Source organism: Desulfothermus sp., assembly GCF_053993635.1.
In genome coordinates this window covers 1-56,800 of record NZ_JBMYBT010000027.1, presented here as the reverse complement: position 1 = coordinate 56,800, position 56,800 = coordinate 1, and the positions used below count along the sequence as shown (strand labels likewise).

At 32.5% G+C, this 56,800-nt stretch carries 64 protein-coding genes (1 of these 64 cut by a window edge); 51 read left to right on the top strand and 13 right to left on the bottom strand.

Annotated features, from left to right (window positions below; all coding sequences use genetic code 11):
* Positions 1-731, bottom strand: partial view of a bifunctional methylenetetrahydrofolate dehydrogenase/methenyltetrahydrofolate cyclohydrolase FolD gene (gene folD, locus ACY2V1_RS02055; protein WP_461833133.1) — the 5' portion only. It extends 181 nt beyond the left edge of the window; 731 of the gene's 912 nt are visible here — the first part of the coding sequence; the start codon lies at positions 729-731; its stop codon lies off the left edge, out of view.
* A 363-nt stretch (positions 732-1,094) separates the two neighbouring features.
* On the opposite strand from folD, the gene ACY2V1_RS02050 reads away from it, so the two are divergent.
* From ACY2V1_RS02050 to infA, 7 genes are read left to right on the top strand one after another with little or no spacing between them, the layout of a single operon-like run.
* Positions 1,095-2,222, top strand: coding sequence for a (Fe-S)-binding protein (locus ACY2V1_RS02050; protein WP_461833132.1), 1,128 nt, complete (start codon positions 1,095-1,097; stop codon positions 2,220-2,222).
* Between the two features lie 44 nt (positions 2,223-2,266).
* Positions 2,267-4,783: a preprotein translocase subunit SecA gene (gene secA / locus ACY2V1_RS02045; protein WP_461833131.1), complete on the top strand. Its 2,517-nt coding sequence runs from the start codon at positions 2,267-2,269 to the stop codon at positions 4,781-4,783.
* Positions 4,784-4,803: 20 nt separating this feature from the next.
* Positions 4,804-5,412 (top strand): HD domain-containing protein, encoded by a 609-nt coding sequence (locus ACY2V1_RS02040; RefSeq protein WP_461833130.1) that lies wholly within the window; start codon positions 4,804-4,806, stop codon positions 5,410-5,412.
* Complete coding sequence (locus ACY2V1_RS02035; RefSeq protein WP_461833129.1) at positions 5,385-5,717, top strand: hypothetical protein; 333 nt, start codon at positions 5,385-5,387, stop codon at positions 5,715-5,717. Before ACY2V1_RS02040 ends, ACY2V1_RS02035 begins: the two co-directional genes overlap by 28 nt.
* Positions 5,696-5,938: an energy transducer TonB gene (locus ACY2V1_RS02030; RefSeq protein ID WP_461833128.1), complete on the top strand. Its 243-nt coding sequence runs from the start codon at positions 5,696-5,698 to the stop codon at positions 5,936-5,938. Before ACY2V1_RS02035 ends, ACY2V1_RS02030 begins: the two co-directional genes overlap by 22 nt.
* A gap of 23 nt (positions 5,939-5,961) precedes the next feature.
* A complete protein-coding gene (locus ACY2V1_RS02025; protein WP_461833127.1) occupies positions 5,962-6,453 on the top strand; it encodes a metallophosphoesterase family protein in 492 nt (163 codons plus the stop codon).
* 15 nt (positions 6,454-6,468) lie between these two features.
* The gene (gene infA / locus ACY2V1_RS02020; RefSeq protein ID WP_459877438.1) at positions 6,469-6,687 is read left to right on the top strand and encodes a translation initiation factor IF-1; all 219 of its coding nucleotides are present in this window, start codon (positions 6,469-6,471) and stop codon (positions 6,685-6,687) included.
* A 3-nt stretch (positions 6,688-6,690) separates the two neighbouring features.
* Here the strand turns inward: infA and ACY2V1_RS02015 are convergent, their stop codons facing one another.
* Genes ACY2V1_RS02015 through ACY2V1_RS01990 form a run of 6 tightly spaced genes read right to left on the bottom strand, consistent with a single transcriptional unit; the run spans position 6,691 to position 11,404 of the window.
* Positions 6,691-7,161, bottom strand: coding sequence for a hypothetical protein (locus ACY2V1_RS02015; protein ID WP_461833126.1), 471 nt, complete (start codon positions 7,159-7,161; stop codon positions 6,691-6,693).
* Positions 7,158-7,775: a hypothetical protein gene (locus tag ACY2V1_RS02010; RefSeq protein ID WP_461833125.1), complete on the bottom strand. Its 618-nt coding sequence runs from the start codon at positions 7,773-7,775 to the stop codon at positions 7,158-7,160. Before ACY2V1_RS02010 ends, ACY2V1_RS02015 begins: the two co-directional genes overlap by 4 nt.
* Positions 7,750-8,274: a homoserine kinase gene (thrB, locus tag ACY2V1_RS02005; protein ID WP_461833124.1), complete on the bottom strand. Its 525-nt coding sequence runs from the start codon at positions 8,272-8,274 to the stop codon at positions 7,750-7,752. The genes ACY2V1_RS02010 and thrB overlap by 26 nt, the downstream gene beginning before the upstream one ends.
* 2 nt (positions 8,275-8,276) lie before the next feature.
* Positions 8,277-9,392: a radical SAM family heme chaperone HemW gene (gene hemW / locus ACY2V1_RS02000; RefSeq protein ID WP_461833123.1), complete on the bottom strand. Its 1,116-nt coding sequence runs from the start codon at positions 9,390-9,392 to the stop codon at positions 8,277-8,279.
* Between the two features lie 5 nt (positions 9,393-9,397).
* Positions 9,398-9,949 (bottom strand): epoxyqueuosine reductase QueH, encoded by a 552-nt coding sequence (locus tag ACY2V1_RS01995; RefSeq protein WP_461833122.1) that lies wholly within the window; start codon positions 9,947-9,949, stop codon positions 9,398-9,400.
* 3 nt (positions 9,950-9,952) lie between these two features.
* Positions 9,953-11,404, bottom strand: a complete 1,452-nt coding sequence (locus ACY2V1_RS01990) for an Rne/Rng family ribonuclease (RefSeq protein WP_461833121.1) — start codon at positions 11,402-11,404, stop codon at positions 9,953-9,955.
* A gap of 140 nt (positions 11,405-11,544) precedes the next feature.
* Between ACY2V1_RS01990 and ACY2V1_RS01985 the strand changes: the two genes are divergently transcribed.
* Genes ACY2V1_RS01985 through hemA form a run of 7 tightly spaced genes read left to right on the top strand, consistent with a single transcriptional unit; the run spans position 11,545 to position 17,558 of the window.
* Positions 11,545-12,309 (top strand): tRNA (adenine-N1)-methyltransferase, encoded by a 765-nt coding sequence (locus ACY2V1_RS01985; RefSeq protein WP_461833120.1) that lies wholly within the window; start codon positions 11,545-11,547, stop codon positions 12,307-12,309.
* A 12-nt stretch (positions 12,310-12,321) separates the two neighbouring features.
* Positions 12,322-13,386, top strand: a complete 1,065-nt coding sequence (locus ACY2V1_RS01980; protein ID WP_461833119.1) for a M24 family metallopeptidase — start codon at positions 12,322-12,324, stop codon at positions 13,384-13,386.
* Entirely contained in the window at positions 13,383-13,598 is a 216-nt protein-coding gene (locus ACY2V1_RS01975; protein WP_461833118.1) for a DUF4911 domain-containing protein, read from the top strand. Before ACY2V1_RS01980 ends, ACY2V1_RS01975 begins: the two co-directional genes overlap by 4 nt.
* A 5-nt stretch (positions 13,599-13,603) precedes the next feature.
* On the top strand, positions 13,604-14,797 hold the full coding sequence (locus ACY2V1_RS01970; RefSeq protein ID WP_461833117.1) for a class I SAM-dependent rRNA methyltransferase: 1,194 nt from the start codon (positions 13,604-13,606) through the stop codon (positions 14,795-14,797).
* Positions 14,797-15,468 carry a precorrin-2 dehydrogenase/sirohydrochlorin ferrochelatase family protein gene (locus ACY2V1_RS01965; protein WP_461833116.1) on the top strand — a complete coding sequence of 224 codons (672 nt, stop codon included), beginning with the start codon at positions 14,797-14,799 and terminating at the stop codon, positions 15,466-15,468. Before ACY2V1_RS01970 ends, ACY2V1_RS01965 begins: the two co-directional genes overlap by 1 nt.
* Complete coding sequence (gene ccsA, locus ACY2V1_RS01960; protein WP_461833115.1) at positions 15,455-16,264, top strand: cytochrome c biogenesis protein CcsA; 810 nt, start codon at positions 15,455-15,457, stop codon at positions 16,262-16,264. The genes ACY2V1_RS01965 and ccsA overlap by 14 nt, the downstream gene beginning before the upstream one ends.
* A gap of 13 nt (positions 16,265-16,277) precedes the next feature.
* Entirely contained in the window at positions 16,278-17,558 is a 1,281-nt protein-coding gene (gene hemA, locus ACY2V1_RS01955; RefSeq protein WP_461833114.1) for a glutamyl-tRNA reductase, read from the top strand.
* 82 nt (positions 17,559-17,640) lie between these two features.
* Here the strand turns inward: hemA and ACY2V1_RS01950 are convergent, their stop codons facing one another.
* A complete protein-coding gene (locus ACY2V1_RS01950) occupies positions 17,641-19,596 on the bottom strand; it encodes a SpoIIE family protein phosphatase (protein WP_498040218.1) in 1,956 nt (651 codons plus the stop codon).
* A 1-nt stretch (position 19,597) separates the two neighbouring features.
* Positions 19,598-20,530, bottom strand: a complete 933-nt coding sequence (locus ACY2V1_RS01945; RefSeq protein WP_461833112.1) for an ABC transporter substrate-binding protein — start codon at positions 20,528-20,530, stop codon at positions 19,598-19,600.
* 377 nt (positions 20,531-20,907) lie between these two features.
* On the opposite strand from ACY2V1_RS01945, the gene sctW reads away from it, so the two are divergent.
* The 37 genes from sctW (at position 20,908) to ACY2V1_RS01760 (ending at position 53,314) form a co-directional block, all read left to right on the top strand.
* Positions 20,908-22,017: a type III secretion system gatekeeper subunit SctW gene (sctW, locus tag ACY2V1_RS01940; protein WP_461833111.1), complete on the top strand. Its 1,110-nt coding sequence runs from the start codon at positions 20,908-20,910 to the stop codon at positions 22,015-22,017.
* A 5-nt stretch (positions 22,018-22,022) separates the two neighbouring features.
* The gene (locus ACY2V1_RS01935; protein WP_461833110.1) at positions 22,023-22,394 is read left to right on the top strand and encodes a type III secretion system chaperone family protein; all 372 of its coding nucleotides are present in this window, start codon (positions 22,023-22,025) and stop codon (positions 22,392-22,394) included.
* Between the two features lie 22 nt (positions 22,395-22,416).
* Positions 22,417-22,803 (top strand): type III secretion apparatus assembly protein SctX, encoded by a 387-nt coding sequence (gene sctX / locus ACY2V1_RS01930; RefSeq protein WP_461833109.1) that lies wholly within the window; start codon positions 22,417-22,419, stop codon positions 22,801-22,803.
* A 13-nt stretch (positions 22,804-22,816) separates the two neighbouring features.
* Positions 22,817-23,137 (top strand): type III secretion apparatus assembly chaperone SctY, encoded by a 321-nt coding sequence (gene sctY, locus ACY2V1_RS01925; RefSeq protein ID WP_461833108.1) that lies wholly within the window; start codon positions 22,817-22,819, stop codon positions 23,135-23,137.
* Positions 23,134-25,221, top strand: a complete 2,088-nt coding sequence (gene sctV / locus ACY2V1_RS01920; RefSeq protein ID WP_461833107.1) for a type III secretion system export apparatus subunit SctV — start codon at positions 23,134-23,136, stop codon at positions 25,219-25,221. Before sctY ends, sctV begins: the two co-directional genes overlap by 4 nt.
* Before the next feature lie 21 nt (positions 25,222-25,242).
* Positions 25,243-25,677 carry a CesT family type III secretion system chaperone gene (locus ACY2V1_RS01915; RefSeq protein ID WP_461833106.1) on the top strand — a complete coding sequence of 145 codons (435 nt, stop codon included), beginning with the start codon at positions 25,243-25,245 and terminating at the stop codon, positions 25,675-25,677.
* 41 nt (positions 25,678-25,718) lie between these two features.
* Positions 25,719-26,984: a sigma-54 interaction domain-containing protein gene (locus tag ACY2V1_RS01910; RefSeq protein WP_461833105.1), complete on the top strand. Its 1,266-nt coding sequence runs from the start codon at positions 25,719-25,721 to the stop codon at positions 26,982-26,984.
* A gap of 93 nt (positions 26,985-27,077) precedes the next feature.
* Entirely contained in the window at positions 27,078-29,678 is a 2,601-nt protein-coding gene (locus ACY2V1_RS01905; protein WP_461833104.1) for a hypothetical protein, read from the top strand.
* Between the two features lie 67 nt (positions 29,679-29,745).
* Positions 29,746-30,201, top strand: a complete 456-nt coding sequence (locus tag ACY2V1_RS01900; RefSeq protein ID WP_461833103.1) for a type III secretion system chaperone — start codon at positions 29,746-29,748, stop codon at positions 30,199-30,201.
* Between the two features lie 14 nt (positions 30,202-30,215).
* Positions 30,216-30,764, top strand: coding sequence for a hypothetical protein (locus tag ACY2V1_RS01895; RefSeq protein WP_461833102.1), 549 nt, complete (start codon positions 30,216-30,218; stop codon positions 30,762-30,764).
* Positions 30,761-31,069, top strand: a complete 309-nt coding sequence (locus ACY2V1_RS01890) for a hypothetical protein (protein ID WP_461833101.1) — start codon at positions 30,761-30,763, stop codon at positions 31,067-31,069. The genes ACY2V1_RS01895 and ACY2V1_RS01890 overlap by 4 nt, the downstream gene beginning before the upstream one ends.
* Positions 31,070-31,104: 35 nt before the next feature.
* Entirely contained in the window at positions 31,105-31,626 is a 522-nt protein-coding gene (locus tag ACY2V1_RS01885) for a hypothetical protein (protein WP_461833100.1), read from the top strand.
* A gap of 25 nt (positions 31,627-31,651) precedes the next feature.
* Positions 31,652-32,194, top strand: a complete 543-nt coding sequence (locus tag ACY2V1_RS01880) for a hypothetical protein (protein ID WP_461833099.1) — start codon at positions 31,652-31,654, stop codon at positions 32,192-32,194.
* Positions 32,195-32,220: 26 nt separating this feature from the next.
* A complete protein-coding gene (locus tag ACY2V1_RS01875; RefSeq protein ID WP_461833098.1) occupies positions 32,221-32,724 on the top strand; it encodes a SycD/LcrH family type III secretion system chaperone in 504 nt (167 codons plus the stop codon).
* Positions 32,717-33,826 (top strand): type III secretion system translocon subunit SseC family protein, encoded by a 1,110-nt coding sequence (sctE, locus tag ACY2V1_RS01870; protein WP_461833097.1) that lies wholly within the window; start codon positions 32,717-32,719, stop codon positions 33,824-33,826. Before ACY2V1_RS01875 ends, sctE begins: the two co-directional genes overlap by 8 nt.
* Positions 33,827-33,843: 17 nt before the next feature.
* Positions 33,844-35,322 (top strand): CT398-like coiled coil hairpin domain-containing protein, encoded by a 1,479-nt coding sequence (locus ACY2V1_RS01865; RefSeq protein ID WP_461833096.1) that lies wholly within the window; start codon positions 33,844-33,846, stop codon positions 35,320-35,322.
* A gap of 3 nt (positions 35,323-35,325) precedes the next feature.
* A complete protein-coding gene (locus ACY2V1_RS01860; protein ID WP_461833095.1) occupies positions 35,326-35,784 on the top strand; it encodes a CesT family type III secretion system chaperone in 459 nt (152 codons plus the stop codon).
* A gap of 41 nt (positions 35,785-35,825) precedes the next feature.
* Entirely contained in the window at positions 35,826-39,590 is a 3,765-nt protein-coding gene (locus tag ACY2V1_RS01855; protein WP_461833094.1) for a hypothetical protein, read from the top strand.
* A 6-nt stretch (positions 39,591-39,596) separates the two neighbouring features.
* A complete protein-coding gene (gene sctC, locus ACY2V1_RS01850; protein WP_461833093.1) occupies positions 39,597-41,333 on the top strand; it encodes a type III secretion system outer membrane ring subunit SctC in 1,737 nt (578 codons plus the stop codon).
* A complete protein-coding gene (locus ACY2V1_RS01845; protein ID WP_461833092.1) occupies positions 41,308-42,675 on the top strand; it encodes an FHA domain-containing protein in 1,368 nt (455 codons plus the stop codon). Before sctC ends, ACY2V1_RS01845 begins: the two co-directional genes overlap by 26 nt.
* Positions 42,676-42,894, top strand: a complete 219-nt coding sequence (locus ACY2V1_RS01840) for an EscE/YscE/SsaE family type III secretion system needle protein co-chaperone (RefSeq protein WP_461833091.1) — start codon at positions 42,676-42,678, stop codon at positions 42,892-42,894.
* A 22-nt stretch (positions 42,895-42,916) separates the two neighbouring features.
* Positions 42,917-43,141, top strand: coding sequence for an EscF/YscF/HrpA family type III secretion system needle major subunit (locus tag ACY2V1_RS01835; RefSeq protein WP_461833090.1), 225 nt, complete (start codon positions 42,917-42,919; stop codon positions 43,139-43,141).
* Positions 43,142-43,200: 59 nt separating this feature from the next.
* Positions 43,201-43,575 carry a tetratricopeptide repeat protein gene (locus ACY2V1_RS01830; RefSeq protein ID WP_461833089.1) on the top strand — a complete coding sequence of 125 codons (375 nt, stop codon included), beginning with the start codon at positions 43,201-43,203 and terminating at the stop codon, positions 43,573-43,575.
* A gap of 14 nt (positions 43,576-43,589) precedes the next feature.
* The gene (locus ACY2V1_RS01825) at positions 43,590-44,024 is read left to right on the top strand and encodes an EscF/YscF/HrpA family type III secretion system needle major subunit (protein ID WP_461833088.1); all 435 of its coding nucleotides are present in this window, start codon (positions 43,590-43,592) and stop codon (positions 44,022-44,024) included.
* 11 nt (positions 44,025-44,035) lie between these two features.
* Entirely contained in the window at positions 44,036-44,812 is a 777-nt protein-coding gene (sctJ, locus tag ACY2V1_RS01820; protein WP_461833087.1) for a type III secretion system inner membrane ring lipoprotein SctJ, read from the top strand.
* Positions 44,781-45,449, top strand: a complete 669-nt coding sequence (locus tag ACY2V1_RS01815; RefSeq protein WP_461833086.1) for a SctK family type III secretion system sorting platform protein — start codon at positions 44,781-44,783, stop codon at positions 45,447-45,449. Before sctJ ends, ACY2V1_RS01815 begins: the two co-directional genes overlap by 32 nt.
* Positions 45,428-46,033 (top strand): HrpE/YscL family type III secretion apparatus protein, encoded by a 606-nt coding sequence (locus ACY2V1_RS01810; protein WP_461833085.1) that lies wholly within the window; start codon positions 45,428-45,430, stop codon positions 46,031-46,033. The genes ACY2V1_RS01815 and ACY2V1_RS01810 overlap by 22 nt, the downstream gene beginning before the upstream one ends.
* Before the next feature lie 20 nt (positions 46,034-46,053).
* Positions 46,054-47,385 (top strand): type III secretion system ATPase SctN, encoded by a 1,332-nt coding sequence (gene sctN, locus ACY2V1_RS01805; RefSeq protein ID WP_461833084.1) that lies wholly within the window; start codon positions 46,054-46,056, stop codon positions 47,383-47,385.
* Positions 47,382-47,873 carry a type III secretion system stalk subunit SctO gene (gene sctO / locus ACY2V1_RS01800; RefSeq protein ID WP_461833083.1) on the top strand — a complete coding sequence of 164 codons (492 nt, stop codon included), beginning with the start codon at positions 47,382-47,384 and terminating at the stop codon, positions 47,871-47,873. The genes sctN and sctO overlap by 4 nt, the downstream gene beginning before the upstream one ends.
* Positions 47,863-48,639, top strand: a complete 777-nt coding sequence (locus tag ACY2V1_RS01795; RefSeq protein WP_461833082.1) for a type III secretion HpaP family protein — start codon at positions 47,863-47,865, stop codon at positions 48,637-48,639. Before sctO ends, ACY2V1_RS01795 begins: the two co-directional genes overlap by 11 nt.
* Entirely contained in the window at positions 48,636-49,658 is a 1,023-nt protein-coding gene (locus ACY2V1_RS01790) for a FliM/FliN family flagellar motor switch protein (protein ID WP_461833081.1), read from the top strand. Before ACY2V1_RS01795 ends, ACY2V1_RS01790 begins: the two co-directional genes overlap by 4 nt.
* Positions 49,659-49,670: 12 nt before the next feature.
* Entirely contained in the window at positions 49,671-50,327 is a 657-nt protein-coding gene (gene sctR / locus ACY2V1_RS01785; protein WP_461833080.1) for a type III secretion system export apparatus subunit SctR, read from the top strand.
* A gap of 45 nt (positions 50,328-50,372) precedes the next feature.
* On the top strand, positions 50,373-50,642 hold the full coding sequence (sctS, locus tag ACY2V1_RS01780; protein ID WP_461833079.1) for a type III secretion system export apparatus subunit SctS: 270 nt from the start codon (positions 50,373-50,375) through the stop codon (positions 50,640-50,642).
* 9 nt (positions 50,643-50,651) lie between these two features.
* Positions 50,652-51,449, top strand: coding sequence for a type III secretion system export apparatus subunit SctT (sctT, locus tag ACY2V1_RS01775; RefSeq protein WP_461833078.1), 798 nt, complete (start codon positions 50,652-50,654; stop codon positions 51,447-51,449).
* Positions 51,442-52,485, top strand: coding sequence for a type III secretion system export apparatus subunit SctU (gene sctU / locus ACY2V1_RS01770; protein ID WP_461833077.1), 1,044 nt, complete (start codon positions 51,442-51,444; stop codon positions 52,483-52,485). The genes sctT and sctU overlap by 8 nt, the downstream gene beginning before the upstream one ends.
* Positions 52,486-52,522: 37 nt before the next feature.
* A complete protein-coding gene (locus ACY2V1_RS01765; RefSeq protein WP_461833076.1) occupies positions 52,523-52,861 on the top strand; it encodes an STAS domain-containing protein in 339 nt (112 codons plus the stop codon).
* A gap of 27 nt (positions 52,862-52,888) precedes the next feature.
* Positions 52,889-53,314: an ATP-binding protein gene (locus tag ACY2V1_RS01760; RefSeq protein WP_461833075.1), complete on the top strand. Its 426-nt coding sequence runs from the start codon at positions 52,889-52,891 to the stop codon at positions 53,312-53,314.
* Between the two features lie 68 nt (positions 53,315-53,382).
* On the opposite strand, the gene ACY2V1_RS01755 is transcribed toward ACY2V1_RS01760, so the two are convergent.
* The 4 genes from ACY2V1_RS01755 to ACY2V1_RS01740 form a co-directional block, all read right to left on the bottom strand.
* Complete coding sequence (locus tag ACY2V1_RS01755) at positions 53,383-54,963, bottom strand: regulator of G-protein signaling domain-containing protein (RefSeq protein ID WP_461833074.1); 1,581 nt, start codon at positions 54,961-54,963, stop codon at positions 53,383-53,385.
* A 34-nt stretch (positions 54,964-54,997) separates the two neighbouring features.
* Positions 54,998-55,456: a type III secretion system chaperone gene (locus tag ACY2V1_RS01750; RefSeq protein ID WP_461833073.1), complete on the bottom strand. Its 459-nt coding sequence runs from the start codon at positions 55,454-55,456 to the stop codon at positions 54,998-55,000.
* Between the two features lie 349 nt (positions 55,457-55,805).
* Positions 55,806-55,982: a hypothetical protein gene (locus ACY2V1_RS01745; RefSeq protein WP_461833072.1), complete on the bottom strand. Its 177-nt coding sequence runs from the start codon at positions 55,980-55,982 to the stop codon at positions 55,806-55,808.
* Between the two features lie 464 nt (positions 55,983-56,446).
* Positions 56,447-56,800, bottom strand: a 354-nt coding sequence (locus tag ACY2V1_RS01740; RefSeq protein ID WP_461833071.1) for a PD-(D/E)XK nuclease domain-containing protein, incomplete at its 5' end; no start/stop codon positions are given.

Genomic DNA, 56,800 nt, shown 5'->3' with positions numbered 1-56,800 from the left:
TTTTCTCCAACCCTGTTGACTCCAACGTCTATTACGCATGCACCTGGTTTGATCCATTCAGGTTTAACAAGGCCAGGAACACCTGCGGCAACGATCAAGATATCTGCCCTTTTACAATGGGAAGCCAAATCCTTTGTTGCTGTATGAACCACAGTAACAGTTGCATTTGCGCCTCTACCTTTTTGCATCATCATAACTGCAATTGGTTTTCCAACAATATTGGACCTACCAACAACCACCACTTCTGCACCTTTTGTCTCAACTCCAGAGCGAACAATGAGTTCCTGAATACCAGCTGGTGTGCATGGTGGAAATTTGACTTCATCGCCTCCAATCATTAGCCTTCCAACGTTTACAGGATGGAAACCGTCAACGTCCTTGTCTGGGTCAATGGCATTTAATACCTTTTTTTCATTAATGTGTTTTGGAAGAGGAAGTTGTACTAATATTCCGTGGATACTGTCGTCTTTGTTGTATTTATCAATTAAATCAAGTAGTTCTTTTTCTGAGATGTCTGCTGGTCTTGTATCTTGAACTTCATGAAATCCAAGGCGTTTTGCAGTTTTGATTTTAAGGGTTACATAAGAGACTGATGCTGGGTTGTCTCCAACCAAGATAGTTACAAGTCCAGGTACTACTCCATGTTTTTCTTTGATTTCTTTTACCTCTTGTTCAATTTCTGCAAGGATCTCTTCTCTAATTTCTGTTCCTTTAATTAATTTGGCTGTCATAAAAATACTCCTTTTTATGTTTGTTAATATCAAATTTTTATAGCAACCCAAAACTCCGTTTTTCACTTCCTGTTAAACCTTAAAATTTTTTCTTGTCAAGGAGTAAACTGGATTTAATTTTATATAGATAAAATTTGGGCTTTTTAGATGGGAAATTTAGAGTCCAAGGTATCCATGCTTGATTGTATGGTCTTTATGCTATATCATCCAAAAACTTCTTTGAATTGGTGCTTGTAAATCGTGATTCGTGAATCGTGAATCGTGATTTGTAATTGGTGATTGGTAAATTGTGAATCGTGAATCGTGATTGGTGATTGGTGAGTGGTGATTTGTGAATCGTGATTATTGATTTGAGAAAGAAATATGGAAAAGTTTTATCAAGATTATTGTCTTCTTTGTGGAAAGTGTCTTGAAGTTTGTCCTGTCTTTAATGTAACTCAATTTGAGGAATATTCTCCCAGGGCAAAGGCATTTGTCTATTCTCAGATACAAAAAAAGGGTCTTGATATAAAAAATGTTGATAGAATTTTAGGAAATTGTGTTGGCTGTTTAAAATGTTATGATGTTTGTACACAGGGGATCGATATCCCAAATAAGGTCGCTAATATAAGGTCTTTATCGCCTAATTTTAGAAGATGGCTGTATTTGAAAATAGTAAAACATTTACCTGAGTTATCTCCATTGATCAAAAATGGATTCAAAATAAAAGATATAATTCCCCATTTAAAAAAAATAAAACAGCTTGGGAATTTTTTTGAAAATAGAGATAAGAAAAGAGATAAGAAAGGTCTTTTTAAAATAAAGGTCTTTAAAAATAAAAAACAAAAACAACGGGCGGTTATTTTTGGAGGTTGTGTAGGAACTTACTTAAAAAAGAATTGGCTTGAGGCTGCATCTAATATCGCAGGATTATTTTATAATGTAGAAGATATACTTAAATGGGAGTGTTGTGGATATCCCATGTTTTTTGCTGGTGATATAAAAGGTGCTAGAGAAGTTTTTAATTCTAATGTAAAACTCTGGCAACAACTTGGAAATCCCAAAATACTCGTGTTTTGTGCTACATGCTGGTCATATTTAAGAAAAAATGCATCACTTATTGAAGATGAAATTCTAAGAGATAATTGGCTAAGCTCTCTTACATATATGACAGAACTTATTGCAAATATTGAAAGTATAGAGATTACTGAAAATTCGCATAAATTTCTTTTTCATAAGCCATGTCATTTAGACGATAAAATATACAAGAGTTTCTTGGAATTTTTGGATAATTTTAAAATTAAATACAGATCACTTAGTGATTGTTGTGGTTTTGGGGGGTGTACGAGATTGGAAAATCCCAGATTGTGTGATATATTGGGTGAAAGATTTTGGGAAAATGTAGCAAAGGACGAAATAATTGTATCTGGGTGTTCTGGATGTATTATGCAATTTTGTCTAACTGGCGATTTTAAGCGAGTGTATCATTGGTTAGAATTATTTGAATTTTAGTCTCAAGTCATTATGTGTAAATAAATTTTTTTGAGGAGACAGGTATGTTTTTTTTAGATTTTTTGGCTAGAAAGATTTTTGGAACAAAGAATGAGAGATATTTAAAATCTATTCGTCCTCTTGTGGACAGGGTAAATAGCTTTGAACAGGAGATGGTCAAATTAAAGGATCATGAATTTCCTGGAAAAATAAATAAATACAGAGAAGAAGTTGAAAAAGGAAGGAGTCTAGATGACCTTTTGCCTGAAGTTTATGCCCTTGTTAGGGAGGCGGCAAAAAGGACACTGGGCATGAGACATTTTGATGTGCAGGTAATGGGGGCAATTGCCCTTCATCAGGGAAAGATTGCAGAAATGAAGACTGGTGAGGGAAAGACATTAGTTGCCACTATGCCCCTTGTTTTAAATAGCCTTGAAGGCAAGGGCTGCCACCTGGTTACTGTAAATGATTACCTGGCAAAAAGAGATGCTGAATGGATGGGGGAGATATATAAATTTTTAGGACTCACTGTTGGGGTTATTTTATCTAATATGGAAGATGAAGAGAGAAAAGAGGCATATAATTGTGATATTACATATGGTACAAACAATGAATTTGGTTTTGATTATTTAAGGGATCACATGAAATTTTATCCAGAACAGCTTGTTCAAAGGGACCTTCACTATGCCATTGTTGACGAGGTAGATTCAGTTTTAATTGACGAAGCCAGGACTCCGCTGATCATTTCAGGTCCTGCTGAGGAATCCACTTCACTTTATAAAAAGATCAATGCAATTATTCCAAAACTAAAAAAAGATAGGGATTTTACAGTAGATGAAAAGTACAAGACTGTTTTGTTGACAGAAGAAGGTGTGATGAGATGTGAGGAGATATTGGGTCTTGATAATTTATTTGATCCAAAGAACATAACCTATCAGCACCATATTTTGCAGGCATTAAAGGCCCATTATTTGTTTCAAAGGGATGTGGATTATATTGTAAGAGATGGAGAAGTCTTAATTGTTGATGAGTTTACAGGCAGGGTCTTGCCTGGCAGAAGATATAGTGATGGCCTTCACCAGGCCTTAGAGGCAAAGGAACGGGTCAAAATTCAGCAAGAAAATCAGACCTTGGCCACCATCACCTTTCAGAATTTTTTTAGGATGTATAACAAATTAGCTGGTATGACTGGTACTGCTGATACAGAGGCAGTGGAATTTAAAGAGATTTATAACCTGGATGTTGTTGTTATCCCAACTAACAAGCCAATGATAAGGATTGATTATCCAGATGTTATATATAAGACCCAGAAGGAGAAATTTAATGCCATTGTAAAGGAGATAGTTGACCTGCATAAGCAGGGCAGGCCAGTTTTGGTGGGAACAACTTCAATAGAAAAGTCTGAACTTATTTCAAAGAGGCTAAAAAAACTAAAGATTCCCCATGAAGTGTTAAATGCAAAACACCACGAGAGGGAAGCAGAGATTGTGGCCAAGGCAGGTGAAAAAGGAAGGGTCACAATTGCCACAAATATGGCAGGTAGAGGAACTGATATAAAACTGGGTGAAGGGGTAAGAGAGCTAGGTGGCCTCCATATTTTGGGAACAGAGAGGCACGAATCCAGGAGAATAGATAATCAGTTAAGGGGAAGGGCAGGAAGACAGGGAGATCCTGGTAGCTCAAGGTTTTATCTGTCTTTGGAAGACGACCTTTTGAGGCTCTTTGGATCAGATAAAATCTCTTCATTTATGGATAAACTTGGGGTTGATGAAGGACAGCCTATTGAAAATAAATTAATTTCAAAGGCAATAGAAAATGCCCAGAGGAGGGTGGAAGAGCAAAATTTTGACATAAGAAAACAACTCTTAGAATATGACGATGTGTTAAATCAGCAAAGGCTGGTGATATACAGAAAGAGAAAAGAATGGATGGTAGCTGAGGACTTAGAACCAACTGTTTTTGAATTTATAGATGACCTTATAGATGATATCTATTTTGACATAGAGCAAAAAAAGAATAAGGCAAAGGAAGAAGATATTGAGTTTATAAATAAAAAGCTCATAGAAGTCTTTGGATTAGATAGATACATTGAACTTAAGAAAGATTCTTTTCCATCTAAAGAAGAAGTAAAAAAACAGGTGGAAAAGATCATTGAAGAACTAAAAATAAAGGCAGGGGAACATTATCAAGATATACTCAGGTTCTTTTTGCTTGAAAATTTAGACAGGTTCTGGAAAGAACATCTTCTAAATATGGATTATCTGCGGGAAGGAATAGGCCTTAGGGGTTATGGTCAAAAGGATCCAAAACAAGAATACAAAAAAGAAGGATTTGAGCTATTTCAAGAGATGTTATATCTTTTAAAGGAAAATACAATTAAGGCCCTAACCCATATTAAGTTTCAGGAAGTATCAGAAGAAGACCTAAAACATGAGGACCAGACAAAGGATCTAAGGTATTCTGATAATACAGAAGAGGAGCCAAAAAGAACACCTTATAGGAGAAAGGGAAAAAAGATTGGAAGAAATGATCCCTGCCCTTGTGGCAGTGGTTTAAAATATAAAAAGTGTTGTGGAAGATAATGAAATATGGAGTAGTAGCTATGCAAAAAGGAGTGGAAAAAGACTTTCTTTTAAAAAGAATTGCAGATTTTTTATTTGAAGTGGGTATGTTAAAAAAGACCCCAAGGACTGGATATCAGTTTTTGGGATCTGGTTCAGAAAATGTTGCAGAACATTCCTATAGGACCGCAATTATAGGTCTTATTCTTGGTATAAAGGAGAATTTAGACTGGAAAAAAATAGTGCTTATGTGTCTGTTTCATGATTTACATGAGGCAAGGACTGGTGATTTTAATTATGTGTATAGGAGATATAACAGGGCAAAAGAAAACAAGGCAATATCTGATGCCCTAAAAAATACCCCTTTGGAAGATTTGGTACTACCTTTGCTTACAGAACTTGAAGAGGTGGAATCAAAGGAAGCTGAAATTGCACAAGATGCAGATCAATTAGATCTTATATTGAATTTAAAAGAACAGATGGACCTTGGAAATCCCTATGCTGAGACATGGATAAAATATGCACTTGAAAGGCTCAGGACTGATGCAGGACGCGAGTTAGCTGAAAAAATACTGGAAACTGACCACACAGATTGGTGGTTTCAAGGAGTAGATAAAGATTGGTGGGCAACAAAAAACGGCAAAAAATAAAATGGCTATGTAGTGCATTTTTGTTGTCCCTGTTACTCCACCTAAGTTTTTTTGTGATAAGTTCTATTAAATTATCAAAAGAAGATTTAATATTGACTTTATACAATGTATCCAAAAAAAATAACAGTGCAAATAGGGCAAATATAAAGAAAAATAGAGTTAAAAAATTTTCAATTTCAACCTATCCATATGAACAGAGAAGTATTAAAGGCAGACTTTTAAAAAGTCCAGTAAAGGATGAGAATCTGGCTCTTGCATTAGAGAATTTAAAAAAAAAATTGATTTGCTTTGGAAAAATAGTGTAATTGACACCACTGGTTCAGTCTTGGTCACTGTTAAAATCAATCCAGATGGTAGGGTGCAGGATATTGTTTTAAACTCTATTTTGGGAGATGGAAAATTGTCAAATAAGGTTATTTCATTGATAAAACAGGGGGAACCATATGTAGATGTAATGAGATCCTTTAACTTACCCTTAAAATTTCAGCTATATTTTGAGGTAGCTGAGTCTGATGAGCGTGAATAAAATTTTTGTTGATTGGAGGAAAAATGAAAATTGCAGTAATTTCAGATACCCATATGTCAGTGCCAAATAACATCCTTATTAAAGAATTTGAATCCACATTATATGATATGGATGCCATATTTCATCTTGGTGATTATACCAATGAAGATGTGTATTTGTATTTAAATTCTCATCCCAAATTTTTTGGGGTGTGCGGCAATATGGACTTTGGAGCATGGACCCAAAATATACCTTCACAGCAAGAAATAAAATTAAATAATATAAAATTTGGTTTTTTGCATGGATATGATCTTGACTTTTCCAACATTGAAAGAGATATTACAAAGCGGTTCTCTGATGATGTAAATTTTTTGTTCTTTGGACATACACACATGCGTTTTTTTAAGGAGGTTTCAAAGACAAAGTATATTTTAAATCCAGGTAGTTTTACATATGCTAAAGGGAATCCAAAAGGGTATGCAATTCTGGAATTTAATGATGTTGAACATATAAAACTTAGCTGGAAAAACTTATAAAAAGGAGGACAGATTATGGCAAAAGAAGAAAGCATTGAAGTAACTGGAATTGTAAAAGAGGCCTTACCCAATGCAATGTTTAAGGTGGAGTTAGAAAATGGCCACGAAGTATTAGGTCATATTTCTGGCAAGATGAGAAAATATTATATTAGAATCTTGCCAGGTGATAAGGTGAAGGTAGAACTCTCACCTTATGATTTAACAAGGGGAAGGATTGTATATAGGTATAAGTAAGATTTATTCAATGGCCTTTTCAATGGCAAAAAATACCTTGGGCTGATTTTTTAAGCTTCCAATTATTTTTAGACGATATCCAAAGGTAATGTATAAAGGACCAGGTGCCCCAAAATTTTTGGGCTCTAGTTTAAATTCAAAGAAAAGTCCTTTATTGTTTATTTTTTGAGGTGAATACACGTTTATGTCCTGGGCCAATACCTTTCCATACTTATCACAGAGGTATATCCCCAACCACAATTCATCTAGGGTGTCTCCCCAAGGGGGCAATTTTTCTCTCCTTGGATATGCAAATCCTTTTACATAAAAATTACTTCCCTTTTGATAGCATGTGTAGTGAAATTCAATGTATTTCATGGTTAAAATTTGGGATTGATTTGTGAGTAACCTATTCTTTTTTAGATGTAATACCATTGGCGTTGAACATGAATTAAGTATGATAATTAAAAATAAGATTAATTTATTTTTTTTCATCTTGGTTCTCCTAATACAATCATCTCTGCAAGGGTATGATCTACTTTTTTTAGGGGTTTTTCTAAAAGTCTTTTAAACTTTCTTTCTAATTCTGCTAACTTAATGTAAAATGGAGTCCTATCCATTATAGGGAAATATGGCTTGTCTTTAGTTATTTGTACACATCTGTAGCATCCAGAAAATTTTTTCATAACACCATTTGGCATTTTCACAACATTTGGAATGCCATGCAATCTGCATATCATGAGCCTGTATTTGTAGAGAATACATTTTCCCTTTTCATTTAAAGGGCACATTATTTTGATTGGTTCATTTTGTAATAATTTTTTTTCTGCTAGTTTAACATAATCTTTTGCTCTCATAAAGATTTCTTCTTGTTTAGTATCTGATAAAGATTTTAACCCCTTGTATAAATATGCCCATTCAATGTGTGTATGGTGCTGGAAATAGCTTGTACAACAGTTATTTTCACAGCTATCACACGTAAGTCCAATCTTATTTGCAATATCATTATAGGTAGATTCCATGTGATTATACAACTCTTCTAATTGAAGAAATAGGTTTTGCTTTTGTTTTGAAATGAGAGTTTTATTTTTTATCTTGTTTTTTTTCATGTTGTATCCAGTTTACAATTTTTTCAATGCATTGATTTACACTTAATTTGTCAGTATCTACTACAAAATCGCAATAACTTTGGTATAAGGGTGTCCTTTCTCTGTATAAGTCCGATAAATCCTGACCTTTTTCTATTACAAGTCCACGTTCTGGATTTTTTGATACACGGTGTTTAATTTCCTCTAAGCTGCATCTTAAATAAATTACTGGTCCTAACCTTTTTAAGTATTTCATAGCATGTTTACTATAAACAACGCTTCCACCTGTTGCAATTACGCACTTGTTGACATATAAATTTAAAACAATAAATTCTTCGGCTTTTAAAAAATTTTTATTTCCCAGCCTATCTCTTATCTCCTGTAGAGATGTGCCAAACCAGGATTCAATTAATAAGTCAGTGTCGATCCAGGTAAAGTTCAGTGCCCTGGCAAGTTTTTTGACAATTGTTGACTTCCCAGAACCAGGCATGCCTATTAGAGAGATATTTGAAACACTCATGTTTAAATAAAAAAATTTCCAATTATAGAATTACTCACTAAAAAACCATTTTTAGTTAGACTTAAATATCCCTTTCTTATTTTTACCAGATTGTTTCTATGAAGTAAATTGATCATTTTATGGTGTTTTTTCCAGAAATTTTCGCCAGTTTTTTTGGCATATTCTTTAAGATTTAGTCCTCGTGTTGTCCTTAGGCTAAGCATTATAAATTCATTTATATGGTCTTTTTTATCTAATTTTATTTCTTTGCGCCTGCAAGGGTTTTGAGAATATTCCACAATATTTTTAGAATTTTCCCATCTTTTGTTCCCTATGGTTGAGACCGCTGATGGACCAAGTCCAAGATAGTCCATTTGTTCCCAATAGCCCATATTGTGCATACAGACATACCCCAGTTTAGAAAAATTAGATATTTCATATTGAATAAATCCTCTAGATTCTAAAAAATCAGCACCACCTATGTATAATGAAGCAAGTCTATTTTCATTAGGTAATTTCACCATGTTTTTCTTCACCATGGTGTGCAATTTTGTGTCTTTTTCAACTGTTAGACCATAGCAGGATATGTGCTGGATATCTAATTTGCATATTTGTCTTAAGTCGTGCAACCATGAGGCCACTGTTTGCTCTGGAAGACCCCATATGAGATCTATGTTAATATTCTCAAATTTTGCCAGATTGCAAAGTTTCACTGAAAATATTCCGTCCTTTGCACTATGTGTCCTTCCAAGGAACTTGAGATAATTATCTCTTATACTTTGAATGCCAATACTAATTCTATTGACACCAAAACCTTTTAATTCCTTTAGATAAACTAAATCTTTAAGGGAATCTGGATTGCCTTCAAAGCTAAACTCTATGTAGTTTTCAAATTTAAAATTCTTAAATAATGCATTAATTATCTGGTCTAAATATTCTAATTTCAAGATACTGGGCGTACCACCACCAATGTATATTGACTTAAATTTAACATCAGGTAATTTGTCTTTCCAATATTTAATTTCCTCAAACAATCCATTTAAATATAACTTTACTAATTCATCATTGATTTTTACAGAATAAAAACTACAATAAATACACTTGGACTTGCAAAAGGGAAAGTGTATATATAACAACATAATTTTTATGTTTTTAATTCATTTTTGTATCTTTCAAATTCACTAAAGATACAACCACAATATTGTTGCCTATATATACCTAAATTTTTGCTTTCTTCGATTCCAATTTTCCATCCTTCTCTAAAGTCGTGATAATAAAATTTTACACCCTTATTTTTTGATAGGTCTTTACATAAAGTGCTTATGGTATCGTGCTTTTGAAATTTACTATATAAAAGTGTAGTTGTAAAATAGTCGAATTTTCCCCTTCTGGCTATAGATATAGTCTTTTCAATTCTCATGTGATAACAATAAAAACATCTATTGTTTTCTCTATAAATAACTTCTCTAAAATAATTAATGGGATTATATTCATCGTCTTTATAAATTACTTTTATGTTGTATTCTTTTGAAACAGTTTGAAGCGCTTGTTTTCTTTTTAAATACTCTTTTAATGGGTGGATGTTTGGATTATAGTAAAGACCTAAAATTTCAAATCCTTCTTGTTTTAATATTTGTATAGGGTAAATTGCACATGGCCCACAACATATGTGGAGTAAAATTCTCTTTTTTTTCATGGCTTATATCTCTTCTATTAAAATTTTTTTATGGTATTTTTTTTCCATATCAATTAAGGTTTGTTTTTTGTTGTTCAAAAGATAAAGACACAGTTCCTTTTCAAGGATATATTCTAAGGGATTAGGTGAATCTTGTTTTGAAATCTGTTTGTGGATGTTTTTTAGTACCTGGGCAGCTCTCCACTCTATACTCACCACATGTCCCATTCCCTTACATTTTGGACACTCTTTATATATACTGGAGATTGCTGATGAGCCCATTTTTTGCCTTACAATTTCCAAAAGCCCAAATTTAGATATTTTGCCCACAGAGGTTCTGGCCTTGTCATTTTTAAGGTATGTTTTAAGTTGTTTTTCAACCTCCCTGGCATATTTTTTATCTTTCATCTCTATAAAATCTATTACAATTTGTCCACCTATGTCCCGCAATCTCAGTTGATTGGCGATCTCTTTTGTGGCCTCTAAGTTTGTCTTGTATGCCATGTCCTTAAAAGAAGATTCACCAGAAACCTTTGCTGAATTTATATCAATAGCAGTTAGGGCCTCTGTTTGGTCTATTACTATTTCTCCTCCTGAAGGTAATTTTACCCGTCTATCAAAGATTTTTTTTATTTGATCTTTTATATGGAATTTGTCAAATAGGTCAATCTCATCACATAGATAACACTTCACCATGTTTTTTCGTCTTGGAAATACAAGATTCACATATTCTTCTAATTTGCGCGCTACATCTTTATTGTCCACCCATATATGTTTGACATCAGAGGTTAGATAATCTCTAATTGCCCTAAATGCCAGATCCTTTTCTTCATAAATAAGGCAAGGGGCAGATTCTTCCATGGCCTTTTTTTTGATGTCCTTCCAGAGTCTTGTTAGAAATTGGAGATCCCGAAATAGGTTTGTTTTGTTTTGACCTTCACTTACAGTCCTCACTATTACTCCCAATCCTGGTTCCAGCTTGAACTCATTGATTACCATTTTAAGTCGTTGTCTCTCTTCATCATCTTCAATCTTCCTTGAAATAGCCACCTGTTCTTTCCCTGGAGTTAAGACAAGATATCTGCCAGGAAGGGTGAGATAAGTAGTTAAAAATGCACCTTTATTTTCAGTGGGTTCTTTTACTATCTGGACCAATATCTCCTGACCAGGCTTTAATACCCTTTGAATTGGCGGGAATTTCTGTCCCTTTTGTGGCCTTAAGTCTGATGTATAGTAATCTGGGTGTATCTCATCTATTTGTAAAAATCCATTTCTCTTGTCCCCATAATTTACAAATGCCGCCTGAAGAGATGTGTCTATATTGTGGATCACCCCTTTATATATATTTCTCTTTATTTTATGGGTACTTAGCATCTCAACATAGTATTCATCAAGTGTGTGGTCTTTAATTAATGCCACCTCAATTAGTTCCCCTGGTAATATTGAAATTAACATCTGTCTTCTTTTTATGGCCATTCTTACAGCTCTCTCCTGTTTGTTTTCTTTAAATAAACAAAAAAATATGCAGTTACGTGTAAAAGTTGACCTAAGGGGATTATGGATATATGAATTTGATTTATGAGCATAATTTTACCAAATTAGTAGGAGATGTATAAATGATATCCCCTGGAGAATTAATACAACTGGTTAGCCCCCAAGGCAAGAAATATCTTATGACAGTTGAGGCAGGAAAGGAGCTCCACACCCACCATGGAAAGATCGATATCTCAGAGGTCTTGGAAAAGGATTTTGGTGATGAAATTAAGACTCATCTAGGTAAAGTTTACCATATTTTAAAACCAACACTCTATGATTTGATAAAAAATATAGAGAGAAAGACTCAAATTATTTATCCCAAGGACATTGGCTATATTCTAGTTCGGCTTGGAGTTGGACCAGGGAGTAAGGTGGTTGAGGCTGGATGTGGTTCTGGTTCCCTTACCATGTCTTTTGCCTATATGGTTGGTGAGACTGGAAAGGTTTATAGTTTTGATAGAAGGGAGGAATTTGTATCATTGTGTAAAAAAAATTTAACCAAGGCTGGTCTTGAATCCAGGGTGGTGTTAGAGGTGAGAGATATAAGTGAAGGTTTTGGATTTAAAAGTATGGATTGTGGCTTTTTAGATGTAAGGGAGCCCTGGTTATATGTAGAGCAGCTTGCTGAAGTAGTAAAAAATGGAAGTGTAGTTGGATTTTTGCTCCCCACAACTAATCAGGTTACTAAGTTGCTAGAGGCTTTAGAAAAAGGACCTTTTATTGATATAGACGTGGTTGAGATAATGCTTAGAAGATATAAACCAATTTATGAAAGGTTTAGGCCTGATGATAGGATGGTTGCGCACACTGGATTTTTGATATTTGCAAGGGTCAAAAATAAATAAGAGGTTAGATAGATGGACAGATTTATTAAAAGGAGAGAAAAAGTTAAAAAGAAGATAAAAGAGTTAAATCTTGATGCATACTTAGTGTTGCATCCTGCAAATAGATTTTATTTAAGTGGATTTGAATTACACGATCCCCAATGTAATGAAAGTGCTGGTTGTATATTGATTTTACCCAATAATGAAGATTATCTTTTAACAGATCCAAGATATTTTGAAACTGCTCAAAAATTATGGGATAAAGATTATTTATTTATTTATACAAGCAATAAGGAAGAAGAAATTAAGAAATTCTTAATAAAAAATAAGTTAAAAGATATTGGTTTTGAGCCAAATATAATGACATATGAGTTTTATAAATCCCTTTCAGAATCTGTAAATTTACATCCATATAAGGGAATAGTCGAATCTTTAAGGGAAATAAAAGATGAGGACGAAATAAATTTTATTAAAGAATCAGTAAAAATAAACCACAATGTATTTGATAAACTAAACTCAATGGAGCTTATTGGAGTTACAGAAGAGGAACTGGCATGGGAAATAGAAAAAATCTTCAGGGATTTTGGGGCTACAGAAATGGCCTTTAATCCCATTGTTGCATATGGGAAGAATGCAGCACAGCCCCATTATATTCCTGGTAAAATTAAAGTGCAGGAAAATGGATGTTTGCTTATAGATATTGGGGGAAGATATAAAGATTATTGCTCTGACCAAACAAGGACCTTTTGGGTTGGAGATAAAGTGCCCGATTATTTTTCCAGGGTGCTGGATTTGGTTATAAGTGCGCAGAGGCTGGCAATAGAGAATTTAAAAGTTGGGATGATGATTAAGGATTTATTTTTTTTAGTAAAAGATTTTTTCAATGAAAATGGTGTAGGTGATAATTTTACCCATGCCCTTGGCCATGGCATTGGTTTAGACACCCACGAAGCTCCAGCTGTTGGTCCTAGAAACAATAAAATATTTAAACCAGGTATGGTTGTAACCATAGAACCAGGGCTTTACTTCCCCGAGTGGGGCGGTGTGAGATGGGAACATATGGTGGTTGTCACAGAGCAAGGTGCAAAACTCCTATGATCTATTCAAAACGGTTGTATGTAAAGATCCCAAGGGATCAAATTGGATATTTTAAGTTTATTTTGGAAAGCTATGAAAACCTGTGCTACATGAGTGTAATTGATAGATTTGAAGCAATTATAAAGATTTCTTACCTAGAAGACCAAAAAGAGGAGTTGGAACACTTTATTAATGGATTAAAAAAAGAGATTGGACTTGAAGTGATCTACTGAGAAAAATGGGAGAAAAAATAGTAATCTTAAAAAAATCAAGGGAAATCCCAGTTAAAAGAAGACATCCCTGGGTATTTTCTGGGGCTATCTCAAAGGTCGTTGGTGATCCAGGATATGGTGATGTGGTATTGGTTTTGTCTTATAAAAAAGAAGAGTTGGGATATGGTTGGTATTCCCCTAGGTCCCAGATACGTGTTAGGATGTTATCCTTTGGAATGGTTGATAAAAAAATTGATGAGGAGTTCTTTTTTAAGAGGATGCACAGGGCATATTCCTATAGAAAAGATATGGAGCCCTTAATTAATTCCAATGCATACAGGATTGTTAATTCTGAAGGCGATTTTCTTCCTGGGCTTATAATAGACTATTACAATGGATATATTGTTTGCCAATTCTTAAGTTGTGGGGCAGAAAAAATAAAGGATATAGTTTTATCCTATTTAATAAAAGAAATAAATCCATATGGTATATATGAAAGATCTGATATGGATGTCAGGTTAAAAGAAGGTTTAAATCCAGTAAGCAGGATATTATCCGGGGAAATTTCAGATAAAATAGAAATTCAAGAAAAGGATGTTAAATTTTATGTTGATATAAAAAAAGGACATAAAACAGGATTTTATCTAGATCAAAGGGAGAATAGATATTTTTTAGGTAAAATTTCAAGTAATAAGAATATTCTAAATTGTTTTTGTTATACTGGCGGATTTGGTTTACATGCATTAAAAAACAGAGCCAAAAAAGTAGTAAATATAGATACATCTATAGATTCGCTGGAAATACTAAGAGAAAACATGTTACTAAACAATATAGAAAAAAGCAGATATGAAATAAAAAGACAAAATGTCTTTGCATCACTTAAAGAATATATTGAAGCAAAAGAATCATTTGATATTGTCATATTAGACCCACCTAAATTTGTAAAGCAGACATCTGATTTAAAAGACGGGATACTTGGTTATAAAAAATTAAATAAAAGGGCATTAAAAATTCTAAGGTCAGGTGGTTATTTAATCACTTTTTCCTGTTCAGGACTAGTAGACCTTCTGCAATTTAAAAAAATCATCATGGAATGTGCGCTTGACTGTGGAAGAGATATTTCAATATTAAAAGAGATGTGCGCTGGAGTGGATCACCCGTATCCCCCGGCCCTGAAATATGGGAAGTATTTAAAAGGACTTGCTATTAAAGTGGAATAATGAACTATTATCCAGTTTTTTTAGATCTAAAAGACAAAGAATGTCTGGTTGTGGGGGCTGGATCTGTAGGAAAAAGAAAGATACAGATCTTATGTAAAGCAGCTCCAAAAAAAATATTGGTTGTGGATCCCTATGTATCAAATGATTTTCAAAAATCTTTGCCCAAGTTTGTGGAGTTTAAAAACAGGGAGTTTCAAGAAAAAGACCTTGACAATAAGTTTCTTGTCATAGTTGCCACCAGTAATTTAGATCTAAACAAAAGGATATCTAAGCTGTGTCATGACAGGAATATCTTATGCAATGTAGTAGATAGACCAAATTTATGTTCTTTTATAGTCCCATCAATTGTAGATAAAGATATAATAAAAATTGCAATTTCCACTGGTGGCAAAAGTCCTGCAATGTCCAGATATTTAAAAAAAATAATAGCCAATGCAATAGGTGATGAATTGGTTGTTTTGACCAGGATACTTGGAAGGCTCAGACCTGTTATCATTTCTCAAGATAAAACAAGTGATGAGAACAAAAAGATTTTTAATAGTTTTATAGAAGATAGATTTATTTTAGCAATAAAAAATAGAGATTTAGATTACATAAAAAAGAGGATAAAGAGTGTTTTAAAGGAGAAAAATGAAGAAAAAATAATGGAGTTATTAAATGGTATTTTTTAATATTTTTGTTTCAATAACATATATTATCGCCTTTATTTTATGTATTATTGCTATCCATAAAAAAAATTCAGTTTTAGATAGAATATCAAATTTGTTTATACTAGTTGGATATTTGGCTCATTCTCTAATTTTATTTTTAAATATTTTTCATGATAGTTTTTTGTCAAAAGGGCAATTTTATTTTAGTCTATTTGGATGGTCTATTATACTTGTGTTTTTATTTTTGATATGGAAAATGAAGATAAAATTTTTATCTTTAATGATCTCGCCTTTAGCACTTATATTTTTTATCTCATCTAATCTCATAAATACAAAAACGTTGCCAGTACCAAAGACCATGAGTATGTTATGGTTTGGTACACACATTTTCTGTTTGTTTCTCTCTATTGCAATGGTTTCAGTTGGATTCGCTGTTGGTATTTTTTATTTATACATACACAATCAGATAAAGAAAAAATCATCAACAACGTCCTTTAAAATAGAAGGAATCTCCCTGGAAACATTGGATAGAATAAATCATTTTGTTGTTGGAATAGGATTTCCTTTATTTACTATTGGAATCCTATCTGGTTTTATATGGGCATCTTTGACCTGGCACAAGATTTTTTCATGGGACATAAAAGAGGTGTGGAGCTTGGTGGTGTGGATCTTATTTGCATATCTATTTCATCAGAGGATGGCCATTGGATGGAAAGGTAAAAAGCCAGCCATTTTGATAGCGTGGATTTTTACTTTGAGTCTTATCTCTTTTCTGGTGATTAATTCACTTTTTCCAACTCATCATAGTTTTAGATAATTTAGGACTTGATATGGAAAAGCATATATATCTAATTGGAATAAATCACAAGACAGCGCCTGTTGAGGTTCGTGAGAGATTTGCTTTAACAGGTGTGTCACCACGAGATTTTTTAGACGTCTCTAACAATTTAATAGACGAAATCCTATGTCTTTCAACCTGCAATAGGGTAGAGATAATTTTTGTGGGTAAAAAAGAAATAGATCCTACCCATTGGATGATTGATAGATGGGCTTTTTTATGCGGTGAACAAAAAGAACATCTTTTGCCCTGCATTTATTCATACAAGGACAAGGATGCAATTTTTCATATATTTGAAGTGGCAGCCAGTTTAGATTCAATGGTAGTAGGTGAGCCCCAGATCCTTGGCCAATTAAAAGATGCCTATAAAATAGCAGCTGACAGTAAGACTACGAAATCAATTTTAAACAGGCTCATGCACAGATCATTTTCTGTTGCAAAGCGCATTAGAACCGAGACAAAAATAGCCCATAGTGCGGTATCCATTAGTTATGCAGCAGTAGAGCTAGCAAAGAGGATTTTTTCTGATTTAGATAATAAAAAGGCCATGTTAATAGGTGCTGGTGAAATGGCAGAGCTGGCAGCTCAACATCTAATCAATTCAGGAGTAAAAGACATTGTAGTAGTAAATAGAACACTTTCCCGTGCAAAGGAACTTGCAAAGAGATTTAGTGGAGTTGGGTATTCCTTTTCTAAACTTTTTGATCTCTTAGTTGATAGGGATATAATAATCACTTCTACTGGAGCAAGTGAACCTATTATACATCAAAGGGATATGAAGGTTATTATTAAGAAGAGAAAATATAGACCAATGTTTTTTATTGATATAGCAGTTCCACGTGATATTGACCCTGATGTAAATAACTTAGACAATGTCTATCTTTATGATATTGATGATTTAAAGGATGTTGTATCTGAAAATTTAGAGAAGAGGGCAAGGGAAGCTGAAATAGCAAGGTCTATTATAAAGGAAGAAGTACAAAAATTTGAAACATGGCTAAGGTCTTTGTCTCTAAATCCCACAATTAAGGACTTAATTGACAAATTTGAAGATATAGCAGAAGCAGAAGTAAAAAAGAGTTTTAAAAGGCTTGGAAAATTAACACACGATCCTGAAGCTGAAGAGATATTAAAGACACTGGCCTCATCTCTAATAAAAAAATTTTCCCACTATCCAATTTCTTTTTTAAAAAACAAATCTAAAAGGGAAAGAGTGGATGTAAGGGAATATACATCCTTAATAAGGGATATTTTTAAATTGGATGAAAAGTAACTACAAAATAAAAGCATGTAAAAGAGACTTAATTAAAGAATTTTATTATAAGTTTTTTTAAACATCAATTATTAGATTTTATCTATGGATTTTGTTTATTAAATTTTAATACCAATATTGTGATATCATCTGATTGAAGTGCCTTTCCTACAAAGGAATTTATATTTTTTCTGATTGTATAAGTTATTTCTTTAACATCTCTATTTTTCAAGTTTTTAATTATCTTAAAAAGTCTTTGTTTTGTAAATTGTTCATTTTTTTCATTCATAGCCTCTGTTACTCCGTCAGTATATAAAATAAGAATATCGTCAGGTTTGAGTAAAAGAGATTCCCTTTTAAATTTTACATTATCCATTACTCCTAGCACAAAACCTTTATGAGGATTTAAGAAATTTAATTCACCATTACATTTCCATAACAATGGAGGATTATGTCCTGCATTAGAAAAAATAATTTCTCCTGTTTTAATATTGAGTATTCCCAAAAAAAGTGTTGCAAACATACATGCTTTGTTTTCTGGACATATGGTAGCATTTACTCGGTTTAAAATTTCATCTGGCCCTATTCCTCTCATTGCTTCTGTTTTTAATAAAAATTTTAAAATGGCCATAAAAAGAGATGCAGGGACTCCTTTGCCTGACACATCTGCTATTAAAAAACAAAGCCTATTTTCATTTATAAAAAAGAAGTCATAAAAGTCTCCACCCACTTCCTTGGCTGGTTCCATAATGGCAAATATGTCAAATTCTTCTCTGTCTGGAAAAGGAGGAAAAGTACGAGGTAACATACTTAGTTGAATATCTGCAGCTATTTTTAACTCACTTTCTACTCTTTGTTTTGCTGCAGTTGTTTCTTGTAAATTTTGAATATATTTTTTTAATGCCTTTTTCATGTAATCAAAGGCCTTCGCCAGTTGTCCAACTTCGTCATTGAGATCTTGGCCAGGTATCTCTATATCTAAATTTCCTTTTCCCAATTCTCTTGTTATGGATGTGAGTTCTTTTAGAGGTTTGGTAATACTTTTAGAAATCAATATGATAACACAACTTATAAATAAAAGTCCTACTATTAAAAGTAAAAAAATATCTCTATTTAATTTAAGAAGATCAGCCATGAGTTCTTTTTCAGGAAATAATATCCCTAAAGACCATTGATTAGAAAGAGGAGTATAGCACAAAAAGCATTTTTTCCCTGTAACTATGCTTTTGATTGTAACAATTCCCTCTTTACCGTGAATCATATCCTTTCCAATTTTCCTGAGATAGAAATTGTTTTTTTCCTCTGCTAAACTGAAAATAGTTTCGTTCATTATCAGTTGTTTTTTGGGATGGATAATAAAAGTGCCGTTTTTTGATAACAAGAAGCCATATCCTGAATTTGCTATTTTGATTGATGAAATTAAATTTTGAAGCCAAGAGAGAGATATATTTATAGCTACAACTCCTAAAAATTTCCTTTCTCCATTTTCTATTTTATAAAAAGGGACTGAATAGGTAGACATTAAAATACCACTGTCTTTTTCATAATAAGGTTCACTCCATACGGGCCTTTGTAATATTTTAGGGAGTTGATACCAGTCCCACAAAAAATATTCTCCATCTTCTCCCTGGATATAAGTAAAATGAATTTTGTCATCTTTTTTGAAAAAATAAGGTGCAAAATATTTTTTGTCTTTATATAGAGAATAGGGTTCAAAAGCCACTACACACCCAAAAACTTCTGGATTTTTTTTTACTATTTCTCTTAGGATGTTAAAAAGCTCCTGAGAAGAAGAATTTTGCTTATTTTTATATAGTGGATAAAAGCTTTTTTCTAAAAAAAATGCCAAATTTTGAGGGATTTTTTCTAATGGTATCAAAACACTATCTATTTTAAAAGCAATACTATGGGTGTGATTTAAGGCATTTGTTTTTATTTTATTTAGGATTATTTTACGCGATAAAAGATAAGAATAAAAAAATATTGATATGACTATTAACCCTGTACTTATTAATATAAGGGATATCAGTTTGAATGTAATACTTTTTTGGTAAGGCATTTTATTTTTGAATGTCTATGTAAAATTGTTCAAATTTAGGGACAACTTTAATTAATTTCTGTTCCTTTAAAATAGATGTTACGTAATTAAAATCCCCTTTGGATAATTTTCCAAAAGGAGGTAGAATAATTTCTTTCATTTTATTTAACATCCACATTTGATGTGCCCTACTTGCTGGGACATGGGCCTTGTGCATGAAATCGAGAACAATATTAATTGCTTCTTTTTCATGGTTAAAAGCATATACCCATCCCTCTATTGAGGCTTTCACAAAATTACGACAAATTTCAGGATATTTTTTGTAGGTGGATTCCAATGTATAAATTCCATCTTCTGGGTAATTAAACCCATATTTATAAAAAAAGAAAGTGGTTAATTCCTTTGGATCAACACCTGCCATGATTATTTTATGGTATTCATTGTACCACATAGCACATGTTACATCTACTCCACCGCGTAAAAAGAGATTAATAGAAGACATTTGAAACATTTTTACCTTTAAATTATATTTTTTAAAAAATGCTTTTAAAGGAATCCGGAATGTCTCATTCCATACGCCAACTACTTTTTCATTAATATCTTCTAATTTTTTAATTTTATCTTTTCTAGCCACAAGCATTAGAGCAGATCGTTTGATAATTTGTGCCAAATTTATCAATTTTATGCCATGGGCACGCATTTGAATGGCTGTGGCCAACCACATAGTCGCAAAATCTGCTTTTTTTCTTTGCAAGTAAATAGGAGCAGGAGATTGGGGGCCGCCAGTTAGTATATTTATCTTTATACCCTTTTGTTTATAAAAGCCTTTTTTATAGGCTACATAATATCCAGCAAATTGGGCCTGGGGTAACCATTGCGGTATAAATGTAAATTGCTTTGCAATTACATTTTTAGAAAATAAAATTAGACAAATAAAAAATAATATCTTTTTCATACCCCAGCAATATATTGATTTTTCTTCAATTGTTCGGTTTCGAATTGACATAATAGAAAAATGTTGTCAATATCTAGTAGCAAAGTTTTTTAGGCAATGTTTAATTTAGATATGTAGTTCCTGCCTTAAAAAGGCATACCAAATTTTTTATACAAGACTGGTATTATGTGTTATAGGGAAACAATATTTCTATATGAAAATTTTTAATGCCAATTTTTTTTGCAATTTTTGGATTAATTTAATAAAAACCCTAATTTTGCTAATGTGGTATGGATGTTGCTTTAATAATGAGTTAATTAAAGATAGAGGGTGACATGCCCAATGATATCCCCAGGGGAATAAGGGTATAAAAAATTATAAATTAAGGGGATTTAAGTATGGCAGGGAGGATAGAAGTTTTCTCTGACAAACCAATTTCTCAAGTGGAGATAAGCCCATCATCCACTGAAAAAATAGTTGGCAATTATCATGGCCGCGAAATTACACAAAAAAAAGGAGTTCAATCTCTTATTGCTGATGCAGCAGAAGAGCTTACCTTTTCTGCCAGTGAAAAAGTGGAGAAGGATATATCTAAGAGAAAAATATCCTCCTCAAAACATAGCCGAATTGAAAAGATAAAAGAGTTATATGAAAAATATCTGCGACAGATTCCGGATCTGGAGTCCCCAAAAAAATTAAAGTCAATACTAGAAAAATTAAAGCAGGAAAAGTTTAAAGATCCTTCAAAGTTAAAAGAAGAGTTAAAAAATTCCTTCAAAGATATTACGCACCAATATCTGGCACTTGAGTTTATGGAAGAGGTGTTAGAAGAAGAAAAAGAGGACCAGTTGCTTTCTGTGGTTCAGGAAATTAAAACGTCTTTATATGAAACTCAAGGGCCAGAGATACGAGCAGGACTCAACATTTCCCATGTTGCAGACAAATTTGCCACTGAAGGTCTATCAGATATTCAATCTTTGAGGGATTTTTATCGGGATAATATTATTAAATATGAAAAACTATCAAATTTGCATTCTGCGCTTATTAATGAATTTGGAGAGGAGGGGTTTGAAAAGTCTATTGCTTTTTTAATAGAGGCTTGTGGTAACGATTTAAGGGCTCAGGGTCCATCTATTTCACCTTCCCAACTAAAACAAATTTTAGATGATTTATATCGTCTGGAAGTAATAGGAAATTTCCATAGGGAATGTGCCAAACTTATTAATCAGACAAATACTCTTTACCATGAAAATATCAGGATTACATCTGCTTCCCTTGCAGGTAAGGTGTTTGCTCTAAAGGAAGAGACATGGATTACCAGTTCAAAAATAAAAGATTTAATAAACTCCACAGGCCTGTTTAAAATAGAATCAAAAATATTTTTCTTAACTAATTTAAAAGAAGAGATCAGAAAAATTCCTATTAAGGCATTTTTAGACAATGAAGATAGGATGAAATTTCTGAATACCATTCAAGAGGCTATTGATAATTATATTGAACAGGAGTAACATAAATGAATAGAATTGCAGAAGTAATAAAAGAATTTGCCAGGTATACAGGATTGAATGAAAGTATAGACTCTTTGGAGAATCCTGTTTGTTTTAATGTTAATAAAGAAGGGGACCTATTTATTGAGACAAGGGATGAAGATGTATTTGTATATTTTTCGCCTGATCTTAATGGCAAGATAGTCACTTCTTCTGATATTATTAACTTATTAAAAAATAATTACTATAAAAGAGGCGCTGAAATAGATATAAATATTGGGCTTTCCAAAGAAGAAGATTTAGTTTTCATAGTAAAATTAAGACCAGAAGATTTTACTTTTCAGACTTTAGATAGGATATTTACTATTTTATTGAACTTTAAAAAGTTTTTAGAGTAAACATCTAATTAGGAGAACTGTAATGTCTAGAATTGATGAAAAATTACTTAAATTTGATGTTGGAATTGAGGATATGTTTATTTCGGGAGAGTCCGAAAGTATTCACCTTCCAAAGGACAACACTGTTTATCCCACAGAGGAAATGACAATACCTTCTTTAGAATCTGAAATGTTAAGTAAAAATATTGAGGGTTATCTTTTAAAGGAATTGAGACCAGATATAATAAATAAAGATATATTGATTCCTACACGATATAAGGGACTTATTCATGAATCCTTGGAAATTTTTGATTCTCTTTCAAAGCAAGATAGTGATGGTGTTTTCTCTGATACTAAATCTCTATTTGTGGAAGAAAATGAGCTTCTCTCTATGCTATCTGTATTTGCAAATTTACTGATTAAGGGTTGAGGAGGATATATTTTTGATTTCTAAATCCCATAGAGATTTCTGGCTTGTTTTGAGCTATATTTATTTAAAATACAATAAAATAGATAAGGCTTTAACCCTTCTTCAGGCTTTATATAAATTGTTTCCTGAAGATCTTGAAATAATGAAACTTTTCTCTTATGCAAATCTAAAAAAGGGAAAATTTAGGGATGCCTTAAGGCTTATAGATAAGTATTTATCTATGTGTGATGAAAAAGGCAAAAAGTCAGGATATTTGATAAAATCCAAGGCCCTATGGCACTTAAATGAAAAAGATAAAGCCAGAGAATTCATGAATAAATTTATAGAGCTATGAATATAGAGCTAATAAGGAATTATGTATTTCGGCTAACTAAATATAACGATCTTGTCCTGGCAGGGCTTATTGTTGCAATCATAGCCTTGATGATTCTTCCCCTGCCTACTCCAATGGTAGATGCCCTGATCGCAACAAACTTAAGTATTGCAGTGATGTTGCTAATGTTGGCTTTATATATCCCTTCGGCTGTATCATTATCCAGTTTCCCAACACTTCTTTTATTTACGACACTTTTTCGTCTTTCTTTAAACATCACTACAACAAGGCAAATTCTACTAAAAGCATATGCAGGAAAGATTATATATACCTTTGGGAATGTGGTGGTATCTGGAAATTTCGTTGTTGGAGCAGTGGTGTTTTTAATTATTACCATAGTTCAATTTCTGGTGATTGCCAAAGGTTCTGAAAGGGTCGCAGAGGTTGCGGCTCGTTTTACATTAGATGCCATGCCTGGGAAGCAGATGTCTATAGATGCTGATATGAGAGCAGGTCTTATAGATATTGAAGAGGCTCAACGAAGAAGAAGGGCATTGGAAAAAGAAAGCCAGCTCTATGGTGCCATGGATGGGGCAATGAAATTTGTAAAAGGAGATGCCATTGCAGGACTCATTATAACTGCTATAAATATTATCGGCGGAATTGCAATAGGAGTAATGCAAAAGGGTATGCCCATTGCAAAAGCCTTAAAGACTTATTCTATTTTGACTATTGGAGACGGCCTTATATCTCAGATCCCTGCTCTGTTTATCTCTATAACTGCGGGTATAATTGTTACAAGGGTAAGCTCCGAAGAGGCTGAACATCTTGGTGGAGATATTGGTAAACAGATCCTTTCTCAACCAAAGGCACTTTTAGTGGCAGGAGCAATTGTATTTGCCTTTTCAATGGTGCCTGGTTTCCCAAAACCTCAATTTATACTTTTGGGAATAATATTTACTACTATTGGATATTCTCTATATAAAGGTATGAGTTATGAGGAAGAAGAAGTTCCCGTTCCAGCAATGGCACCAGCAGGAGATAAAGCTCCTGAGAAGAGAAAAATATCTAAGGATACAGCAGAGGATTTTACTTATACTATGCCTCTTTTGGTTGAAGTTGCAGATACTGTTCAAAAGGATATTGATCCTTCTATTTTGAATGATGAACTTATAAAGATTAGAAAAGCATTATATCTGGAATTAGGAGTTCCATTCCCAGGTATCCATCTCAGGTTTAATGCTTCTTATAAAGAAGAAAGATATGTGATTTTTTTGCAGGAAATACCTGTTTCTGAAGGGAAACTCAGACCTGGAAAACTTCTGGTTCAGGAAGGGGAAGAGAATTTGAAAATAATGGGAATAGAATATGATACAGACAAGCCATTTCTTCCTAAGATCCAGACTATCTGGGTAGATGTTAAGTATTATGATAAGCTTATGGCTGCAGGAATAAGATGTATGAGACCTCCACAGATCCTTACATATCATCTCTCTTTTATTCTTAAAAAACACGCTGATGAATTTATTGGACTTCAGGAAACCAAATATCTTTTGGAAAAAATGGAAGAAAGATTCCCAGAGCTTGTAAGAGAAGTGCAAAGAATATTGCCTATTCAAAAAATTAGCGAAATATTTCAAAGGCTTGTTCAAGAGGAAATTTCAATTAGAAATTTAAGGACTATTCTTCAGGCATTGATTGAATGGGGGCAGAAAGAAAAGGATGTAATTTTACTTACAGAATACGTAAGAAGTTCATTAAAGAGATATATTAGTTATAAATACAGTGGAGGACAAAATATTTTACCTGCATATCTTTTGGATCAGGATGTGGAAAATACAGTTAGAAAGGCCATTAGACAGACATCTGCTGGGAGTTATCTTGCCCTTGATCCCTCAACTATGAAGAAGATTTTGGAAGCAATAAAAAAGGAAGTAGGAGATTTATCTGTTTCAGTACAAAAGCCAGCCCTTTTGACCTCTATGGATATTAGGAGGTATGTCAAAAAATTTGTAGAACAGGAACTTCCAGATCTTCCAGTTCTCTCATATCAAGAACTTACTCCAGAAATTTCTATTCAACCTTTGGGAAGAATTACTATTTAATATTTAGAGGGGTTTTTGAGTATGAAATTTGAAGAAATAATTAATGGTTTTTCAAACATTACAGGGGTTATTCCTGAAAAATCTGGTAATGGATATAGTTTTTTTGTGGATGATAAATTTGAAGTATATTGTTATAGAGGTCCAGAAGGCTCATGTGTAATTGAATCTAATATACATCCAATTCCAGAAGATGAATTTCAAAAAGAGGAGTTTTTAAAAAAGATTTTAAAGACAAACCTTGGTAGAATGTATTTTCAAAATGAAGTGATTTCTATAGGAGAAAATGAGAATGAAATTGTGATTTTTAAAAGAATTCTACCCCAGGAAGTTTTTTCAACAGAGGATATAAAAAAAATATTTGAAAATTTTTTTAATTCTCTGGAATTTTGGTATGATTTATTATTAAATACTCAAGACGATGCACCTGTTTCTCAACAAATGATCTTTTTTCCATAATTTTTAAAACCCAAGTATTTAAAGCTTTTTATTTCTAAGATATGAGAGAAGACAAAGAATATCAACACATCAAAAGATTAATATTGTTATTAATAAAAATAACCGAGGCCATTTCAAAGGGCTCTTATGATGAAGCTCAAAAGTTATTTGAACTTACAAAAGAGGACAAATATCCTGAAGAGATAACCTCTCTTGCTGAATCTTTTGGTCTTATGCTGGTGAAAGTAGAAGCAAGGGAATTTCATTTAAAAGAAATAATAAAGGAGTTGGAAAAGGCCAAAGCAGAACTTGAGATTGCAAGACAGAAACTGGCTCTGGAAAATAAAGATCTAAAGCAAACTATCAAAGGTACATTTACTCCTAAAAGGATTATTGGACAAAGTCGCATTATGCAACAGATTTTTGCTCAATGTGAAAGGCTTGCTGATCTCCCTGTAAATGTATTGATTACAGGGGAAACTGGCACAGGAAAGGAACTCGTTGCAAAGACTTTGCATTATAACGGGATAAGGAGAGATGGTCCATTTGTGGCTATAAATTGTACTGCTATACCTGAAAGTCTATTTGAAAGCGAGCTTTTTGGAATAGAAAAAGGTGTTGCAACAGGAGTCACAAAGAGGATTGGACGTATTGAACAGGCAGATGGGGGAACACTGTTTTTGGATGAAATTGGTGATATGCCCCTGTCAGCTCAGGCAAAGATATTAAGGGTATTGGAAGAAGGTGAGATAGTTAGGATAGGTGGAAAGAAAGCTATTCCTTTAGATATTAGAGTAATAGCGGCCACGAATAAGGATTTAAAAGATGAAATAAAAAAAGGAAATTTTAGAGAAGATTTATATTTCAGGATAAAGGTTGTAAATATACATCTTCCACCTCTTAGAGATAGAAAAGATGATATTCCCCTACTTTTGAACACATTCCTCAAAATTTATTGTAGTAAATTTGGTAGGGAGAATATGAAATTTTCAGAAAAAGCAATGCATTATCTAAAAAATTATTCCTGGCCAGGAAATGTGAGGGAGTTGGAAAATGAAGTTGAAAGAGTAGTTGCCCTTGCTCCTTTTAATGTTATTAGACCCGAAGATTTATCTGAGGAGATAACTTCCTCTATAAAGGATTATATGCCGGAATATAGAGATATCATTCCCCTGGAAAATGAGATTTTTAATCTTCAGGAAATGGAAAAAATAATCATAAAAAAGGCCCTTTTAAAAACTAACAATAACAAATCCAAAGCTGCAAAACTTCTTGGTATTACCAGAGAAGGTCTGAGAAAAAAGTTGGCACGTTATCGTTTCAGTTAGAGAAAATGACCAGATTTGTGGCTATTTTATAAATGGCATAAAAAATGCTGTTTATAAAATGCATTATTTTTTGAGATTAAGGAGGAGATAACAATGTCCAACAGAGTAAATTTAATAAACAGAAATAGAGCTTCTCTTTTTACTGATTTTGGCCATAGTCCTATTGGAAGATTTGGAAACAGAAATGTAAGGGCCGAACAAGTTCCTATAAGGAGAAGTCAGAATAGAGGAGTCTTTGGAAGGATAAAAAATCTTTTCTCAAGGCGCATAAGAATTAGTTCTGCTTCTGCAAGATTTAGAAGTCAAGTGGAAGAAGTTAGTGTAAGGAGTGGAGACATAATTGGCCTGTTAATATCTATGAAAGGTAAAAATTTGGATATTCAGAAGATGTTAGACCATTTTGGAAAGTTGAGACAAGAGGCATTAAAACTATGTTCTCAAGATCAAAGTCTGGATTATAAAGAAATTTTAAGGGCTAGGTTTGATATACATCTAAACAAACTTTCAAATGAACAATTAAATGATTTGGCATCTGTAATAAATTCCAGAGAATTTCAAAGTTTAAAGGAACAGCTAAGTCTAAGCAACAAAGAAAACTTTAAAAACCTATTTGAGGACATATCCATACTGGAACAAAGAGTAAGAGAAGCTCAAGGCGGCAGAATTTCTAAAGATATTTCTATATTTACCAATGCCCTTACATCTATAAAACAATCTCTATCTTCTAATGACAATGATAAACTCATCTCTTCTCTTAATCCATTTCTTAATGCATACCAGAATATAAAATCCACTTCTGAACAAATTGGAATGGAGCTTCCAGCTTCAGTTCAGGACGCATTTAATGAAATAAAAAATTCTATTAATGTAACAACTCTTTCTGATACAAATTTAAAAGACTTAAAAAATATATTGTCAAAACTTAAAATGGAATCTTCCTTTATTGATGTTGACTCAGAAATAAATACCAGGATGGAAAATATCAAGAATGAGGTAAACAATAAATTACAAAACTTTTTTGTCAATATTGCTGCCAATAAAGATAAAGTTGCTGACCAATTTAGAGCATTAAAAGACATAAGTAATTCCATGAATAATCTTATTCAGAAAATGAGAATATTACAATCACCTCCTTTAAATTCACCAACTATAGACAGTATGATGGATTTTATAATAGATTCTCATATACGTCAAATGGGCTCAAATTCATTAAATGTTTTAAAGGAAAGTATGGAGAATATCAATATTGTTGGCTTTACACATGAATTAAACTCAATAATTTCTGATCTTCAAAAAAGAGGTATATCCTGCAAAGAAGCAGAAGATTTTTCTTTGTTTTTAAATACCTTTAAAAATACTGTAGAAAACAATTTGATAGAAAAACAAGTAATTAACAAGCCCTTAGCAGGAGAGGAGAAATTAACCAATTCTCATTACAGGTTATTAAGAGAACTTGCAGGTGTGGATAGAATGGGTGTCACAGCAACTCTTGCAGGCACAAGAGGTCCTTCTGCAAGGGAGTTTGATAAACTTTCTCCTGAACATTACCTTACAAAGTGCGTGGATATGCTATATGAGGGGAGATTCAGTTTTCTGAATTTTGTCCGTGTTTCTTATAGTGCAAATTCAAGAATGTATCTGGGAGTTTCTCAAGAAAAAACAATGGATGCCTATAGCAGGCATGATTTAAAAAAGGAATATATGACAAATATTATCTCTCAGGCTGATGATAATCAATTGCTTAAAATTTACGGCAATCTTACTTCTCCAGATATTGTTAAATTAAGAAAGTCAATCACAGATGCAGGTATAAATTATACAGGTACACCTTCTGATGAAGAATTAATGGCAAGGGGTAAGCTTTCCAGTTTAGGGGAATTCTGGGATCTTATGGAAATAGTTTTAGAAGATGAAATAAATAAAAGGGGACTTACTAAAACAGAGGGAAAAGGAGAGTTAGATATAAAGGGCCCTGGAGCAGAACATATTGAAAAATTATTAAATAGATTAATAAATCAACTCGCTTCAAATATCAAAACAGTGGAGAGTATAAATAAAGATGAATCTCTAATGGATGTAAAGGCAAATTTAGAGAAAAAAATTAATACAGATAACAAGAAATTAGAAGAACAAGAAGGACTATTTAATAGAAAAGCATTGGGAGTATGTGAACAATTTTTTTTGGATTTAAATAGGGGACATTATTTATTAGATGATGGGGAAAATAGTGTTTTATTTGACAGAAGCGAAAAACGAGAAATCAGTAAACAGGAAATGAATGAATTAAAAAGAAAAGCTATAGATAAATTAGAAGAATTTGTTGGAGGTGATAGAGAGCTCCTATTTAAAGTTTCAAAATATGCAAATCAAGCATCTCTTGGACCTATAGAAGAAGAGCTGATTTTTAATCGGTTCAAAGGTGCAAATGGGGAATCTTTTCTCCTAAATACACTAAAGGAATCAGTAGTTTATACTTTCTCAAAAAAAGAGAATGGGGATATTCAATTGAAGATTAACAACACCAGAAACCTCAAGGAAATAATACTTAAAGATAGTGGTGAAACGATTCCTTTAAATCCAATTGAAAGCACTTTAAATATATCTTTAACTCTAACTATTCCAAGGAAAGGCGATGTGACAATAGATAATGCAACTTATAACCTAAAAACTAAAGAAGGATTAGATTTAGCATAAGGCTATCTTTTTGGTTTGTATATAAATGAACCCTAATGTTGCCAACGCTAACATCAGGAGGAGTTAAATGCACCTCAAAGATCTTTTAAAACAACTGGGACAGGAGATGGGTTTGGGGACTCTTGAAATGGATGAAGATAATACCTGTAGATTGGTCTTTGACGACATAATCAATGTGGATCTGGAAGTCACAGATGATAATAAGATCTTGTGGATTTACTCAGTAATAGGAGTTTTACCTGTGGATAATAGAGAAAAGTTTTATGAAAGATTACTTTCTGCCAATTTATTTGGCAAAGAGACTGGAGATGCTGCCTTTGCTGTTGACACTAATACCAAGGAAGTCCTCTTAATTACTAAAGTAAATTTGGAAAAAATTGATTTTCAGGATTTTATTAATTTGCTGGAATTATTTGTAGATAGGACAGAATTCTGGATAGATGAGATAAAAAGGACAGCAGAGCAATCCCTGTCACAGGATGCTCAGATTTCAGACATAGGAGCAGGTATGTTAAGAGCATAAAAAAGGCACGATACATGCTTAAGAAATTTTTAAATAAACCAGCTCTTTCATTAGACTATTCATATATAGAACGTTCTTTGACTAAAGAAGAACACTGGAAACACCCTTTTACCCTTTTGCTCCAAGAAGGAAATGTAAAGCTTAAAGAGGAGAATTTCTCTTCAAACAAGGATTCAATGTTTTTAGGGTTAAAGTTTGTACGGGGTATATCTGAGATAGTATTTAGATTTATTCAAGAGGATGTGATTTTAGTAGTTCTTTTTAAGAGAATAAAAAAGGAGTGTGGACTTAAAAGCTCTTTTTTAGATTTTGCATGGTTTTTGGATATGGTAGCAAAAAAAGAATCTCAACTTAACAGAATAATAGGTAAGGTACAGAAATTAAAAAAAGATGGTTATGGAGATATTTCAACGGAAAGAATGGTAAAGTTTTATTTAAAACATTTAAATGGTTCCATATGTGATGTTAAGGGAGAGCCTCTAGTTAATATAGGAAAACCAAAAGGTGTATGGTTATATTTGGATTTAAAAAATTATAAACCTTTGAAAAGGAGGAGAAAATGAAAGATGAAATTTTAGAAAAGGTAGAAGAGACAATAAAAAAAGGGGAAGAGTTAATATCTCAGGTTAATGCTAGATTAAAAGAATCAGAAGAATTTTATAATTCTCTAGGGATAAAAAGAGGAAAAGCAACAGAATTTCTAAATCGGCCTGATCTACCACCTGAAATGAAGAAAAAGATAGAGGAAGAGAGGGAGAAGTTTCAAAAAGAAGTGGAAGAAGAGATAGAAAGGGCCATTGCTCAGGCTGAACAAAGTCAGGGGACAAAATCAAAACTTATGGCAAAGGCTCATATGATGAGAATTTAATTTTAATCATAAAGAATAAAATAGGAGGAATAGCCATGGAAATAACCAGGATAGATGGTGGAATGTTTGTTATGGATGGTCAGACTTATGATCTGGGAACTCTCCTTATGGTAATTGGTTTTGAACGGGCAGAGAATATAGAAAATCAAATTACAGAACAGGCAAAACAGATGCAAATGAGGAATAAAGTTCTTGAAGGCCTTTCAAAGATCTTAGCAGAATGTAACTCTGCAGATGAAGGAATAGACATAAGGGATATAAAGTTGACAGATCCTGAGACAGGTAAGGAAATAAATGGAAAGGAGTTTATGGAAAAGTACGGACCATGGCCAATCCCAGGAGATGCGGGGAACGACGGAGATTGGGCAAAATCGACTAAGGAAACAGCTATACAATATATTAAATCTAAAATGGATTCCTTAAATTCTGAGTCCCAGCTGGATATGATAAGATTGCAGGGACTGATGAGTAAAAGGGACAATATCTATCAGTCCATTTCCAACCTAATGAAAACTGATCAAAAGAGTAAAGATAATGCTGTTGCCAATTTAAGATAAACAACGAGTTTTTGGAGGAATAGCCATGGAAATAACCAGGATAGATGGTGGAATGTTTGTCATGGATGGTCAGACCTATGATCTGGGAACCCTCCTTATGGTAATTGGTTTTGAACGGACAGAGAATATAGAAAATCAAATTATGGAACAGGCTGAGCAAATGAATAAAAGAAATAAAATCTTGGAAGGTCTTTCCAATATTTTAGCAACACTAAACAGTGCTTCAGAGGATAAAGTGATAGATATGAATAATTATGATACAGGAATACCAAAACCCGATGGGTCTGGCAATTATTCAGGTAAAGAATTGTGGAAAGAAGTGGGACTCCCTGATCTTAAAAGTGAAGAGAAATTTGGAGGTGTAGATTATTGCTGGGGAAAAGAGGAAAGACAAGAGGCCATAAGTCTTATCAAGGCTAAAATGGATTCCTTAAATTCTGAGTCCCAGCTGGATATGATAAGATTGCAGGGACTGATGAGTAAAAGGGACAATATCTATCAGTCCATTTCCAACCTAATGAAAACTGATCAAAAAAGCAAAGATAATGCTGTTTCTAATTTGAGGTAATTAAAACATATTTTTGGGAGGAAAAAATGACACAAACTCAAGAAAATATATCTAAAAAACTAGATGAATTAATGGACGAAATAGTTGATACTGTATTGAATACAGGCGGTAGAATGATGGATTTTTATGGTATTGGCGAAAAGGAAGCAGAAGCTCTTTATTCAGTGGCGTATAATATGTACAAAACAGGTCAATTTGAAAAGGCCTTAAAAGTTTTCAAAGTTTTGTGTTTTTTAAATCATATGGAACCAAAGTATTGGTTTTCTCTGGGGGCAACTCATCACAGATTAAAAAATTTAGATATGGCTGCAAGAGCTTATGCATATACCTCTATTTTAGACCCAGAAAATCCCACTCCAGCACTTCATGCTGCTGAATGTTTAATGGCCCTTGGAAGAAAAGATGAGGCAGAGGGTGCTCTTTTAACAGCCATTGAATTTTCACAAGAGGGGGGAAAATATCAAAAAGAAAGGGAAAGAGCAAAGATGCTTCTCGATATGTTAAAAAAAGAGGAGAAGAAAGATGAGTAAAATTGGTGGAGTTGGCGACAATATAAATGTTCCACCTCCTGTATTTTCAAATATAGATGAAGATTTAGATATAAATAAATTAACAGAATTTGTTCAAGATACCTTGATACTTCTTGGAAAAAATAAAGATCAGAGCGTGGACGGTGGTCAGGATACAGGGGGATATGGTCCACAACTTCCTCCTCCTGATTCTGATATAGATAGTGGTTCTTTAGCTACTCTTCTATTAAAGCTTCAAATGGATATTGAAGAGAAACAGTTAAAAGGCAGTAAGGAATTTCTCCAGGCCAAAAAAAAGGAGATGGAACAAAAAAATAAGGAAAGAATTGACAAGATCATGAAAGCTGCTGAAAAAGCAGAAAAAGCAGATAAAGCAGGGAAAATAGGTAAGATAATAGGTTACATTGGACTTGCCCTCACTGCAGTGGTAGCAGTTGCTGCTTGTGTGGCCACAGGTGGTTTGGCTGTGGGGCCTGTTGCCTGTCTTTTGTTTGCTGCCACCATGACTATTTTAGATGAAACAGGAGCCACGGGCAAAGTTTTAGAGGGCATGGCAAAAGTATTTGAAAAGATGGGTATGGGTAAGACTGCAGCGATGATAACTGCAGCAATTATATTCACTTTTGTAATGGTATATGCCAGCAAAAAGTTCCCTGGAGGAGCTGAAAAAATTGCAGGGAATTTTGTCAACAAATTGGGTAAGGGAAAGTTTGTATTAGAAGAAATAGGAAAAACAAAAGTAGTTATGACTGCTTCTGCTGCCCAGAAAGCCCGTCTTGCACAGGAAGCTGGAAATATTTCTAAGACAAGACTTATGGCCCAGCAATTAGGTGAGAGTGCAAAATTTATGGATGATATAGGTACTGTAGCTGGGGCAGGGGCTGGCACTGCTTCTTCTTATTATCAATATGAAGCATTGAATCTCAGGGCTGATGCCAAGGATATTCAAAAGTTCATAGCTGCCCTTCAGCAAAAAATGGATGATGAAAAGGATAGGATACAGGAAATTATTGATCAAATGCAGGCAAATGTGTCTATTGTGTTGAGTATTCTGAAATCTCAAGTAGAAACAAATGAAGTGGTTTCCAGACAAAGCATTTAAAATTAAGGAGGTAACATATGACTATACAAGGAGTTGGAGGGACACCACCAATTCAAAAATCATATATTGAATCTATAGAACAAACAAAGGATGTCTCTGGAAGTGGCATAATTGAGGGTGGAGGAGTATTGTCCATTGAGAATATAAAGGATGGAGAAATATTTGGTCCCCCACAACTTCCTCCCCCTGGCGAGTTTTCATCTGAAGATGCAAATAATATGATAAACAATCTTGAAAATATTGCCACAGATGATACTCTTAAAAACCTATATGAATTAACCTCAGTAATAAATAACATTGCAACAAATACAGGGGATCAAAATGTTGATAATCCTTTATTAGGGAGCTCATCTAATAGTGGTAATAATAAAGAGACTTCTACAGATTCAGGAACAGAGGGAGGATCCCATTTAAATCTGGACAAAGATTCCCTACTAGGAGATATAGAACAACTTCTCGTGTTAATGCAAAAATTATTTCAATCTCAGAAAAAAGCCGCAAGAGAATCAAGACATGCAGAATATCAACTCCAACAAAAAGAAATATCTGCTCAAGCAGATAAACTAAGAGAAGCTGCTTGGACAGTTCTTTCAATGGGTATTGCCTCTGCTGCCATGACTGTTGCCTTTTCAGGTATAGGCAGTGGAAAATCTGCCAAAGCCTTTAAAGCAACTAAACAGAATATCAAGCTCTCACACGATATAAATACTGTTCAAAGTTTTAAAAATTGTAAAAACAATATCATAAATTCACAAAACAAAATAGATAGCTTAAATACAAAAATAACACAAACTAAAAATTCCATAAATAATATAGAGGCAAATATAGAGGCAAATAAAACAAAAATGAAAAATGTGGATTCAAAATTGGAAAATATTAATAAAGAAATAGATTCTCTTCAGTCTAGAAAAGACAGTTTATCAGATGCAGAATTGAGAAAATTAAATGACTTGCAAAAACAAAAGACCAACTTAGAATCCAAAAAGAGTTCTTTGGAAGCTGAAAATAAAAAATTATCAGAACATAAAAAAGGACTTGAGGAAGAGCTAAACAATTATAACAATGAACTTCAAAATGCAAAACAAGACCTTGCCCGTGCTAAAGAGGATATGGGAAAACTGCTGGAGTCTTTATCAGATAAGGACATAGATACCATTGCTAAAACAGATGATGCAAAGCTAGCTAAAATGAAGGAAAAATCTCAAGAACTTTCTGCAATGGCAGAGGATTTATCAAGGGATGCAGATATAAAAAGGCTCATGGGACAGGTAATAGGACAGGTTCTGATGAGTTCAGGACAGGCTGGAAGTATGATGCAACAAGCAGACGCAACAGAGCATGAGGGGAAGGCAAAGTTGCACGAGCAAAGGGCACAGGATGAGACAGAATGGATGCAAAACATGAGGGATCTTATAAAAACAGCTCAGGATGCCCTTCGCATGATTCAACAGTCCCAGATAGATACAGAAAGAACAATTGCTAGTCACATGGTGTAAATTATGAATACAAGAGAAATAGTAAATAGTTGGTTGCAGGATATTGGAAAAAAATTAAACACACATTTATTTTTAGAAGATTCAGGGCTTTGTGTTTTAAATTGGAAAGATGATGTAGAAATAATAATTGAAGTGCCAGAGGAGGGGAACAGAATATATCTTTATTCTCCTCTTCTGGATTTATCTCGGTATGACGATAAAGAAAAACTATTTGAAATGGTTTTAAAATCAGGTTTTTTAGGAAAAGAGACTGGATGTGCAAGTTTTGGTATAGATGAGGGTAACAATTATTTAATGCTGTGGTATTCTTTTTTAGCTCCTACTGTAGATGTTATAGGCTTTGAGAATGTACTTGGTAATTTTATTTTAATGGCATATATCTGGAAAAAGAGACTTTTAGAAAAAGATTTCTCTTCTGAAAACAATACAGAAGAATTGGCTGATTTCAATTTAAAAGTTTAAGATAAGATAAAATAAAAATGTAAATAAAAAGGGAAAGATATATGTGCTGGTCCCCTGATACGATAAAAAGCACCACTATTTCATCTAATTCAAATATTAATGAAGTTAAAGATACAAAATCTTCAATATCTCAAACTATATCTCAAAAACCTCCTAAGGTTGCAGCCACCTCTCAATATGAAATAAATGAATACAATCCATCGCCAATTGATTTTACAGAAATAGACAATTCTTTACTTCAACGTATATCCTCTATGGGATATTCTGAACAAGATAAAAAATATGCGTTAGCGGCAAAGCATGTATCTGAATATGCAAAGAGATTTAGCGATATTCAAGATATGTTAATTGCTTCACCAAAAACTTTGGATAAATTGGATAGTTTCTTAAAAGAGATAGAAATTTTGAAAAAGCAAATAGCAGATGATTCTGTTTTAAATTGGGATGAAACAGGCAAAATTACTCCAGATGCCCAGGCGGCAATGACCTATGCTGAGGAAGTTGAAACAATTGTGAGACATTACAGGAATAAAATAACTGGGTTAGAAACTATCTATACTCAGCTCACTCAGGAAAATGTAGATATTGACACGATAAACAGTGAACTTGGAAAACTTAAAAAAAATATTGTAGATGATGAAGAACTTCAAAGAGAAAAAGGAGCTTATGCAAAAACTTTAAATCAAAAGGTTAATCAAGTAGAAAGAAGGTTAGAGGCTGCAGAAAATTATAAAGAATTTAGAAGGCAAATTTTAAAGATTAAGGAAGAAATCCAAGACCAAACTTATGAGTCTGTTTATAACTTAAAATCCTCATTAGAGATTGTAGAATACAATATATTAAATAATTCTCTTTTTACAGGTGAAAATAAAATTTTTGCTTCCAGATTAAAGGATCAACTAAAAGAAACAAAGGAAATTTTAGAGGAAAGAATAGAATTTTTAACAAATAAAGAAATGACTAAGATTTTAGGAAATAATCTGAAGGATTCAGTTTTAGAGAAATTGTTTATAAATGATCAACTTTCTTCTGAAGCTAAAGATGCTCTTAAGATATTCCTGAAAAAAGGTTACTTGCAAAATAAGTCTTTTTTAAAGAGATTAAATGATATTGTTGAAACAGGACATAGGTATTTCTTTGAAGAAGAGGGAAAGTACAATAGTATAAGAACAGAAGAAGAGATATTTCAAATTCAAAAAGAGGTGGCAGATTCACTTTTACCTGAAATTGCTAAAGGTAAGCCAGAATTTGTAGATTTTTTGCTTTATGGAGAACATTTAGATGATTTGGCACTTGAGATAAAACTGGAATTGAATAAAACCCTCCCAAAGGATTTAATTGTTTTAAAACATGAACTTGCAATAGCAAAAAGAGAATTTGCAAAACTTTTACGAAAAGAAGAAAAATCCTATAAAAATATATTAGCACGGCTCTTTCGTAAATTCAGAAAAGAACAAAAATTTACAGGTTCATTTTATCAAATCTCTTTTGATAACACTCTTGTAGATACTCTTATAAATGGCGATGGCTTTAATTATAAAAATATAGACTTAATGTTAGCAAAGGCATGTTTGCTCCAATATAAAGTAGATAAATTAGAAAATAAGGAAAAAGAGGGACTGGACAAGGAGACTCTCTCTAAACTGTTTTCAAAAATTGGGTTAAAAGGCGATGTTGAAGAAATAGAAAGACTTATAGAGCAACAATTTAGAAGTTTTGAAGATGCAAGGAAAACTATCTCTTCTATTTCCCAATTTGCTGCTGAATTACAAGAAGACAAAGAAGCAATTTTGGCTTTATACAAAGGTCTTTTGGGAAACAATACAGCATTTAAGGCTGGGGAAGTTCTGGACAAGATTATTAAAAATTACCTGGAGTTAGATAGTACAAATGCTTTTATTTTTACTGAATATCAAAATATGATTAGAGAGAGATATTTCTCAGCATATATAGAAAAAGCAAGAGAGTTCCTTCAACAAAGAACAAACATAACTATTTTATCTCCTAAGGAGTCAGAGTTACGAGAAATTGTAAAGGATTTAACCCCCCCCATAGATGAAAATAGAGAAGACAGGTTTAATTGTAGTCGTGCAGTTGTACAATTTTTTAAAAATTTGGAACAAAATAAAAATGTCCATGAACTAATTAAAGAGTTAAAAGAAATTGCCAAATATAGTCTTAGAAAGTTAAAACAACCTCGACTTTCCTCCTCAACCAGAAAAGAACTTAGGGAAAGAATAAAAAAAGTTGAGATATTATTACAGAAAAGAACAGATGTAGATGGAATAAATTTAATAAAAAATGAAATAGTACCCTATTTAGAATCTTATAATCTCAAAGAAAAAGCAGAGGCTATTTTACAACTTTATAAACTGGAAAATGCAAGAAAATATTTGGAGGAGACAGACACTAAAAGTTTTTTAACATCTGACATCAAGATTTTTGTTGATGCATGTATATTAAAGGATATTTTTGAATCTGGAGTACAAGATATTGCCTCTTATATCCCAAATCTGCAAAAAATTAAACAATGGGGTTTAAAATTTGGTTTTCTTATTGAGGAAGAAAGTAATGATGATTTGCGTTTTATCGGGATGGACCAGTCTTTTAAGACAATTATTGAAGAATATAAACAGGGAAACAAAATAGATAAGTTGCTTCAGACAATTCAGTTGAAAAAAGAAAGAGCTCAAGCAGAAGAAGTTATAGTAAGGGAGGCCCCTAAAAATGTTTTATTTGAAGATAAAGTATCTAACCTTTTTTCTACATTGGAAGATGGACAGAAATTAATCCTTTCCTTTGGCAAAAACATGGAGGTAAATTTAGATTCCACTTCGGTATCATCAGTTGATGTTGGACTTCAATTTAACATTGCAAAAGAAAATTCTGTTTCTGTTATAAAAGAAGGTGAAAATTTCATATTCCTTTTAAAAGGAGGAAAAAGTGTTGGAGGAACAGTAGAAGTTGGTGCGATTGTTGATGCTTTATCTGTAAGTGCAGGAATTAAAGGAGGTAGGGCCAAAGGAGTTAAAGTGATTTTTAATAGCAGCGATAGTGCAAAAAATTTCCTTATGCACCTTATAAATCCTTCTGAAAAACCAGCACCTATTCGTGAAGCGACAGAATTATTTTTTATTAAAGAAGTTTCGTTAGAAGGAGGAATTGGTGCCAATATTGGAGTGGATAAAGAAATATCAAATACTGGAATCGATGCCAATATTTCTGTTGAATTAGAAGCTATACAAACCCAATTATTTGAAGAAAATGCAAGGATGCAGACAAAAACTGTACAACATACTGTTTCTGTTACATTAGGTGGAGGTGTGGGAGTAAATGTAGGAGATGTAAGCTCAGGAATTGAAGAGGCAAAAGAATTTTCTTATCAGGTGACAATGGAGGAAATAAGATATCATGGAAGACTTACTCCTGCTACAAATTTTACGAAAAACTATGGTTCAGTTCAAAAGGTTTTAGATTTAGAAAGTAAGGGTCTAATTAAATTAAAAGATGAGACCAGGAAAATCTTAAAACAAATGGAGAAGGATATTCAAGAAATTAATTTAAGATGGAAATTAAAAGAAGATGTTTGTTTTAACATAAATGAGAAAGAACTATCCCAAAAGCAAGATGAGGCAAAGTCTTTACTGGAAGATTTAAGAAGTTTTTATCCAGCTGAGATAGAAATTATTTTTAAAAATAAAATTTCATCAATTGAAAATTCACATAATTTCAAGTATGTTTTGTGGACACATGAGGTAATTTTTGAGTCAGAAAAAACTATAACCTTTGATGTAAGCGAAGTTTAATAAAAAATGATTAGAAAAAAAATTTTTTTGATTGGAATTATCTTTTTGGTATTTTTATGTTATTTAAATGCAAGGGCTACAAAAATACCTTTTTTTAAAAAGCAGAAATATTTTTTTACATATAAGGAAGAAAATATTAAGCAAGTGCTCAGGGATTTTTGTTCTTTATATGGAATACCAGTGGTTATAAGCGAAAAGGTAAAAGGTCAGGTTAATGGAGTTTTTAAGGGTATATATCCCAAAAATTTTTTTGAGGATATTGCAAAAAGTTTTGGACTTATGTGGTATTTTGATGGATCTGTGTTGTATGTATATTCCAGTGAGGAGATAGAAAGCTGTCTTATTAGACTCAGATTTAAAAGTATTGATAGATTAAAAAATACTCTTAAGTCATTGAAGATCTATGATAATAGATTTCCATTAAGAGAAGGAGATAAAGATGGAATTGTTTTTGTATCAGGACCGCCTAAATATGTAGAATTAGTGATGCAAACTGCTCAACTTATTGATACTCCGCCCTCCTCTATTTCCAAGGAAGTTATTAAAATATTTCCTTTAAAGTATGCATGGGCTTCTGACCATACATTTAGTGTGGGAGATGAAGAAGTAACAGTCCCAGGAGTGGCAACTCTGTTAAAAGAAATATTGTCAGGTAAAGGAATAGAAAATTCTTCTATAAAAATAAAAAAACTATCTCAAAAATTAAAAGGACTTAAAGGGGAAGGACTGGCAGCAAAGTATAAGAAAAGTAAAGGTGAATTTTCTAATCGTTCTAACTCGGTAGAAGATAAAGAGAGTTCTGATAATTCTTCTCAAGAAAAGGCTTTGTCTATATCTTCAAGAGTTGTTGCTGATACTAGATTAAATGCAGTGATAATAAGAGACGTGGAACAAAGAATGCCTTTATATAAGGAACTTATTTCTCTTTTAGATGTACCTTCTGGTTTGGTTCAGATAAAGGCAATAATTGTAGATGTGTCTACTGACAGTTTGAAAGAATTGGGCTTGAATTGGTCGGGTAAAGGAACTATTAGAGATGGAAAATACACAATAGAAGGGGGATTTAATAGCAATGAAGGATTTACTCCTGGAACAGAAGGGCTTACAACTGGAGATGGGTTTAATTTGGCAACAACTATTAGTTTAGGGACTGGACAATACATACTCAGTAGATTAAGGGCATTGGAACAAAAGGGAAATGCAAGGATAATTTCCAGACCTTCTTTACTTACCATTAATAACGTGCAAGCTGTGATTGAACAGACCCAGACTTTTTACACCAAAGTAGCTGGGCAGGAGGAGGTAGATTTATATGATGTCACTGCGGGGTTGGTGCTTAAAGTTACCCCTCACATCGTAAAAACAGACAAAGGAGAAAGGATTAAACTAATTGTAGATATAGAAGACGGGACTATCTCCGATACTGAGACAGTGGATTCTTTGCCAGTGGTGCCCAAAAGTACTATCCATACACAGGCAGTTGTGAGCCAGGATCAATTTTTAATGCTTGGAGGATATATTTATGATTTTAAAACAAAAAATAAAAAGAAAGTACCTGTTTTAGGAAGTATTCCTTTATTGGGGTATTTGTTTAGGTATTCAGTGGAAAATACTACAAATCGAGAAAGAATTTTTTTAATAAATTGTAAAATAGTTAAATCCTCTAAGGAGATAGGAGTAGTAGGTGAGGAATTTGATAAAATAAAAAAGTATTTAAATGAAAAAAAATATGCAGGCCACTAATAAGGTATTAAAATTCAAAATTCTTTCAGGACTTCATGTAGGAGCTGAGGTAGCTTTACCTTCAGGGGAGTACATTGTTGGTTCAGATATGGATTGTGATATAGTATTAAATGAAGAAGATGTAGCTCCTTTTCATTTTAAATTGGGGATAAAAGAAGATTGTATAGAGATAGTTCCAAAAGACGGAGAAATTTATGTACAAGGGGAAAAGATTGAAAACAATGCACAATCTTTAAATTTATTAGAGCCTTTTAAAGTTGGGAAATGTATATGTTGCATTGGGAAAATAGACGAAGAAAATTGGCCAGATCCATTTGAAAGCCTGCAATTCCATGAAAATTTATTGGAGAAAGGAGAACAAAAATTAGAACAAGAACAGGGCAAAAAAGAAAATGTAGATGATAATCAAAAAAAACTAGAAAGTCAATATAGTGAATATACAGAGAAAAAGACAGAGGAAGCATCTTATTCAAATTTAAAAAAAACAATTTTTGCATTGGGAATTATAATATTTTTATTTTTTTTGGGAATGCCTTATTTTTTGTCTTCAACTCCAGAATATGTGAAAAAGAATGGCAAAAAAGAAACTTTGGAGGAATTTCTAAAAAAATATAAAGTTGCCAATTTAAGAATCGAAAAAGGCTTATATGGAACAAAGATAATAGGTGTTGTCAATGATATAAATAAAAAGATGGAGCTTACCTCTCAAATAAAATCTAAATTTCCCGATATTATTGTAAATATCATGTCGAAAGACGAAATCTTTATGGCAATTAGAAATATTCTTGAAAGTTATCATGCAAAGGGTATAACTTTTGATGTTAAAGAAGATGGCATACTATTATTAGATGGTTTTGCTCCATCACAGCTAATTGTTAATAAAATAATTAAAGCCATAAACCAAGATATGGATAATATATTAAAAATAAAAAATAATGTCTTAATTGGCGATGAATTAAAACCCAAAATATTGCAAACTTTTTTGACACATAGAATAAAAGGCAAAATAAATTTGCAATTTAATCCTCTAGGGATTGAAATAATAGCCTTGATATCGAAAGAAAATAATTTTAAATTTAAAAAAGTCATGGACTTTTTGAAAAAAAAATATGCAAATAGATTAAAGCTTGTTTCAAAAGTAAATTATTTGGAAGATAGAATTAAGTTTGATGTAAAAGGGGTTTATATTGGCACAGTAAAATATTTGGTGTGGGCTGATGGGAAAAAATATTTTGAAGGCTCTACGTTGCCCTCTGGTTTTGTTTTAAAAAAAATAGATTTTAATAGGATAGAATTGGAAAAGGGAGCTATGAATTTATTTATATCTATGGGAGGAAATTAAATGGAAAGCCAAGAACAAATATCAATGGTGGAGCTGGAGGATAAATTGAGGATGGATCAAAATGGTACTATAAAAAAAGAAATAGCGTCTAAATTAGAGGGGTTTCTTTTTCAATTAAAAGGTGAGATGGATAAGGGCTTATCTCCAGATGAATTTTTGAAAGCAGAAACAATAAAAAAAGGTATAGAATATGCAATAGAAATTATAAACAAGTTTTAAAAATATATGCGGGAGGTGTTTTATGACTTTAAATCTTGATAACATCTACAATAAATTAGGCGAAGCAACAACATCCATTGAAGATGAGATTGCACAGCATCTGGAAACAATGGATTCTTCTAATACAACTGATGTGCTTAAACTTCAACAACTAATGCAAAAATGGTCTATAGCCACTCAAGTGCAAAGTAACACTTTGAAAACTATTGGTGAAGGAATAAAGAGTACAGTTCAAAATATTAGATAAGGCATGATTTAAAATTAGTTTATTTAAATGGTAAGGTGTAGAGAAGAGAGGTAAAATGTATGATAGAGGTGCCAACAGAAATAGTGAAGCTTTTAATGGAAATAGGTTATCTTGCAGTAGGCCAAGGGTTATTTAAGGAGTCAAGAGCGATTTTTGAGGCCGTAAAGAGTGCTAGAGAAGGTAGTGAATATCCATTGATTGGACTTGCTGTATGTGAGTTAAATGCAGGACAATATGATATTGCCCTTAAATTATTAGAAGACGCTGAAAATTTAAATTCAGAAAATTATTTAATCAAAAGTTTTAAGGGTCTTACCTATAAACTCATGGGTGAAAATTCTAAAGCAAGGAAAGTTTTAGACGATGTTATCTCTAATACAGAAGAGAAGGAAGCTCTTAATATGGCCCATGCCTTATTAAAGGAAATTTCTTAAAAAGGGGATAAAAAATGAGTGAAGGAGTTCAACAGATAGGTCAAAAGATAGCGGAGCAGTTTCAAAGGGAAACATCAGAATTAAATGCAAAAATTGATCATGTTGATGAAGATGTTGTATCTCAATTTGAACAGGCAATGAATGAAAATAAGGTAAATACAAAAGAGGAGGGGTCTGTTTCTGGTAACATCCAGGAAACTCAAAATATAGAACAGGAAGGACTTGGTGATCAAATTCTAAAAGGCATTGAAAAATTGAAACAAAGTCATGAGCAACAAATAGAAAAGGTGAATCAATTGGTAGAAAATAGTGATGACCAGCCAATGAGTGTTCAAGAAGCCTTAAGACTTCAGTTTGAATTAATGCAACTATCTCAAGAACAGGAGCTGGTGTCAAAGGGGGCCGATAAGAGCTCTCAAGCTGTTCAAACAATGTTTAGAAATCAGTAATGTGGTTGGGAATGGTGAAGAAAAAAATATATTTTTTAATATGTTGTCTGTTTTGTCTTTTTTTGTCTGCATGTAAAGTAGAATTATATTCTGGTTTAAGCGAAAAGGAAGTCAATGAAATGATGGGCGTGTTACTCGCTCATGGGATTTCATGTGACAAGCTCCCTGAAAAAGAAAATAAATGGACACTGAGAGTTGATGACTCTTCAATTTCAATGGCCTTAGAGTTATTGAAAGCAGAAGGGCTTCCCAAAGAAAAATTTGTTACCATTGGAGAGATGTTTCAAAAAAAAGGATTGGTTTCCTCTCCCCTAGAGGAGCGAGTTAGATATATCTATGCCTTATCCCAAGAACTTTCTCAAACTATATCTCTAATAGATGAAGTAGTTGTAGCTAAAGTTCATATTGTACTCCCAGAGAATGATCCTTTTCACGAAAAAGTAAAACCGTCTTCTGCTTCTGTTTTTATTAAGTGCAAAAAAGGAACAGATATAGGTATTCTTATACCTAAAATTAAAAGACTTATATTAAACAGTATAGAAGGATTAACATATGATAAGATAACTGTTGTTCCTTTTATCAGTAATTATTCACCAAATTTTTATAAAATTAAGTTAGTAAATCTTTTTGGCGTAAAAATGACACTTGATTCTAAACAACGATTTTATTTTATTTTATCTATTTTTATTGTAATAATATTGGGTCTTTTAGGAGCACTTTTATTTGTCATTTTCCAAGATAAGCTAAGGAAAAAAGATGAATTCAGTACAAAAGAATCTTCTGAATAATAGAGAACAGTTTCTTCAGTTATATAGATTTAACTATAACATCCTGGATTATGCTAAAAAGGAAATAGTGGAAGAATTTTTTCCAAATTGTCCAATAGAAATATTATATAAAAATAAATACACTAAAAAAGTCTTTTCCAAAATGTTACTAAAAAAAATGGATTTAGAAGGTAAAGAATATTGGGATATTGAAAACGTGCTTACAAAAATCGCTTTATTGGAACAAAGTGTAATATTTCAATTAATAAGATTAATGGGGGCTGCTGTTTTCCATTTAGAAATTAGAAAGGAAATAAAAAGGGAGCGAGTTAAGAATATACTTGAGTCACTGGGAAAAACTACTTATTTTTTTGCCATAAAAAGAGCCTCTTTTTTTATTAAAGAAGATGACCCTTTAAGAACTTATCTGGTTAATATTGTTGGAAAAGAAACTGAATTCAATATTCTATTAATTGGATTGGAAATTTTAAATATGGCCTTTTGGCAGGAAGACATTGGGCTAACAAAGAGATTGTGGTTAAAAATAGGCCATTCTTTTAAACCAAAGGAAAGTGAATTTAAAGAAAGGGCCACTAAATTTGTAAAAAGAATTCTAACCCATGAGGTTTTAAATGGATGCTTAATATATGCAGGTTAAAAAACAATTCCCTTGTTGTAAATAAACAAATAATAAAAAATAAGGAATACCTTTTATATTTAGAAGGAAAAGAAATAATAGAAGTTGCTAAGCAAGAGGCAGAAAGAATAGTAGAAGAAGCAAAGAAACTTTATGAGCAGGAAAAGGAAAGAGGGTACAGAGAGGGGCTTGAAGAGGGAAAAATGCAAATGGCTGAGCAAATGATGGAAATGATGACCAGGTCAATTAATTTCTTTTCTTCTGTGGAAGAGAAAATGGTAAATATAGTAATGCAGGCAGTGGAGAAGATTTTGGGAGAGATTAATGAGGAAGAGCTTGTGATAAGGGTGGTAAAAAATGCACTTGCAGCGGCTAGGGGGGAAAAAAAGGTTACAGTGAGGGTAGCATTGGATAAAGTTGAGGTTGTAAAGAAAAAAATTAATGAAATTATAGCTCAATTTCCGGTTATATCCTTTATAGATGTGGTTCCTGACCAGAGAGTAAAAGGGGCTGGGTGTATTTTAGAGAGCGAAATAGGTATTATAGACGCAAATATAGATGTACAATTAAAGGCAATAGAGAGCGCACTTAAAAAGAATTTTTAACTATAATTTTTAATTAAATTATGATAACTAGTTTAGAATATATTACCTCCCTCATGGAAGAGGCTGTTGAAACTGTTAATCCTCTTAGAATTCGAGGTAGAGTGATTCAAGTAGTAGGTACTATAATTAAAGCTGTAGTTCCCACAGTGAAGATTGGAGAAATATGTATTCTAAAAAACCCCTGGGAAAAATGGGAACTTCATGCAGAAGTGGTTGGCTTTTCAAAAGATGCTGCTCTGCTTACACCCCTTGGCTCACTCATGGGAGTGTCCTCTTCCACTGAGGTTTATCCAACAGGAAAAATCCACATGGTAGGAGTTGGAGAATCGCTTAGAGGAAGAGTATTAAATGGACTAGGACAACCAATGGATGAAGCAGAAAAAGGCCCCTTTGAGCCGGAGAGTTATTATCCTGTATATGCAGATCCTCCAGATCCTCTTAAAAGAAAAATTATATCCAAACCTTTGCCTCTGGGACTCAGGGTAATAGATGGACTTTTGACCTGTGGAGAAGGGCAACGAATGGGGATATTTGCTGCTGCTGGAGTTGGAAAAAGTACATTGCTTTCTTGTCTGGTAAAGGGAGCAGAAGTAGATATTACCGTACTAGCTCTAATTGGTGAAAGAGGGAGAGAAGTACGTGAATTTATTGAAAAGGATTTAGGCCCAGAGGGCATGAAAAAATCGGTTGTGGTGGTATCTACTTCTGATAGGACATCCATGGAAAGACTCAAAGCCGCTTATGTGGCCACAGCTATTGCTGAATATTTTAGAGATAAAGGAAAAAAGGTATTACTTCTTATGGATTCTGTAACTAGATTTGCAAGGGCACAAAGAGAGATAGGACTAGCAGCAGGAGAACCCCCTACCAGAAGAGGATTCCCCCCTTCAGTGTTTTCTACCTTACCTCTTTTGATGGAGAGAGCTGGTATGTCTGATAAAGGCTCCATAACAGCTCTTTATACAGTACTAGTGGAAGGCGATGATATGACGGAACCTGTTGCAGATGAAACCAGATCTATTTTGGATGGCCATATAATTTTATCTAGAGAACTTGCTGCTGCTAATCACTATCCAGCTATAGATGTGCTTCAAAGTGTAAGCAGGGTAATGGGAGCGATTGTGGATGCAGAACATAAAAAGGCTGCTTCTAAATTCAGGTCTTTGTTAGCTAAATACAAAGAAGTAGAACTTCTTGTAAAACTTGGAGAATATTCCAAAGGATCTGATAAAGAGGCAGATGAGGCGTTATCCAAAATTGATGCCATGAATAGTTTTTTAAAACAGGGACTTGAAGAAATATCTCCTTTTGAAGAAACCATTAATAAATTGAAAGAAGTAGTGGGTCCATGAAATATGTTTTAGAGGATCTGTTACTTCTCAGAGAAAGGCGTGTTGATGCTGCCAGGGCGGATGTGAAAATAAAAGAAAAAAAATTACAAGAAGCAAGAGATCTTATAAAAAAAAAGAAAGAAGAATTGGCAAATTATATTAAGTGGAGAAGAGATACAGAAGATAATTTATATGAACAAATAAAAAATCAGTTGGTATCTCAAGCAGATTTAGATGATTTGAGAAGAACGATATCAATTCTTAGAGAAAGAGAATATGCTTATATTAAAGCTATTGAAAATGCAAAAAAAGAGGAAAAACAAAGAATAAAAGAGCTAGAAGAGGCTAGAAATACCTTGAAAGATGCTATTAAGAATTGTGAGAAAATAAAAGAACATAAACAAATATGGTTAAAAGAAAAATTAAAAGAGTTGGAAAGAATACAAGATTTGGAAATGGAAGAGTTTAAAACAAAAAAAATAGAGTTAGAGGAAGAGAATGTTTATTAAAAAAAAGTCTCTATTAATTGATTCCCAAAATATAGCTAAAGACTTAGAAAAGATACTTTCTTTAGATAAAGATGGTGATATAGAGAAGTTTGTAGATAAGTTCAATGAACTTTTTAATAAAAAAAATATTAATTCCAAAAATGCTACAGAAACAAAAAAGTCAATTCAAAAAGAAAAAGAAATAGATATTGATACTTCTAAAAAACAAGAGACATTTAAAAAAGTTGAAGGAATACTTAAAACATCTTTGCAAAATTCGTCAAAAGAAACAGAAGATAAAAATAACACTTCTTTTATTTCTTTAGGAGATGAAATTTTAAAAGGAATGACTTCTTCCCAAAACAACTACATAAATACCTCATCTGAAATTGGAGACAGTAAATCAATATCAAATTTAACCTCAAAAGAAATAGCTTCATTTATTTCCTCTGTGGCAAATAGAATACTGGTATCAACAAATAATGTTGAGGGCTCAGCAGAAGCGAGAATCTCTTTAAAAGATAATATACTTCCAGAAACAGAAGTAAAAATATTACGAGATAACGATAAGCTAACAGTTGAATTTATAACATTTTCTCAAAAATCTGAAGAGTTACTTATATCTAATAAAGAACTCTTAGAGGGTCATTTAAAAGAAAATTTTAAACCTACAAATATTAGTGTAACTATTAATTTTATAAAAAATGACTCCTTTTCTTCCAACTCAGATGGTAGAAGTAGAGGACAGAGACATGTCTATGAAGAAATGGAGAAAAGAGAAGAATGATACGGCCGTTACTAATTGATTCTATTTCATCCTTGGCGAGAGACATCTACAATTTAGTCTATTCAAAGAAATTTAGAACAGACATTTCTTTGTTAGAAGAAAAAGTAGTCGTTCACTTTAATTATAAAGCGTCATTAAAGCCTCCCTATTGGTTTTTATCTTCAAAGACAAAATTTGGTGAAATTTTTATTGTGATCGATGGAAACATACTAAGTATTATAAATCAGTATTATGGAATTGATATATCTGTCTTAGACACAGAGATAAAATTGGGATTGTTTAAAGCATTGTGGGAAGAGTTGAAAAAAAATATCCAGTTAGATTTTTTAGTTGAGCTTTATACAATAGAGTTTATGGAAGATATTTCTGACTTATTAAAAAAATGCCATATAAATTTTGTGTTGGAATTTCTTTCTGGATTAAATGTGTGTGGAGTAATTGGTGGATCGGAAATAGTTATATCTCAATTGTTGTCTGAATTGACTTCTAAAATGAAAGTTGAGAGAGAAGATATACTGTTAACATATCCATGTTATATGATAGTTTTGGTGGGAAAGACTAATATAAATATAGGTGATCTTGCATCTCTGGAACAAGATGATATTGTCTTGTTAGAAAAATTTTATCCTAGAGATAATAAGGTATTTATTAAGACAGGACCTTTTCTTTTTGAATGTGAATTAGATAACCAAAAGATAATAGTTAGTGATATTGTAAAGGAGGTGCAAATGTCTGATGATGCTGTTGAAAACAAAAAAATAGACATTAATGAAATACCAATAACCCTTACTTTTTCAGTGGGAAAGATAGAGATAAGTTTTGGAGAATTAAAAAATATTCAGCCTGGGTATGTATTTAATTTAGATAAGTCAATGGGTTCTTATATTGAAATTCTGGCAAATGGCAAAATGTTAGGAACTGGAGAGTTGGTTGAAATAGATGGCAGAGTTGGTGTTAGATTGAAGGAATTTAATTCTACTTCTTTTTTAAATGAGTCTAAAGAAAATTCAAAAGATTGAAGATAGAAGAAAATGCATGGTATAAATTTCCCTGATCCATTTGTAATAATAGTTGTTTTGGTGGGATTAAGTCTGGCTCCTTTTGTAGCCATTATGATTACTTCTTTTGTAAAGTTAGTAGTAGTTTTGTCATTAATTAGAAATGCTTTAGGAATACAACAGATTCCTCCAAATATAGTAATAAATGGATTGGCTATAATTTTAACAATGTATATCATGTATCCTGTAGTTTTGGATTCATATTATGCAGTTAAAGCAAGTGATATTTCTTTAAAAAACATAAAATCATTTCAATTAGCGATGAATAATGCAAAAATTCCTATAAAAAAATTTTTGTTAAAACACTCAAAAAAAAGAGAAAGACTTTTTTTTAAAAAATCAGCAAAAGTCTTATGGCCTAAAGAAGCATATTCAAAAATTAAAGATGATGATATTCTGATTTTACTTCCATCTTTTATTGTGAGTGAATTAACTTCAGCTTTTCAAATTGGTTTTTTGATATATTTACCTTTTATTGTAATAGACATAGTGATTTCTAACATATTATTAGCAATGGGAATGATGATGGTTTCTCCTATGACAATTTCTCTTCCTTTTAAACTTTTATTATTTGTACTTATAGATGGATGGACAAGGCTCATTCATGGACTTGTTTTAACTTATAGATAAAATTATATTAATTGCATCAAGACTAATATATAGTATTGTTATATTATGAATGAGATAGAGATAATACATTTAACTATAAAAGGTGTTACACTTATTTTAATTCTTTCTCTCCCTGCTATTATTGTAGCATCTATTTTAGGCTTTTTAGTTAGCCTTATACAGGCTTTAACTCAGATTCAAGATCAGACTATATCATTTGGGGTAAAACTTATAGGAGTTGTAATTACTTTAATAGTTACAGCAAAATGGGTTGGACAAGAAATTTTTATATATGCTCAAAATATTTTTGATAAATTTCCATACCTATTGAAGTAAATGGGATAAATGTTAGACTCAATAATAGAGCAATTAAAACATTTTGTTCTAATAATAGCATTTACCACTCCAAGGCTTATAACGATTTTTACAATCCTACCCTTTTTTGGTAAAATATTACAGGGCTTTGTTAGAAACAGCATAGTATTTTGTCTCGCCTTATTTTTATATCCTACTGTAAAATCTTCGTTTACAACTTATACCACAGGATCTTATGTTTTTACTTTAACTATAATCTTTAAAGAAGTGTTAGTTGGGGTAATTATTGGTTTTTTTGTTGGGATTATTTTTTGGGCAATTGAGGGTATTGGTTTTGTAATAGATAATCAACGTGGTTCTTCAATGGCTACGGTATTTGATCCTCTTTCTGGAGAACAAACTTCAGTATTTGGAAGTTTATTCATTCAGTTTATTACAGTATTGTTTTTTACTTCTGGAGGTTTTTTGTATTTATTAAAGGGTATATTTTTATCATATAAATGGTGGCCAGTTTTTTCTGTGTTTCCTAGAATTGGAGCGCAATGGAGTACCTTTTTTTTGAAGGAAGTTGACATGTTGATGAAAATGATAGTACTTTTTTCTGCTCCAATTTTAATTGTTATTTTTTTTACAGATTTTGGATTGGGACTAATCAACAGATTTGCTCCTCAATTAAATGTGTTTTTTTTGTCCATGCCAATAAAAAGTGGTATTGCCTGTTTCTTGTTGATATTGTATATGGGGATGCTATGGAGATATTTAAGACCTGAGCTTTTAAACTTTGACAACGTCCTTAAATTTTTAAAAACAGTATTAATAAATGAGTGAAAAAACAGAACAACCTACACCTAAAAGACTGAGAGATGCCAGGAAAAAGGGACAGGTAGCCAAAAGTAGAGAAGTAACTTCCACTGCGGTTATTGTAGGACTTTTTGGATATATAATTTGTGGTGGATCTATTATTTTGCACACATTTAAGGAATTAATTTTATTGCCTTCTCAGTATTATAGAGTTGAGTTTAATGAAGGTTTAAAAAATTTATTTAATGGAGTGATTTATAAGTTGATCTTTTTATTATTTCCAATAGCCATTTTGGCTATGGTTACAGCAATTGCTGCTAGTTTTTTTCAGATAGGGTTTCTTTTTGTATTTGAACCAATAAAGCCTGATTTAAAGAAGTTAAATCCAGCTCAAAGTATAAAGAAGATTTTTTCCAAAGACAATTTAATAGAACTTATTAAGTCCATTGTAAAGGTATCCTTTTTGGGATTTCTCATATATGTTCTCATAAAAAATTCTATTAATGCGCTTTTGCATATTCCATATCTAGGTTTAGAAAGTGTTTTTTTAATTTTAGAAGATATTTTTAAAAAACTTATATATATTTCTTCAAGTGTGTTTATCGTCATTTCAGCATTTGATTATTATTGGCAAAAAAAGCAACATATTAAAAAGCTTATGATGACAAAAGATGAAGTAAAAAGAGAATATAAAGAAATGGAGGGTGATCCTCAGATAAAAAGTAAAAGGCGTCAGTTGCATAGGGAGATGATCATGAATAGTACCATTGAAAGGACTAGAAAAGCTACAGTACTAATAACCAATCCCACAAGGCGTGCTGTGGCTTTATATTATGAGAAGAGTAAAAGTAAATTGCCAGTGGTTTTAGCCAAGGGTGAAAATTTAATAGCCAAAAAAATGATTGAAGTAGCAAAGGAAGAAGGTATTCCTATTATGCAGAATATTCCTCTGGCACATGCACTATATGAGCATGTTGAGATTGACAAATATATACCTTCTGATCTTATTGAACCAGTAGTAGAAGTGTTAAAATGGGTAGAACAGCTTAAAAACAATGATTAGTTAATAAAAATTATATATTTTAAAAAGGGGTAAATAAATGGATATAAACGTTACTAGAGAAGAAGGTGAAAAGATTATTATAATGGTTAAGGGAAAAATAAATGCCGTAACAGCTCCAGAATTTGAAAAGCAAATTTTATCTTATATAACAAATGGAAAAATCAAAATAATTTTAGAATTCTCCCAAGTAGATTATATATCCAGCGCAGGTTTAAGGAGCATTCTTATAATAACAAAAACATTGATGGGACAAGGTGGTAAATTAGTACTTTCATCCCTTAAAAAAGATGTAAAAGAAATATTTGAAATTTCAGGATTTACAAATTTTATTCCTATAACTGAATCCTTAGAAGAGGCAGAAAAAAAGATTATTTAAAAGATAGAAAAACAGGTGGGAATAAACATGTCTTTAAAAGTTTTTCCAGCAACCCTTGAGTCTTTATTGGACATCAAGGAATATATTTTGTGCCAAATTGAAGATATGGAAGTTGATGAAAATAAAAAAATGAAAATAATACTAGCAGTTGAGGAACTTATAGTTAATATAGTAAACTATTCAAACATGAAAAAACCTGAAATAGCTATAGAAGTAAAAAAAAAGTTGTATAAGTTAATTATAAAAATAATTGACGAGGGAAAACCATTCAATCCTTTGGAGGTAGAAGATCCCGACATCTCTCTTAGTCCAGAGGAAAGAAAAATAGGTGGTCTGGGGATTTTTTTGGTTAAGCAAGTTGTAGATGAAATTTATTATAAAAGAGAAGAAAATAAAAATTGTGTATTACTTGTTTTTAATCTTACTTCTCCATCTTCTAATGGTTCTAAATAAGAATAACTTAGTTTTGTTTATGTTTTCTGTTTTTGTTCGACTTTTTTACTGATCTAATATCTTCTTAATTACAATTGTTTTATAAACCTTTGAACGATGTCATGCTCCATCAGTTTCATAATCTCTGCTTCTGCTTGGTTAAATAAATCCACCGGTGGATTTTCTTTAGATTTTTCATAATTTTCAAGAAGAGATTTTCTTGTCGCAGAAGATAGATTGATTTCTTTTTCAGAACCTGGCTTGATAAAAGTATCTACTATTTCTTTTGCAATTTTGGCTAGTTCTTTAGAGGAAGCTGATTTATATTCCTGGAGTGCTAGCCAGAATTTTGGATTTTCATCAGAATAGTCTTTTTCAGTAAATTCAATAAATTTTGCCCGGCCCACAGGTGATTTCAGAATTGAAACCGGATCCTTAGGATCGTATACGCTTTCAAAGCCAAGGTCTTGGAGAGTTTTACATATATTTTTAGGTAGTTGTTTCACATTGTTAATAGTTAGATGTAATTCTCTAGCTGATTCAATATCGTCTCTGGAAAATCCGAGATTTTCCCCAACTACGTTTTGAAGTGCCTTAAATAGGTCTTCTAGTGATCTAGCTAAGGCTCCATCATTTGCATTGCTGGAGGCAATGGTGTCGTGAATAGCAAAAAGGTATTCTAGTACTTCGATGTTTTCCCGTGAGGTTAAAGTATTATAGATTTTGTTCAAGGTTGCATTGTCAAATCCACCTGTTTTAATTGCAATTTCAAACATATTTGAAGTGAATAAGAGCAGCTCATCTGCTCCAGCTTCCTTGCCTTGAGCATGTAGTTTATTGAGGTATTTATCTGTAAGAGAAGTTGTTTCTCTTAAAAGTTTTCCCAAATTAGCAAGGAGATTTTGTGGAGTAGGGTTATCAGACACTGATTTAATAAATGTTACTGCATTATCTTTCGATTGCCAGACTAGATCAAGATATTCTGAGCTTTTTACTCCTTCATTTTTTATTATGATGTCAGTTAATACATTGTTTTCCTTTTCGTTTTTGGCTAACTGATTGATTTTTTCCAGCAACTTTACCTTTGTATCCAAGAAATTTCTAATCTCTTTTGTAGCGATCTCTTTTGCCTCTTTAATGGAGACAGGTTTTTTATCGTTCATACTCGCCCAATTTATTTTCTGTCTGATGGTTCGTTTAAGTCGATTTGTGGCCATGTTATCGAGGGAAAAATTCACTCCAAATTCATCCTGTACCTTAGCAAAAACCGAACCAAAACAATTTGGTTCTCCATGGATATCAGCTTCTGAAAACATGAATTTAAGATGTTCTTTCATTCCTCTGATTAAGGCTTTATGTTTTTCCCCTTCCTCAATTATTGATTTTATTTTCCTGGAAGTGAGCGGCTTTCCTCTTTGAGGATTTAATCTGTTTTCAATCATATTACCAAAAGAATCGCCGTATTCTTCCTTAAGAGCATTTACAAAAGCGTACATAACCTTTTGATTATCATCTCTAAAGGTTCCTATATTTGCCTTCCACTTAAGCCACGAAACAACTTTTCCCAGAAATTTATTGCCAGAACTTTTCAATTTGCCTTCCCCATCTATTTTAATTGCATATCCCTGGGTGGAGGCAATTTTGAATGCATTGATATTTAATGGGGACATATTATTCCTCCATGTTTTTTATTTATTTGTTTCGTTAGACTTTAATACCTCTAGTAATTTCACTAGTATCCTGTAAGGGAGGTGTATCTCCCAAATCAAATTTATCTATTTTTTCTGACCAGAGTTCTACTGTATTCACGAAGTTTTCTACAATGTTGGTAAATTTGTTAAGATTAAGCACAGAAGTGCTAATCTGATAACTCAAAAGTACAAAATTGCCTTGTTTTGATATCCCCAGTGATGCACCGTTGGTTTGAGAAAATAAGAAATTTGCCTGAAGCAACATTTCGTAAAAGTTTTCTCTATTGGAAGATGGTATTTCCCCAACATTGGCATAAAAATACAGTATATCACCTTCGTTAGTCATCTCTAAATTGATGACAAAGTCATCAAAGAAGAGACAACAGTAGTTATTATCATCAAAAGAAAGATCTTCAATACCAAGATTTTTGCCAAAATCATTTAATAACGAGTTTATTTGTTCTCTGTTCATGGTAATAGCTCCTCCCTCCTTTTCTATTTGTTTTATTGTTTCTGTTATATGTGTAATTGTCCCCAAAAATTAAGACAAATTTTTAAGAAAAATAGAGTTAATCATGTTAACTTTATATAGTTTTTTCACTTCGGGCTTTGACAATCTTTTTCTGATCTGGTGACCAGTCAGATCCTGGCTTTAAGGTTATACTGAAGAAAAAGTAACTTTAATATTTTAAGCCGCTTTCTTATAATGTACTTTATAATATTCTCGTTCAAATTCCTCAGGGATTTTATATCCAAGAGCTGAATGTACATATAGTTTATTATAGTCTTTTTCTATCCAGTTTGATATAGTCTCAGATGCTTTAAGTTAACGAAGTAAATTCATTTATCCAGATTACTTCTTCCTTGTTTAAAGCATCTAACCAATCATCTGGTTTGCTGGTTAAAGAAATACTGTATCCAACTATTTTTTTGGTGTACCAATCTAAAACTACTACAAGATATACCCAACCTAGCCCATTTATTATAAATTTAGTCATATCAATATCTCAAATATTATTAGGTCCATAGGCCTTGGGTTTACTTTTTGGTGTCCTTTTAGCTTTATATTATTTTCGTTTTATAAGTAAATTATACATTGTAAACCTTTTTTCTGTTTACATTTATATTTTCTCTATATTTAAGCCAGTATTAATCGTCTATATCCCCAAAAAGGTTGATTGGTTTTTATCTCTTTGATTTTATTTACTAAATATTCCTTACTTTTCTTTTTGGGGCGACGTATTTTTTTATGTGAATAATAAATGCTTCTGGATATCCCCATAACGTAACATGCATCTTTAACAGAAAAAATCTATTTTTACCAGTTGTGATACAGCCTCTATTTTCCCTTGATAAGTTCCTCGTTTTTTTAGTATCTTAATGTATCCTATTGGTAATTTTCTCATTTTATTCTCCCTAAGACTATAATCATTGATACATAAATACATTTTGAACATTGAACCTATTGAACGTCCATATACACAAGCTCCCATCCAAAATATATCAATATAACCTTGACAATCTTTTTATTTTTTTCTTTTGTCCAATATGTTATCATCTCATCTGCTTCACTTTCTTTTAATTGTAGCTCTGCCTGTTTTTTAAAATTTTCTATTAATTTCTCTATATTTTTACTTTCCTTTCTAGGAATGTATTTAAGCTCTATGAGCCCCACATATTCAACATATTCATTTTTTGGCAGCAGTACTATATCTGCAAATTTTTTATTTAACTCAGGCTCACTAAGTACACGATAATAAGAACATAGATTTAAATACACAAGATGTAGCATTTTAACTGTTTGCTCGCCCTTTAT

Bases quoted from the DNA above. Each gene is read 5' to 3' on its own strand.
- sctU (WP_461833077.1), top strand. From the start codon at position 51,442: ATGAGTGAAAAAACAGAACAACCTACACCTAAAAGACTGAGAGATGCC.
- ACY2V1_RS02010 (WP_461833125.1), bottom strand. From the start codon at position 7,775: ATGAAAAAAAACAAGATAAAAAATAAAACTCTCATTTCAAAACAAAAG.
- ACY2V1_RS01825 (WP_461833088.1), top strand. From the start codon at position 43,590: ATGAGTGAAGGAGTTCAACAGATAGGTCAAAAGATAGCGGAGCAGTTT.
- ACY2V1_RS01810 (WP_461833085.1), top strand. From the start codon at position 45,428: ATGCTTAATATATGCAGGTTAAAAAACAATTCCCTTGTTGTAAATAAA.
- ACY2V1_RS01845 (WP_461833092.1), top strand. From the start codon at position 41,308: ATGAAAAAAAATATGCAGGCCACTAATAAGGTATTAAAATTCAAAATT.
- ACY2V1_RS01895 (WP_461833102.1), top strand. From the start codon at position 30,216: ATGCTTAAGAAATTTTTAAATAAACCAGCTCTTTCATTAGACTATTCA.
- ACY2V1_RS01860 (WP_461833095.1), top strand. From the start codon at position 35,326: ATGAATACAAGAGAAATAGTAAATAGTTGGTTGCAGGATATTGGAAAA.
- ACY2V1_RS01880 (WP_461833099.1), top strand. From the start codon at position 31,652: ATGGAAATAACCAGGATAGATGGTGGAATGTTTGTCATGGATGGTCAG.
- sctC (WP_461833093.1), top strand. From the start codon at position 39,597: ATGATTAGAAAAAAAATTTTTTTGATTGGAATTATCTTTTTGGTATTT.
- ACY2V1_RS01790 (WP_461833081.1), top strand. From the start codon at position 48,636: ATGATACGGCCGTTACTAATTGATTCTATTTCATCCTTGGCGAGAGAC.
- ACY2V1_RS01935 (WP_461833110.1), top strand. From the start codon at position 22,023: ATGAATAGAATTGCAGAAGTAATAAAAGAATTTGCCAGGTATACAGGA.
- hemA (WP_461833114.1), top strand. From the start codon at position 16,278: ATGGAAAAGCATATATATCTAATTGGAATAAATCACAAGACAGCGCCT.
- ACY2V1_RS01980 (WP_461833119.1), top strand. From the start codon at position 12,322: ATGGACAGATTTATTAAAAGGAGAGAAAAAGTTAAAAAGAAGATAAAA.
- sctV (WP_461833107.1), top strand. From the start codon at position 23,134: ATGAATATAGAGCTAATAAGGAATTATGTATTTCGGCTAACTAAATAT.
- sctW (WP_461833111.1), top strand. From the start codon at position 20,908: ATGGCAGGGAGGATAGAAGTTTTCTCTGACAAACCAATTTCTCAAGTG.
- ACY2V1_RS01905 (WP_461833104.1), top strand. From the start codon at position 27,078: ATGTCCAACAGAGTAAATTTAATAAACAGAAATAGAGCTTCTCTTTTT.
- ACY2V1_RS01990 (WP_461833121.1), bottom strand. From the start codon at position 11,404: ATGGCCATAAAAAGAAGACAGATGTTAATTTCAATATTACCAGGGGAA.
- infA (WP_459877438.1), top strand. From the start codon at position 6,469: ATGGCAAAAGAAGAAAGCATTGAAGTAACTGGAATTGTAAAAGAGGCC.
- ACY2V1_RS01835 (WP_461833090.1), top strand. From the start codon at position 42,917: ATGACTTTAAATCTTGATAACATCTACAATAAATTAGGCGAAGCAACA.
- ACY2V1_RS01945 (WP_461833112.1), bottom strand. From the start codon at position 20,530: ATGAAAAAGATATTATTTTTTATTTGTCTAATTTTATTTTCTAAAAAT.
- ccsA (WP_461833115.1), top strand. From the start codon at position 15,455: ATGGTATTTTTTAATATTTTTGTTTCAATAACATATATTATCGCCTTT.
- ACY2V1_RS01840 (WP_461833091.1), top strand. From the start codon at position 42,676: ATGGAAAGCCAAGAACAAATATCAATGGTGGAGCTGGAGGATAAATTG.
- ACY2V1_RS01900 (WP_461833103.1), top strand. From the start codon at position 29,746: ATGCACCTCAAAGATCTTTTAAAACAACTGGGACAGGAGATGGGTTTG.
- sctJ (WP_461833087.1), top strand. From the start codon at position 44,036: ATGGTGAAGAAAAAAATATATTTTTTAATATGTTGTCTGTTTTGTCTT.
- ACY2V1_RS01755 (WP_461833074.1), bottom strand. From the start codon at position 54,963: ATGTCCCCATTAAATATCAATGCATTCAAAATTGCCTCCACCCAGGGA.
- ACY2V1_RS01965 (WP_461833116.1), top strand. From the start codon at position 14,797: ATGAACTATTATCCAGTTTTTTTAGATCTAAAAGACAAAGAATGTCTG.
- ACY2V1_RS01760 (WP_461833075.1), top strand. From the start codon at position 52,889: ATGTCTTTAAAAGTTTTTCCAGCAACCCTTGAGTCTTTATTGGACATC.
- ACY2V1_RS01855 (WP_461833094.1), top strand. From the start codon at position 35,826: ATGTGCTGGTCCCCTGATACGATAAAAAGCACCACTATTTCATCTAAT.
- sctN (WP_461833084.1), top strand. From the start codon at position 46,054: ATGATAACTAGTTTAGAATATATTACCTCCCTCATGGAAGAGGCTGTT.
- ACY2V1_RS01995 (WP_461833122.1), bottom strand. From the start codon at position 9,949: ATGAAAAAAAAGAGAATTTTACTCCACATATGTTGTGGGCCATGTGCA.
- ACY2V1_RS01745 (WP_461833072.1), bottom strand. From the start codon at position 55,982: ATGACTAAATTTATAATAAATGGGCTAGGTTGGGTATATCTTGTAGTA.
- ACY2V1_RS02025 (WP_461833127.1), top strand. From the start codon at position 5,962: ATGAAAATTGCAGTAATTTCAGATACCCATATGTCAGTGCCAAATAAC.
- ACY2V1_RS01985 (WP_461833120.1), top strand. From the start codon at position 11,545: ATGATATCCCCTGGAGAATTAATACAACTGGTTAGCCCCCAAGGCAAG.
- ACY2V1_RS01750 (WP_461833073.1), bottom strand. From the start codon at position 55,456: ATGAACAGAGAACAAATAAACTCGTTATTAAATGATTTTGGCAAAAAT.
- ACY2V1_RS02040 (WP_461833130.1), top strand. From the start codon at position 4,804: ATGCAAAAAGGAGTGGAAAAAGACTTTCTTTTAAAAAGAATTGCAGAT.
- ACY2V1_RS01865 (WP_461833096.1), top strand. From the start codon at position 33,844: ATGACTATACAAGGAGTTGGAGGGACACCACCAATTCAAAAATCATAT.
- ACY2V1_RS01975 (WP_461833118.1), top strand. From the start codon at position 13,383: ATGATCTATTCAAAACGGTTGTATGTAAAGATCCCAAGGGATCAAATT.
- ACY2V1_RS02050 (WP_461833132.1), top strand. From the start codon at position 1,095: ATGGAAAAGTTTTATCAAGATTATTGTCTTCTTTGTGGAAAGTGTCTT.
- ACY2V1_RS01910 (WP_461833105.1), top strand. From the start codon at position 25,719: ATGAGAGAAGACAAAGAATATCAACACATCAAAAGATTAATATTGTTA.
- ACY2V1_RS01970 (WP_461833117.1), top strand. From the start codon at position 13,604: ATGGGAGAAAAAATAGTAATCTTAAAAAAATCAAGGGAAATCCCAGTT.
- sctR (WP_461833080.1), top strand. From the start codon at position 49,671: ATGCATGGTATAAATTTCCCTGATCCATTTGTAATAATAGTTGTTTTG.
- sctO (WP_461833083.1), top strand. From the start codon at position 47,382: ATGAAATATGTTTTAGAGGATCTGTTACTTCTCAGAGAAAGGCGTGTT.
- sctX (WP_461833109.1), top strand. From the start codon at position 22,417: ATGTCTAGAATTGATGAAAAATTACTTAAATTTGATGTTGGAATTGAG.
- sctT (WP_461833078.1), top strand. From the start codon at position 50,652: ATGTTAGACTCAATAATAGAGCAATTAAAACATTTTGTTCTAATAATA.
- ACY2V1_RS01885 (WP_461833100.1), top strand. From the start codon at position 31,105: ATGGAAATAACCAGGATAGATGGTGGAATGTTTGTTATGGATGGTCAG.
- ACY2V1_RS01830 (WP_461833089.1), top strand. From the start codon at position 43,201: ATGATAGAGGTGCCAACAGAAATAGTGAAGCTTTTAATGGAAATAGGT.
- ACY2V1_RS01795 (WP_461833082.1), top strand. From the start codon at position 47,863: ATGTTTATTAAAAAAAAGTCTCTATTAATTGATTCCCAAAATATAGCT.
- sctE (WP_461833097.1), top strand. From the start codon at position 32,717: ATGAGTAAAATTGGTGGAGTTGGCGACAATATAAATGTTCCACCTCCT.
- ACY2V1_RS01815 (WP_461833086.1), top strand. From the start codon at position 44,781: ATGAATTCAGTACAAAAGAATCTTCTGAATAATAGAGAACAGTTTCTT.
- ACY2V1_RS01915 (WP_461833106.1), top strand. From the start codon at position 25,243: ATGAAATTTGAAGAAATAATTAATGGTTTTTCAAACATTACAGGGGTT.
- sctS (WP_461833079.1), top strand. From the start codon at position 50,373: ATGAATGAGATAGAGATAATACATTTAACTATAAAAGGTGTTACACTT.
- ACY2V1_RS01875 (WP_461833098.1), top strand. From the start codon at position 32,221: ATGACACAAACTCAAGAAAATATATCTAAAAAACTAGATGAATTAATG.
- ACY2V1_RS01950 (WP_498040218.1), bottom strand. From the start codon at position 19,596: ATGCCTTACCAAAAAAGTATTACATTCAAACTGATATCCCTTATATTA.
- ACY2V1_RS01890 (WP_461833101.1), top strand. From the start codon at position 30,761: ATGAAAGATGAAATTTTAGAAAAGGTAGAAGAGACAATAAAAAAAGGG.
- ACY2V1_RS02015 (WP_461833126.1), bottom strand. From the start codon at position 7,161: ATGAAAAAAAATAAATTAATCTTATTTTTAATTATCATACTTAATTCA.
- secA (WP_461833131.1), top strand. From the start codon at position 2,267: ATGTTTTTTTTAGATTTTTTGGCTAGAAAGATTTTTGGAACAAAGAAT.
- ACY2V1_RS01765 (WP_461833076.1), top strand. From the start codon at position 52,523: ATGGATATAAACGTTACTAGAGAAGAAGGTGAAAAGATTATTATAATG.
- hemW (WP_461833123.1), bottom strand. From the start codon at position 9,392: ATGTTGTTATATATACACTTTCCCTTTTGCAAGTCCAAGTGTATTTAT.
- thrB (WP_461833124.1), bottom strand. From the start codon at position 8,274: ATGAGTGTTTCAAATATCTCTCTAATAGGCATGCCTGGTTCTGGGAAG.